Below are 41123 nucleotides of genomic sequence, written 5' to 3' on the forward strand. Positions count from 1 at the left end.
GACCGTAGAATCGTGAGAGAGACGATGCAAGTGGGCGCGCTCGCGCGCGCCTCCGAGGACATCCGCATCGCGTTGATGACCGCGGCGGCGGTAATTCCCGAGATCGAGCGTAAGCGGGGGCCGGCCCCGATGGAGCCCCACCTCGTCGAGCGACGGTCCAAGGGTAAGTGCGGCGGCATCACGCTGTACATCCGCGATGGCCGGGTCGAGATCTCGACCCGGCTCGGACCCGACCGCCGGGGGGACGCGAACACCCTGCTGGACCTGTACAAGCTCCAGAAGGGCGCCAAGGCCCGCGGCATCGTCGCGCCGCGGATGGTGCCGGTGGTCGCCGCGCTCGCGCACCTCCACGAAGCCGACCGGCCCATCAACGTCCCGCAGGCGGACGGCACCCGCGCGCCGACCAAGGTCGCCCGGCTCAGCTACCTCGCCCGGAGCACCCGCCTCGCCACGCTGACGAAGTTCTTTGGGGACCTCGTCTTCAAGGACGTCACGGAGGCCAAGTGCAAGGAGTTCATCGAGTGGCGGATCACCTTGCCGGACGCCCGCTACAAGCCGGGCGATCCCGACGCCCCCCTGGCGAAGGAGGCGAGCGCGCGCGAGGACCTTTATGAGCTCAAGAAGGCGATCGACCTTTACGCCGACGAACATGCCCTCGCCTGGCACCCGGAGGTCTACATCCCGAAGGCGGGCGCCGGCCGTACGCGTTGGCTCCGCCCGGTCGAGATCGACCGGATCTACTGGGCGATCCGCGGCCGGATCTGGGATCATGCGACCAACGGTTGGAAGACCGAGACCGTGGCGGACGAGGACGGGAACGTCGTGACCCGCCGCGTGTTGCGCGGGACCGAGACCATCCAGTCGCGGCGGGCCCTCCGTCGGTTCGTATTCATCGGCCTGACCACCGGCACGCGGAACACGGCCATGCGCGAGCTGCGATGGCGGATCACGGATCAGGGCGGCTGCTTCGACCTGGACGGCGGGCTGATCCACCGACGGGGCTTCGGGCTCGACCCCAGCAAGGGCAAGCCGCGGTACAGCTCGCGGATCTCGGACCGCACGGTCGCGACCCTGCGGCGGTGGCACGCCGCCGACCTCGGGGCGGGGATCGACCGCATCGTGCACAAGGTGGACGGCACTCCCTACGCGAGCAGCCCGGCCTGCATCTGGCGGTCGACGATGGACGATGCCGGACTGGGCGCCGACGTGGTCCCCCACACGCTCCGGCACACGGCCGCGACCATGCTGCGCGTCGCCGGCGTCGACGTGCGCCAGGGGGCCGACCTCCTCGGCATGGCGGTGCAGACCATGGTCCGCGTCTACGGGCAGTGGACCCTGGAGGGGCAGGAGGATGCCGCCGAGGTCCTGGGGGACACCCGTGGTCTGCGGAAGGCCATGCCGCTGCTCGCGCTCGTCCCGACGCTGCCGGAGCCGGTTGTCATGGCGGTGCCGGCCAACGACGACGCCGTGCGGGGCAAGGGTACGAACCGCCGCCGCGTGGACACCGCGGCGTCGCGGGTCGCCGTGACCGAGGCCCCCGTGTCCCCGCGATCCCCGGCGCGGCTCGCGATCGTCGCCTAGTCGAGGCGCCTGAGGACGTTCTGGTCTCGGGACAGGGGTTGGGGCGAGCGATCGCCCCGGCCCCTCGCCTGCTACCCTGGTCTATGTCTCGTCAGGGCGTGCGAGTGGGTTTGCGCACGCGGCAGAGGAGGATGGCAGGCCGCTATCCTATTAAATCTACTGCGTCTTCGGCTTCAGACTGGAGAGGAGGGCTTGCAGCCTGTCGTTGACCACCGCGGCGGGAACCTTCGCGTTGAGGATCAACTGGACGCCGAGCACGCCACCGTCCGAGGTAAAGGTGGCATCCTCGATGACTGGGTTGAGCTGCAGGAATTCCTGAGGAACGGAGACCTGAAGCTTCGCCGGGTCTATCGCTGCCTGGAGCGCTTCCTTGGCCTTGGAGTTCAGGTCGACGCCCGCGATCCTGAGGATGCCGTTCGTGATGGCCACGAACTGGCCGCCGAGATGCACGTCCGGATCTCCCAGCCTCAGCTGGATGGCCGTGTCCGAGGACTTCGCCAGTTGCACCGGCTCGCTGATGTCGAACGGCTGCTGGGCGAGCTTGTTCTTGATGGGCGACCCCGGCCACGTCACCACCTTGGGGCGTGGCAGCCCGAAGGGACCGTCGTTCGGCCACTCGACCTTGCTGTTCGGCACCGGGTTCTCGCGGCAGTCCCACACGTCGACGTGACCGTGCAGCCATAGGGTCGCGGTGCTCCCCTCGGCCTTTAGTTCCTTGCCCCAAATCGTGACGACGGGATTGTTGGCGCTGAAGCTCCTGCAGTTGTCCGTCGGCAGCGCGATCGTGTCGATGATGCTGCCGATCTTCGATTGAAGGTCGCGCAGGTCGGCCTTGACCCGCGCGCGGAACGTCAGGCCCTCGCTGGTCGTATGGAGCGCGATGTAGGTCGTGGAAACGATGTTGAAGGTGATGCCCTGAACGGTTTGCGGAACCGTGAGCGGTCCCACCATCAGCTCGTCCGGCTTAATGCCGTTCTCCGTGGGCGGCGCTTGCGCGAATGCGGTGCTCGCCACGCCCGCGATCGACGACACGAGCAGTATACGTCGGACAGTCGCCCACATTTCAGGCCTCCATCGAATCGACTGCTCAATCGTTAGCGCCGTGTTTTTAAACTGGCAACTTATATATTGATTTCGTTTGCCGAACCTCCACGATTTGCGGAATTTCAAGGTGGCGGAGGTTGGATTGAACTGCAGTCTCGTCGACCGACCGGACGTCGGGCGCGGCGGATCAATCCGCACGGGCCTCGTGGAACGCTTGCCCGATCGGCCCTTGGGTCGCCATGATGGGTTCTCCCATGGTGCCCCGGGACGTCGTATGGAACCTCTGGCGAAACTCTGGACATGGGCGGGACATGCGTTCGTGCCGTTGGCGATCGGCTGGGCGTTCTACGTCCGCGGCGGCCTGGACACGGCACCGCCGCCCCTCGGCGCGCTAGTCTCGCGCGGGTATTGGGGCCTCCTCCTCAGCCTAGTGGTCGCCTCCCTCATGATCTGGGTTTGCGCACTGTACGTCCGCGCGGCGCGCGCCGAGGGGCACGCCGTCACGCCGCCGCCGAACACGACCTTCGAGACTGCCAACGGTCGCAGCATGCTCATGACGTGGGGATCGACGATCGTGTTCGCCCTCACGATCCTCGGCGCAATCGCGGTCTTCGGCGTGCGCTACGGCGACAGCCGCATCCACGCCTGGGACGCACGGAAGCCGCTGGCGGATGGTTTCCTGTCAAGCCGGCTCGAAGCCCACCGCCACGGTTGTGCGCATCAACCGTGCTACGCCGTGGCGTCCCGCATGGACGACGCCGGTAAGCCGCTCGGAGGTGTGGTCGAATACATTTTGTACGTTTCAGACGGCATGCTGCTGGCGGCGACACTCCCGGCGGCGGCGGGTGTCATCTACCTTCTCTTCGTCACGAGCCGCAAAAGACCGCTCCTTTTGGCTCCGTGAGGAAAGACCGACGATGGGCGTCTAATGCAGGTCGACGTGGTTTGCCCCAGGTCCGTTTCGATGCAAGATCACGGCGGAAACGAGCATGGCGATACGGACGCTAAGACCTACGGACCTTCTGAACGAGTTCTCGAACAAAGGCCCCCCTGTCCGGGCGCGTCGTGCCGATCCGGCCATCGATCCGATGAAAACCGCGGAGCACGAATCGTTTAACCTCGGACCGCGGCTTCACGTCCTTGACCGCGTCCTAGGCCGAAGCGACATCCGCCACGGTCGCTTCGTCGGTCCGGTCCGCCACGAGCGTCGGCGCTGCAGACGCTCTCAACGGTCACAGATGCGGGCCTCGGCGGGCTAACCAGCGGCCTGAGGGACGGTCGCGAACTCGGCTCGCGCCTCCCGTTTACGGAAGCCATAGGAGTTCACGTCGTAGCTCAGGATAACGTTCATCACGTGCTCGCCCTGATCCGCGCTTCGACCCGGGCTGTCGTGTAGGCCGCCGCGAGCCTTTGAGAAGCAGCCCCAGGCAGCGGTCGCGTCTCACTTCCCGGGGCCGCTTCCTTCCGCGCGAGAGAGCCGATCGGGCCCAGGGAACGAGCCCTAACGCTAAGAGCGTGAGGCGTCCGATCCCATCGCGATCTCGGCGCGACACGGAGTTCCGGTTTCGTATTTATCCCTTCCACGACGTTTTTGGCCAAGCTCCGGCACGAGGGCGACGGAACGAGCCAAAGCCCATCGAGCCGCATTCGCTACGAGACCATCGATTCAGCATCGCAACCTCTGATCGCATGCCTTCCATCGCCCGTCGCGGTGGCTATGATCGACACCCGTGAAGCGCTTGCAACGGGCGGTCCGAGCGCCGGAAAGTTCGCGATGCTCGACGAACGCCTGCACGACATCCCTGACCTCGGTGTCCCCGATCCGGGACATCCGCTGCGGCAGCTTGACGAGGCGTGCCGGAAGGCGGCGAGAGACGCGCTGGTGATGCCGGAGGTGTTCGCGAGCCTGACAGGCACCATCCGACACATCGCCGCCGACTACCGCCACCGCGCCGTCTTCGAGTTGATCCAGAACGCGCACGACGCGCTCGGCGGCGAGGGCCAGGACGAGATCCGCATTACGTTCAGCAGGACGGTTGCCGGCACCTCGGGAGAGCTCATCGTAGCGAACCGCGGACGAGGTTTCACCGGCGACAACGTGCGGGCCGTCCGTCTCCCGGCGCGGAGCACCAAGAGCTATGGCGAGGGCATCGGCAACAAGGGACTGGGCTTTCGCAGCGTCATGTCGCTCACCGATGTCCCGGAGGTGTACTCCTGTATCGGCGAGGGAAGGCGGCGGGACCGGTTCGACGGCTATTGCTTCCGCTTCGCCGACGACGGCGAGGCGCTCGCGCTGTTCCGTGGCGCCGGGGCCACGGCGGATCAGGCGGCGGCCTTCCTTCGTGACGTGCCCCGCTCGATGCTTTCGGTGCCATTGCCCGACCAGCCCGGCGAGATTGTATGCTTCGCGCAAGAAGGCTTCGCCACCGTGGTTCGCATTCGACTGCGCGATGCGGTTGCGGTGGCTGACGTCGAGGCGCAGTTGGCCGAACTCCGCGACGCCGACGTTCCGCCGACCCTGTTCCTCGATCGCATCGGCACCCTTTCCGTCGAGGCGAGGATTGAGGAGGGCAAGTCAGCTACGACGCGGATCACCCGCCGCGCCACCCCCTTCTCCACCTTATCGGATCAGGCCGGCGGTCGCATCGAGAAGGTACGCATCAACGGCGCGGACTTCCTCGTCGTCCGGCGTGAGGTGGCACGGGTCGACTTCGAGGCCGCAGTGCGCGCCAGCCTCAAGGACGACGAGCGCCTGCAGGATTGGCTTCGTTCTACGGCCCCGGTCATCGTCTCCGTCGCCGTGCCGCTGAACCGAGCCAAGCCGCGTCCCGGCCGTGTCTATTGCTACCTCCCGCTCGGGCCCGGGGTCGAGGCCCCGCTCCTCGGACACGTCGATGCCCCCTTCCTCGCCTCCCTCAACCGCAAGGATTTCCACGAGGGCGTGCCGCTGAACGTGTTTCTCCTCCAAGCCTGCGCTGGCGTGGCTTTGGCGGCGGCGCGCTTCCTCGTCTCGGACGCGACGGGCATGCCCGACCTAGACCGGCGTGCGGTCGCCGACCTGATTTGCTGGCGACGCGATAAGGCACGGTATCTGCTCGCCGGTAACGGCGGGCGCCCGTTCCTGGACGAGCCCTTGCTCCCGACCGCGGGCGGTGGCTGGGCGAGCCTGCGGAAAGCGCGCGCTTGGAAGGGCCGGCGTGCGATGCTCACCGCGCCCGTCGTCGCCGTCGATGCGGGGGCGCCGCTGCTCGACAATAGGCTCGGCGATGAGCGGCTCGCCAGGATCGCCGGGGTGCGGGGAGCATTCACGGTCAACGAGCCCCTGGAACCGCGCGGGGCCGAGGTCGCAGGCTGGATCGTGGCCGTGGCGGAACGACGGTCGTCCCATGTCGGCGCTTGGCGGGGGTGGGACCGTTTCCTCGACGCCGTCGTCGGCACCTTCGAAGACTTGGACCTTGATCTAAGCGAGCTCGCGGGCAGGAAGGTCCTCTACGGCGGCGTCTCGGGCAAGACACCGAAACTGCTTGCCACCCAGACGGACCGGGAGACCCCCGTCTACCTCTGGGACAGGGGATCCGGGCGCGGCCGGGCCCGCGACGTGCGGATGCCGCCGCGGGCTCTGTCCCGGCGCGTCGCGTATCTCGACCAGCGCATCGCGCTCGCCCCCGACACGCGAGCGGCGCTGGTCAAGGCCGGGCTCGCTTCCGAGATGGATCCGGTGCGGATCCTCGCGGACCACCGCCGCATCGCCGCGGTCCAGCCCAAGCCCGATACCCTCGTGGATATCCTCTCCTGGGCCTATGAGGTCTGGACCGCGCTCGGGAAGGAAGTCGAACCGGTCTTGAGGGGTTGTCGCCTGCGCGTTCCGACCCGGGAGGGCGCGTGGATCGAGGCCGCCGACGCGCTGCTATCGGCCTGCTGGTCGGAGGACGGACGCAGGCTTGAGGCGGTCATCGGCGAGTTACAGGAGGTGTCGAACGACGCTTCGATGCTTGCCCGCGCCCTCGTTGCGGATCCCGGCGCGACACCGTTCCCGGAATCCCTCGACGATCGTCGAGCATGGCGCGAGTTCCTCATCGCATGCGGCGTCCGGGACGGGCTCCAGGCCATTCCCTACGCCACGCAGGCTCGCGGGTCGGCCCATGTGTTCTGGAAATCGCACTTGATGGGTGTCTCGGCCCAGAAGGTCGACCCGCACTGGGTGGCAGACGTCGCTGGCACCACCTTCAGGTTTCCCTACTCGGATTACGTCTCCCGTTCCGCGCACGGCCTGGGGTTCTGCCGCCTGCCCTGTCAGGTCGAGCATGACGCGCTCTCCCCCGAGGGCAAGGTCGAGTACGCGGGCCTGGTACTGGGATATCTGAGGCGGACCGACCCCAAGTCGCTCGTCGTGGCCGTCTTCCACGCGACCAGGGGCGACCACCGCGACCTGCCGACGCCCGCCCTGTCGTTCCTGCGTCGAGCGTCCTGGATGCCCGCGACCGCTCGGTCGGGCCTCGGCTTCGCGCCGCCGGCGAAGCTTTGGGGGCGTCGCGCACGCATACGCGAAATCCCGAGGCCCATCCGGCGCCCGCACGAGGACATGCGCGAGCGCGTGGTCGAGGAGGGCATCTGGCAGCGTCTCCTAGGTTTGGGCTTGGGGGATTGGGGGGACGGGGCGACCGCTGCCCGAAGGCTGGGCGCCATCGCGTCGGTCGTGGCGACCGCCCCCCCGGGGGCGGAGGACCGCTCCGTCATCCGCGCGGCCAACGCCACGGCGTGGGACGATCTCGTAGCCCGGAGAGGGGCGCTCCCGTCCCAGGCCAGCATCCTCGTCGGGGCCGGGGATGGCTTCGCGAACGTATCGGCCGGCTCCGAACGCGTATACGTGACATCGGACATGGCTTCACTGGAGGCACGCATCCTCCAAGAGCGCGGTGCACGTATCCTAGAGGGGGTAGGCAATCCGGCGGCGGTCGCGGAGATCCTCTCGAAGGCCGGGTTCGCCGCGCTGCCGCTGTCCGCCGTCGAGGTGTCGATGCAGGCCGACGGGGTTCGGTTCGTCCCCTCGGCGGCGGACCCACGCCTGCCGGCGGGTGGGCGCGGCTGGCTCGTCGACCTAGCGGTCCTCGCGCTCGACATCGAGGGGCGGGGCCTCGCCGTCCAGGTGCCCCGGCCGACCTTCCGCCGGAACCTGCGCAAGGTCAGGCTCCACTTCTGCCGCGACCTCGCCGTCGTCATAGACGGCGGGGAGCCGGCCCGACTTCCCGAGCGCATCGTGCACCTTCGCGACCGGGAGCATCCGACCCTTCTCGTGATCGGTAACGCGGAGTTGGCGTGGGAGGATCTCAAGCCGCTCGCGCGGGGCCTGGAGCGCTTGGTCGACGGACGCGCCGACGGGGCGCTGCGCGTCGCCTTCGCGACCGTGGCTGGGGCGTTCTCCGGGACGGCGTTCGAGCGCCCGCCGAACGAGGCTCTCGCCCGTGCCCTGGATTGGCCGACGTCACGGGTCGAGCAGGCGTTCGGCGAGGTCGGGGCCGGGACCGATCACCTACGTGAGATGGCCGCTCCCGTACTCTTTTGCCTGGAAGGCCATCAAGCTGCCCTCGACCTCGTCGCGGCGCTGGAACAGGCAGAGGACGAGTTCGACCTGGCTTCCTGGCTCCGGGCGCGCGGGCTGGCGCCGGGCGGCCCGCCGGAGGAGTTCGCCGCGGCGTGCCGCTCGGGCGAGGACCGCGACGCGCTGCGCCGGCGCTTCGGCATCGCGTTCGCGACTTTCAACGCCGCTCTCGCGTCCCTGGGACAGGATCCCCTCAGGAACCGGGCCGACCTACGCGGACAATTCGAGTACGCTTGCCGCGCGGTCCGCAACGGGCTTGTGGAACGACTGCGCAGGCACCATCACGCCGCCTACGTCGCCGGCGGGCCGCTCGACGCCTACGCGGCGGCGCGCAAGCTGCCGTTCCTGTCGTTCGACGAGACCTGGATGACCACGGTGGACGTCGTCGACGAGGCGTTGGTGCGCGGCTTCGCCGAGGCGGCCATGGAAAGCGAGTTCGGTACGCCACCGAACGTCGACCTCGAACCGCTGGCCTTGGTGCGTGCCCATAACGATGAGGCCGCCAGGGATGCGGTGCGGCAGGCGACGCCTCTCGTCATCGCGTGGTGCGACCGGGCGAGGGTGACCGTCCCGGACCTATGGCGACAATCGCCCGTCGACGTGGTCCGCCGCCTCGACGAGGCGGGTGCGCTCGATTTCGAGCGCGTCTCGGGTGATGGCGTGGTCCGTTGCCTCGCCATGTCGGACCTTTGGCCCATGGGCATGCAGGTGACCTTGGACCGAAATGCCCATGGGCTGGCTGCGAAACAGGTCGAGGACGCGCGCAACTGGCGGGTGGAGCAGCAGCGCAGGCGCGAGGCGGAGCGGAGACGCGTGTCGGTCGGTGACACGGAGTACGACGCCGGCTCCAAGACGGACATGGCCAGGCTCGTCGCGACGGCGCGCGCCGAGGCGCAGGCGGACGCGGGCTGGGAGGACCGCTGCGGGCGCGTGACCCTGGAGGAGATGGCGGGCGCCAAGGCCCGCCAGGGCGGCGGCGCGGGCAGGGGCGGGTCCCGGGCGCCGCTCGTCGTCTCCGAGCGCCGGATGTCCGAGGCACAACGATCTGCCATCGGGCTCCTCGGCGAGACGAGAGCGCTGGAATGGATCGCCCGACGGCACAAGCTGACGCCCGAAGAGGCCGAGGCCGCGTGGCGCTCGCCCAACCGGGCGGTCAGCCTGCTGGGGGACGGCGGCGACGACGGGCTGGGCTATGACTTCGAGGTCGTCCGGGCCAGCGGCGTCCGCTGGCGCTACGAGGTCAAGGCATCGACCTGGGATCCGTGCGAGTTCGAGTTGGGGTCGAGCGAGGTCAGGGCCGCCCTGGAGGCGTCCTCGGACAAGGGCACGCACTTCCGCGTGCTTTACGTCCCGCACGTCGCGACCCCGGGGCTGTGGCGGGTGGTGGAGCTTCCGAACCCGCTCACCCCGGCCAAGCGCGGACTGTTCGCGGAACTCGGGCGGGCGGCCATCCGGTTCGGGTTCACGCCTCGATAGGCTTTGGGCCGATTTCCGCGACGACGAGCCCGGCAGCGAACGATGGCTGCCCCGCATGTGCCGAACTCGGTCGATCCTCGCGGCGGAGGCTAAGCCGTTCGGTTCGACGTGGACCGGATCGAACTCGTCCGTCGCGGCGCGATCCGGGAAGCGCGTCACCCGGTGGGGCATGCCGATCCTCGACGGGGCGTTCGGCGGGGCCACGAAGCCCGGCCGCGGCATCGGTGCCGCGTGGTGGGCGAGATGCTACTTATGTCGCCCTCGACGTTCACCCCGGCGCCCGATCCGCGAGGCCGGCCCCACCTGGCGTCACGACGGCGGGGGGCGGAATGGCCCGATCGTGTCGCACGCCTGTCCGGCCGGGCCGAGGCCGTGGTCCGATGGAATGCTTCGGGTGCCCACTTGCGTCGCCCGGTGCGTGGCCGGTCGATCCATGGAATGGATGATGGCGATGGCGCGGGCTCGATCCGGGTGTCCCCGGGGGGCCATGGAATGCTTTCGCGCCGAACGGGTGGCTCCGTCGGGGACGGAATGGTTTCGCGGGCCGCGCGCTCGCGGGATCCCGCGCCGCTCGACGGCCACGGAACGCACGGTGGCCGGCGACGGCCCCCAGGGGGTACCGGACCGGCGCGGACCGTCCCGGCGGAAGGGGCGTTGCCTGTCCCGCAACCTGCGGGATACCGTCGGGATGTCCCGCAACCCGGCCCTACGCGTTGTTTACGGCTAGGAAACCAGCTGTCTGTAACCCGTTGAATTAGAACGATCCCGGTTCGGTCTCATACATCCCGGTTCGATCCCGTCCATTCGGGTGAAGCAAAACCTGCGGGAAACCTGCGGGACCGTTTTCGGCTTGTAGGAATGCTTTTGGCGGGCTTGTCGCGGACTGGCGCAAAAGCATTCCTGAACCTGCCGGCGGCTCCGAAAAACCATTCCGTCATCCACCTCGATCCGGGTCCCGCCCGCTCCCCGACGAGGCGGAGCACCATCGGCAACGGCATTCCACCGCAACACTGCCGAACCACCTTCCCCCGGTGAGCCGCTCCGGATGCAAGCGAGCATAGCGAGACGACCTCGGGGTGCAAACGTGCAGGGGCATGAGGGAGGAGGCGCGCCCCTGGTTCAGCCGGAACGCTGCTTCCGGCGCGGTGGGGGCAGCGGCGTCATGCCCGTCCACCCGGGAAGCCTTCGATAACGCGGCTCCTCGCCTTCCTCGTTCAGCTCGTAGAACCTTCCGTGGGTGTCTCGGATCCGCATTTGGCGATGGATGCGGCCCGGCGTGAGCTCCTTGTCCCTTGTAAGCGCCTCCTTGGCCAAGCTCGGTGGCACGCGGCGTGCGATCTCGCCCGTCGTCATCCATTCCCCTTCCGGGAGGAACTCTACGATCTCGCGGATCACCCGGTCCCAGAACTCGGTTCTGCGCAGGTGGACAACCTCCTTGCGCAGCTCGGCGATCTCACCGGTCATTCGGGCTAGGCGGGCGTGCAACTCCTCATTCTCACGGCTCGTAATCTCCGCTCGGATCTGCGTCTCGTCGAGCAGTCGCCCGGCGGCCTCCCGCTCCCGCTCCAAAAGGGTCCGCTGCTCGTCAAGACGTGCGTTCGCCTCGGCGATGGCGGCGTCCCACACGCGCGCCCCGAAGCCCCCGAGAACGGCCTGTAGGGGATCCGGCAGAACTTCCCGAGCGGGCCGGGCGTGATGCCCATGACGGGCCAGCCAGAGACGGAGAGGTTCGGCGATCGTCCTCTGTGAGCAACCGATCTCGTGCAGCCGCAGGTCGGCCAGCACACGTCCCTGGGTGACCCGCTCCCCGGTCCCATGGACCCGTTCGGCGGCATCGGTGACCTGCTCATGCGTCGGCATCTAACCATCCCCCGCGCCCGAGGGATGCTAGAGAGGCAGCCTTAAGGCGCCCACAACGTCGAGGAAGGAAGCGGGAAGTGACGTGACTTTCCGCTTCCTTCCTGACCCGATCGACGTGTCGATTTTCCGTCAACCGTCCCGCACGGGAGCGTCCCCGGTGGATCCCGGAAGGCCAGCATCAGGAAGTGGGAAGCGAGCATTGCTTCCCACTTCCGCTACCCTTGATTGCCGTCGTCGAGCTGCGTTGCGGCCCGCTGAACGTCGCGGTTACCTCGACATGTCCGCTGCCCGTCTTCCTTAGGCGACTGGTTGAAAGCCTGGATTGAATGGCGAGAGCCCAACGTTCAGGATCGCCCGCCTCGACCTGATCGAACGAAGGTCGACATCGACCAACGTGTCGGGGGTGTCACCCGCCAGGACCCGCAGCACCTGGGCGAGCATGAGGCATCCGGCCACGGTCCCCACGAATGGCGCCCCGACCGCGGTCTCGGCCAGCCTGGTCAGGCCGCAGATGTCGCCACCCGCGTCGGACAGGCGGCGGTACCCCGGCCTGGTGAGGTCGGCCGCACCCCGTGCGTGGGCCCCCTGTCCCCACAGCTCTGCAGCCGACTTGGCCGAGGGGAACGTGTGTACCCTCAAGGCCCGGAAGTCCTGGGCGCTCGCGCCGATGCCGGCCTCTACGACGAGGGGGAAGCCGGGCGACTCGACCTGCGACCTCGCGAGCGCATTGTCCACGCCGCAGACCAGGATGGCCGGGTCGTCCTCGGCCCGCCGTCGGAAGCCGCCGTCGAACGGGCGTTCCACGAGTACCGTGCGGAAGCCGTGCCGTTCGAGAACCCCTGCAACGGCGCGCGTCTTGCGCATGCCGAGCATTCCCTCCTGCGTCAGGATCGACGTGCTGTCCGTCGAGCCGGTCACCTCGTCGGTGTCCTGAAGGACGAGCCGTACCGCCCCCCGATCCGAATGCGGGCAGAGCATCAGGGGCCAAAGGAACGCTTGTCCAAGATGCCCGAGGCCGAGGATCCAGAGGTGGTTGGGCAGGACGGCCAGCGCCGGGCCGTCCCCGGCGGCGGCGGTCCAATCATGCGAGCGGTCCGGGCGCCACAGGGACAGGCCGTTGCTGCGGTGCCCCGCCTCGACCTCGCCGCGCAGCATCGCGAACAGCTCGGCCGCCGCCAAGGCACCGGCCAGCACCGCCGACGAGGTCACGGTGGTGACATCCGTCAGCCGCGTACCCACCAAGGGCACGATTCCGCCGCGCCACCCCTCGAAGGTCGCCACGACGCCCCGCTCCGGCATGGTGGCCGCGTTCCCGATCACCACGCCGGGCGCTGGATCGTCGCTCACTCCTCGGCGCCCCCCTAGAGCCGCGACCTCGTCGGCGAGCGACCTCGCGGGACCAGCCAGGACGAGCAACGGCACGTCGAGGTCGCCATCCACGAAGACACCGCCGAGGGCGAACCGCCGTCCTATGTTCACGACCGTGAGCAGGGCAGCTTGGTGGGCCGCGGACGACGCGATCTCCGGACCGGCGAACACGCCGATCCGGTGTTCCCGCAGACGGGCCACGGCGGTCTCGACGTCCGGCGCCGAGCCGTTGTCGAAGTCCACCTTGGCGATGCGGCTCAACGTGTCCCGAAGCCGGTCGATATCGGATTGGGTCATTGTTCACCTCGGATGCTGATGTCGAGCCAGCGGAGGCGCGGCGAGGGGAGGACGTCCCATCGCTTCGCGCCGCGGTAGCGGTAGACGCCGACGCCGGCGAGATCGAACGGGGACCTCGCGAGCCGCGGTGCGATCAGCGCCACATGCCCCCGCGTCGCCACCATCGGGTGTTCCTGATCCGATCGGCTCTGCCCGGCACCGTCCGGATGGGTATGGATGTCGGCGAGGACCTCCATGTTCTTCGCCGCGCAGGTCTCCCACACCGCGTTCATGGCGTGCCCGGAGAGCCGCACGATGCCGGTGGCGAGGGCCTCGGGATCGATGTCGTCGTAGAACACGATCGTCCGTACCCGCCCACCCGCTGGGCTCCGCTCGCCGAGCAGGAAGGCACCGCTCTCCCGCACGCCGGCGCCACGGCGCCTGAGCTCCCGGAATAGCCGCCACCAAGTCAGGTACGATACCGTGAGGCCGGATGGGTCAGGCGACGCCATGGTAGCCTCGCGAGTTCAGGTACCGATGGATCTCGGAGAGGTACTGAACGATGCCCCGTTCGGGCTTCCAGGCCATGTGCGGATGGGTGCTCGCCCAATCCCCGTGACCCATGCGGGAGAGCCGATCCAGGGGGAAGTACATCGCCCCCCCGCCGTGCCAGTCCCATCGAAACGTCCCCGAGAAGACGGCATCTCCCTTCGGCCAGAGCGCGGGCGTGAGGATCGCACCGTTCACGAGGTCCCACAGGCCGCCGGTCGGAGGCTCCGCCGGGTAACCGCTGCATTCCAGCCGCAGGACGAACTCGCGCCCGTCCTTGGCCGTGATGCCGAAGATCGCGTGGGGCCACGCGACGGTGATCAGGCGCCAACGCCCGCGGGCCGCACCCTCCGTGAAGAGGGGGGACGCGAGGTCGCGCTCCAGTTGGGCGCGATCCGGGGTCATCAGACGCTCCCGTTCACGCGGGTCGACGGCAGCAGGTCGAAGACCACGCGGCAGTCCGGGCACTTGGCGAGGGAGCCCACGTGGGTGGCCTCGTCGGGCCGGTCGCTGGTCCCGTGCAGCTGCAGAGAGAGCTCCGCGGCATCGACCGCGTCGATTTCGAACTGGCGTTCGGCCCAGTCCTTGATCCGGGACAACGTGGAGCCTGGGCCGAAGGCCCGCTCGAACGGCCGGCCGGCGTACCGCACGACGACGTGCACGTGGCGGCAGCGGCTGTGGTGCAGGAAGTGAGGCTTGCCGTGGTGCCGGATCTGGTGGTGGTCAGGCAGCGGCTCGTCGGCGTCTTCCTCGAAGAGGAAGAGGCCGATCACCTCCCGGCCGTCGGCCAGGTCGATCTTCAGGGTCTCGACGGTGATGCCGTCGTGGACGTTGTGATGGGCCGGATCGAGGGCACCCTCGCGGCGGATGAAGATGTCGATGTGCGTGGTCATGTCGTGAACTCCGTGGCCGGCCGTCTTGGCCGCTCACGGAATTGATCGGCCGGGCGCCGAAAAAACCTCTGGTGCCCGATTGCCGAACCACCGCACGGTCCTACGCGCGCGACCGAGCACCGGTCGCCGGGCACGACATGAAATGCCCGCACCGCATGCAGACCTGCAGCCGGGGCTTCGGTTCGAGACGACCGGTCCGGATCGCGTCCAGGATGACGGCGGCCTGTTCGAGGTCGTTCGCCGCCTCGGCATCGTCGCGTTGGATCGGGATGATGTCGCCGCCCGTCAGGTGGGCAACCTCGGCGGCGACGGCCTCCTCGGCCCTGATCCTCGCGGCTGCAAGGAAGAGGCCGGCGGTCAGGGCGCGGGCGTTCGCGGGGTCCCTCTTGCCGGCCACGACCATTCGCGCGGTACGCGCCCCACCCTCGTCGGCCGAGAAGAGCGGGGCCGGCACCAGGACGTGGCCGCCCCGAATGGGCAGGCGGACCATCTCCCTGCCGGAGCCGGCATGCCCTTCCAGCACCTGTCTCAGATCGGCGAGGCTGCGGCGGCCAACGGCTTCGTAATCCCCCACGAGGGGGTGGTCGGCCGCCGGGCCGCGCTCACTCCACGCCCGAACGAACGCCGCCTCGATGGCCGCCGCGAGATCGGGACCGGCTCCCGCGATCTCCGACACGCGGTCGATCAGCTCGTAGATTACGGCTCCGGTCATTTGATGCGGGCTCTCGTGACGGCGGCTCCGGATCGAGAGCTGGTGGCGGTAGGCCACCCTGAGCGGGCACTTCTCGAAGTCGCGGATATCGTGGAAGGTGATGAAGTCGAGCTCGACTTCACCGACCCCTGTGGCCGCGGCGGCGAAGTTCGCGGTCGGGGCGCCGAGCGTTTCCGTCTCGAACGTCCCGATCTCGGCGATGAACGGCGACGGAGCGCGATCCTCCTTCTTCGCCTGACATGTATGATAGAGCCGCAGGTGATCCTCGGCACGGGAGATGGCGACGAAGAAGCAACAACGCTCCTCCTCGCCTTGCGCCACCTTGTGATCCCGCCCGTCGCCGATCCCGGCAGGCACCTGGCATTGGTCGGCGGAAGGCGTCTTCGGGAACCCCTTGTCGTGCAGCCCGACGATGTGCACCGCCTTGAACTGGAGCCCCTTCGAGGCGTGCACCGTCATCAGCCTGACAGCATCGACCTCGGGCCCGAGGTCGGGCTCACGAAGGTCGCGGTCGTCGGCCAGGAGCATGACGGTTCGGACACGGCGCAACGCATCCTCGACCGTGAGGGGACTGCCGTCCGGCTCGACCTGGTCGAGAAACTCCACGAGCTGGCGCAACGCGGAACGGCTCATGTCCGCGTCGATTCCGTCCACGGCCGCCAGATGCCGCAGGTAATCACTGCGGTCGAGAAGCCATCCCGCGACGGCCTCGAATGCGGGCGTCCGGGGGGTGAGGCCCCGCAGCCGCTCGCCCAGGCGCGCCAGTGCCTCGGCGGCCCCCGGCGTCAGGCCCGCGATGCCGGCGGCATCGGGCAGGACCTCGGCAAGGGCCTTGCCCTGACGGCGGGCATGCTCGACGGCGACGGCAATATCGGACGCCTCGACGTCGATCCCCCTGAACGTCGCCACGCGGGACAGGGCGCCCCCGTTCGGCTCCGCCACGATGGTGAGGATCGACAGGATGTCCCGGACCTCGCTTCGCTCGAAGAAGCTGCCCAGGTGAAGTACCGGGATGCCGTGTCTGGCCAACCGTGCGGCGAGGGTATCCAGCCTCGTGTTGGTGCGGGCAAGGATGGTCTGCTGACCGAACCGGACGCCGGCGTCGCGAAGCGTCCGGATTTCCCTCTCGACGAGGTCCGCCTCGCAATCGTCGTCCTGGCCGACCAGCAGCCGCGTCCGGCTCCCGAGCTCCTTCCTCTTGGCCTCGGCCAGGTAGGGCAACGTCTTCTCGGCAGGCTGGCCGGGCTTCTTGCGGGCCTCGTCACTCGCTGCAGCGAACGTCCGGCACAGGCGGGTGATGTGGTCGGTGGACCGGTAGTTGAATTCGAGGGACATGCGGGCGCCGCGGGGGAAATCCTCCTCGAACCGCTCCATGTTGAGGGGGGACGCTCCACGGAATCTGTAGATGCTCTGACGGGCGTCGCCGACGACCCAGATGCGGTTGCTGTCGCCCCAGAGAAGCTGGAGCATCGTCGAGCTCGCGCGATTGACGTCCTGGTACTCGTCCACGAGGATTTCGCGGTGCCTCGACCGCAGCTGGCCCAGGACCTCCGGGTCGTCGCGCATGAGCAGGACCGGCCTCATCACGAGGTCCGAGAAATCGACGAGCCCATTGCTCCTGAGCATCGCGTCGTAGGCCTCGTAGACCGCGGCGGCCTCAAGGGTCTTCTCCGCCACCTCGATGGGCTTCAGCGCCGTCTTCGGCTTCTTGCGTAATGCCGCGTAAACCGCCCGGGCCCTTTCGAGGTTCAATTCCGCGAGCCTGCGAAACTCGGCGGGGCCGATGAGTTCGTCCTTGGCACGCCCGATGGGCTTGAGGATCTCCTTGAGCCTGGACCCCGGGTTGCTCAGGTCGTGGAAATGGACGAGGCCGAGCAGGGGGAGGCGCTCCTCCAGCATCTCCACGGCCTGCGATGGCGAGACCAGACGGATCTTGGGTCCCAAGCCCATGCGGTCGTAGTGGCGACGCATCACCTCCAGGCCGAAGGCGTGGAACGTCCCGGTCCAAACCTCGACGGTATCGTCGCCCCGGATCTCCGTGATCCGTGAGGAGAGCTCGGCGGCTGCCTTGTTCGAGAAGGTAAGGGCGAGGATCTCCGACGGGTGGACCTTGTCCAGCAGGTGGCTCACCCGGGCGACGAGGGTCTTCGTCTTTCCGGACCCCGGACCAGCCTCGACCAGCAGGGCCCTACTCTCGTGTTTCACCGCCGTGTCCTGGCTTGCGTCAAGGTCCTGGGGCTTCTGGGGGGGCGGATCAGCCGGTGGCTCGACATCGCGCTGGAGGAGGGCGTCGAACAATTGCTGGCGGACCATCGACAGCGGCACGCGGAGGCGGCTCGCGATCTCGGACGCCGGCAGGCGCTCGTCGAGGAAAAGCTGCCGCGCGAGGTCGCGCGGCAGGAGATACTCGCGGCCGTACACGTTGGCCTGCAGTTCGCGGCGCTCGCGCGGTCCGTAGGCTTCGACCCTGGAAAGTGCCCGCGATCCCGCCGGTCGTAAGTCGGTCTGATGGAGCTCGCAGGGATCGTCGGGCCGATGAAGGTCGAGATGGCCCAGTTCATGGGCCAGGTGCAGAGCCTTGTCGGCCTCGCTGGCGTCCTCACGGACATAGACGGCCGATGCGGCACGGAAGAGTTTCGCGTCGCACCCGCCGAGGATCGGGCCCTCGATGGGCTGCTCCTTGATCTGTAGGCCCGCGGCCGTGAAGGCATGCTCCACGGCCGCGTAGCCGGATTGGATACCGGCCGGCAGCCAGGCTCGCCTGCGCCTGGCCTGGTGCCGAGCAAGGGCGAACGCATCCATCCCCGTTCACTCCGAAAGCCAGCGCGCCCGAAGCTCCTCGGGGACGTCAGCCCTGCCGACGGCGACCGCAAAGTCCTCGACCCTGTTCACGTCGGGCTTTCCGGAGGACTTGGCCTCCACCCCGGCGAGGCCGCGGGGCGAGGTATCGGCGAAATGCTGTCTCACCTGCCCGATGGCCACTCCGAGCGAGTCGGCCACGTACCGGAGGAAGCGACCGGTCGGCGGAGAGACGCTCCGCTGCGCGAGCTTGATGATGAAGGTCACGTCGTTGCCGAAGGCTGCCTGGGCTGACATCCACGCGGGCAGGTTGCCCAGATCCTTCGCCTTGGTCGAAGCGGAGTTGGCGGCCTTCTGGACCTCGTAGTCGGCCTGGACGCGGCCGAGCAGCGCCGAGGTCATCGTCTCCTCCCCCGCGATCCCGTCGAGCCGCTCGATCGCATGCGGCTCGCCGCTGGCGGCCGCCCGGGCCGCGAGACGACCCAGGAACTCCGGTGCCCCCGCACCGAGACGGGCCAGGGCATCCCGAACATCCTCCGGACGGGACCCGGCTTCGAAGATCGCATCGGCCATGGCGCGCGGATCGGTCGTGCTGGCGGTCATCACAGCTCCTCCTTCGTCAGGGCGGCTTCGAGCTTGGTCTTGATGGCGGTCTTCATCTCGCGAAGCGTACCTTCCGGCTTGCCGAGCACCCTCACGAGATCGATGGCGGCCCGATCGCTTCGAAGCGGGATTTCGGTCATGAACAGGGGATGGAAGATCGCCAGCTCGTCAGGGGTCAGAATTTTGGCGATGCGCCCGTCGATGAGCACCTTGTCCACCGTGTCGCGTGCCAGAGAGGCCTCGTCGTTGATAGCGTCGGCATGGTCGTCGATGGCGACCCTCTCCGCGTCGGGGCGCAGATCGAAGAGACTCGGGTAGAGATCGGCGGCGGCCCGTTCCAGGTTCGTCTGGAAGGTGATCTCCCACCAGTCGATCTCGACGCGCTTGGCGACCTCCCGCATGACGATCTGGAGTAGGCCCTGGGCCATGTCCTCCCGGTCATGGTACGAGAGCCCGCGATACTTCCAGGACACCCACCGGATGACGGCCGCAACCAACGCCCTCACCGTGGCGTGCTCCACCTTCCGGTTCGGATCGACGCGGCACCGGCGCAGGAGCCTGACGTAGACCTCCGGTGGCAAAGCAGGGCGTCGATGGTGGTCGTCCAGAAGGGCCAGCAACTCGCCCCTGTCCTGAAGATCGTCGATGTGGTCGAGCGCGCGGGCCACTCGCCCCGGATGGATAAGGGTATCGGGCATGTCTCCCCGCTGCGTTGGAGAAGCCTATCGCCTCCCACCATCGCCTTGATCGGCTTGCCCTATAGAAATCCTCCGGGGCGATGTCCCGTCAACCTTGGCCACGCCTCGCGCCCACGATCAGTGGTCCTCATCGATAATCGGTATCGCCCAAGGCCAGATGGCAATGACCGCGGTTGCGGCCATTCTTGCTCCAAGACATTGCACCGTGCAGCCGACACCGGGGGCGAACTCCGGCGGGGCCTCGTAGGGTAGCATCCACCCGGCACGGTTGGTCCCGGTCCGTCGTGCAGGGCGGACAAAAGCCCTTCCCTATCCGCGCGCCCTTCCGGACCGAGCTTCGAAAAGACCCGGTTCGCCGCGATCACCCACGGTTGCCGGTAAACACGCATCATTGACACGACGTGATAGATGCCCGCGGCCCGGAGCGCGTCGTTGGCGGCCGGTCCGATCAGCCCGCGCTTGCCCGTGACGAGCGCCGCAGCCACCGCCCCGGCCTGGCCGCCCTCGGCCTGCGCGATCCGGCGGGTCAGGGCGTTGCGGGCGTCGTCCAGCAAGGCCGCGAGCCGCAGGCGCAGGGGCGGCGGTGCAGGCGGCTCCCGGACCGTGATCGCGCCGATCAGCGAGCCTACCGCGCCGATGCCCTGGAAATACGCGTCCCGGGCGAAGTCGTAGCCCCCCGGCCGCGCCGCCTCGGGGGGCGGCAGCAGCCGCGCGGTGGCCGCGATGAAGTCCCCGGGCCGCAGGGGCGGTGCCTTGCGGAATGAGGCCCGCACCCGGACCGGTCTTGCTGCTGGGGAAAGTCCGGCGAAGGTCTCCGTCCGAATCACCAGGCGGGCGCCGACCTCGCGCTCGTCCAGAGACTCGATCATTCCGGTGAGCGGTCCGATTGTGGTGTGGCTGAGGATCGGAGCGGCGACCTGCGCGACGCGCCAGGTCGCCGCCGCAAAGCCCAGGAAGCCCGCCGTCAGCGCCAGGGCGACGGCCAGGGCTGCCGGCCGCGCCCCAGGAACGGGACCGGCGCGGCGGCCAGAGCCGCCCCGATGAGAGGCGCGGCGAGCCACGGCGTTCCGTCCACACCCGCAAAGAATACCAGGATCCCGGCGCCGAACGCCACCGCCAGCCAGGGGAACAGGCAGCGCTGCTCGACCTCCTGGGCGAGGCCCTCGGTAAACCACGTGCCCAAAGCCGGCACCAAGACGGCACGCGGGCCGACCAGCGCCACCGCGCCGTCCGCCTGCCTCGCGCCGATCCGCCGCATCCGCCCACGCCTCGAACCGAGCGACTCGGCGCCGGCGCCGGCGCAGGATTCTTAACGCACCTATCGGCCCGTGCTACAGCGAGCGCTTCGTGCTACGGGCGCCATTCCGTGCGACGAGCGCTATCTTCGCGCCCTTCGCCGCCTCTTCGCTGCGCCCCTCCGCCCTTCGCCCCCGAACATATCGGCCCGATGTCCTCAGCCGTCGTCACGCGCTTCGCCCCCTCGCCTACCGGCTACCTCCATATCGGCGGAGCCCGGACGGCGTTGTTCAATTGGCTCTACGCCCGCCACACCGGCGGCAAGATGCTGCTGCGCATCGAGGATACCGATCGGGAACGCTCGACCAAGGGCGCGATCGATGCGATCCTCGACGGCCTGTCCTGGCTCGGCCTCGACTGGGACGGGGACGTGGTCTTCCAGTTCGCCCGGGCCGAGCGCCACCGCGCCGTCGCCGAGGAGCTGCTGGCCGCCGGCCGGGCCTATTACTGTTACGCCTCTGCCGAGGAACTCACGCAGATGCGCGAGACCGCCCGGGCCGAGGGCCGCGCCCCGCGCTACGACGGGCGCTGGCGCGACCGCGACCCGTCCGAGGCCCCCGCCGGGGTCAAGCCGGTGATCCGGCTGCGCGCGCCCATCGAGGGCGAGACGGTGGTCGAGGATGCCGTGCAGGGGCGGGTGACCTGGGCCAACCGCGATCTCGACGACCTCGTGCTGCTGCGCTCGGACGGCACGCCGACCTACATGCTCGCCGTCGTGGTCGACGACCACGACATGGGCGTCACCCAGATCATCCGAGGCGACGATCACCTGACCAACGCCGCCCGCCAGAGCCAGATCTTCTCCGCGCTCGGCTGGGACATCCCCAGAATGGCCCACATCCCGCTGATTCATGGGGCCGACGGGGCGAAGCTGTCGAAGCGCCACGGCGCCCTCGGGGTGGAGGCGTATCGCGATCTCGGCTACCTGCCGGCGGCCCTGCGCAACTACCTGGTGCGTCTGGGCTGGAGCCACGGCGACCAGGAGGTTTTCTCCACCGAGGAGATGGTCTCGGCCTTCGACCTCGGTTCGGTGGGGCGTTCGGCGGCGCGGTTCGACTTTGCGAAGCTCGCCAACCTCAACGGCCTCTACATCCGCGGCAGCGCCGATGCCGATCTCGTGGCGGCGATCGAGACGATCCTGCCCAATGTCGGCCCCGAGCGCGGCCTCTCGGCGCCGCTCCGGCCTGAGCTGAAGGACAAGCTGACCCAGGCCATGCCGGGCTTGAAGGAGCGCGCCAAGACGCTGATCGAACTTCTCTACAGCGCCTATTACCTCACCGCGCAGCGTCCTCTGACACTCGATGACAAGGCCCGGGCGCTTCTGTCCGACGAGGGCCGGGCGCGCCTCGCCGGTGTGCTGCCGGCGCTCGAAGCCCTGCAAGACTGGAGCGCGGCTGCGACCGAGTGCGCGGTGCGCCAGTATGCGGAGACCGCCGGGTGCAAGCTTGGGCAGGTGGCGCAACCCTTACGCGCTGCGCTTACCGGGCGGACCACCTCGCCGCCCCTGTTCGACGTGATGGCCGTACTCGGCCGTGACGAGAGCCTCGCACGCCTCGGCGATCAGGTGTCGCAGGGCTGATCGAGCGGCCTGGAACTGCGGGCTTCGGCCCGGATTTCGCTTCGGACCGGATTTCGCTTGGCGATGGGGTCGGGATGTCACCGACCCCGTTGCTGCTGCACTGCCGTTTGGGTAACCCATGGCGTGTGAGCACCCGCAACATAACGCGGCGTGCTCCGGCCCCGGGGTCGCCTCGGGCAGCCCGAGGCCGGCATCCGCCACGTCGCCAGAGAAGGGTCCACGTTCCATGAGCGCATCCAGCACCATCACCGTGGACGGCAAGGAGATCGAACTGCCGGTCAAATCCGGCACGATCGGCCCGGACGTCATCGATATCGGCAAGCTCTACGCGAAGACCGGCGCCTTCACCTTCGACCCGGGCTTCACCTCGACGGCCTCCTGCGAATCGAAAATCACGTACATCGACGGCGATGAGGGCGTGCTGCTCTATCGCGGCTACCCGATCGAGCAGCTCGCCGAGAAGGGCGATTTCCTCGAGACCTGCTACCTGATGCTGTTCGGCACTCTGCCGACCGCCGCCCAGAAGGCCGATTTCGACTACCGGGTCACGCGCCACACCATGGTGCATGACCAGATGAACCGGTTCTTCACCGGCTTCCGCCGCGACGCCCACCCGATGGCCGTGATGGTCGCCTCGGTCGGCGCGCTCTCGGCCTTCTATCACGACTCGACCGACATCACGGACGAGAGCCAGCGGATGATCGCGTCGATCCGCATGATCGCCAAGATGCCGACGCTTGCTGCGATGGCCTACAAGTATTCCATCGGCCAGCCCTTCGTGTATCCGAAGAACGACCTCGACTACACCTCGAACTTCCTGCGGATGTGTTACGCGGTCCCCTGCGAGGAATACGAGGTCAACCCGGTCTTCGCGAAGGCCCTCGACAAGATCTTCATCCTGCACGCCGACCACGAGCAGAACGCCTCGACCTCCACCGTGCGGCTCGCCGGCTCGTCCGGCGCCAACCCGTTCGCCTGCATCGCGGCCGGCATCGCCTGCCTGTGGGGCCCGGCCCATGGCGGCGCCAACGAGGCCGCGCTGAAGATGCTGATGGAGATCGGCACGCCCGAGAACGTCGGCAAGTACGTTGCCAAGGCCAAGGACAAGAACGATCCGTTCCGCCTGATGGGCTTCGGCCACCGGGTCTACAAGAACTACGATCCGCGTGCGCGGATCATGCAGAGCACCACGCACCAGGTGCTTAAGGAACTCGGCAAGACCGAAGATCCGCTGCTCCACGTCGCCATGGAGCTGGAGCAGATCGCCCTCAAGGACGAGTACTTCATCGAGAAGAAGCTCTACCCGAACATCGATTTCTACTCGGGCATCACCCTCAAGGCGATGGGCTTCCCCACCGACATGTTCACCGTGCTGTTCGCGGTGGCGCGCACGGTTGGCTGGATCGCGCAATGGGCCGAGATGATCGAGGACCCGATGCAGAAGATCGGCCGTCCGCGCCAGCTCTATGTCGGTCCGGCCCAGCGCGACTACGTGCCGGTGGATCAGCGCAGCTGAGCTCAGCCATCGAGCCCGACGTGACCCATGGGGCGGCCGAAGGGCCGCCCCTCTCGTTTGCGCCGGCCTCGGGATCGGTCGTAACGCTTCGCCTCCCCGTCCGGGCGCCTTACGATTGGGCTTCGCTCAGCGCTTTCCTGGCCAGACGGGCGATCCTCGGGCTCGAATCGGCCGGGGCCGGCGACCAGGCCTATGCGCGCACGGTCTGCATCGACGGCCGGCCCGGCATCGTCGCGGTCGCATTCGACGCTGACGCGCTGCACGCGACGCTCCACGGCCTCGATTCGCGTTCCGAATCGGAGATCGCCGCGCGCCTGCGCCATCTGTTCGATTGCGACGCCGACCCGGCGGCGATCGCGGCCTGCCTGTCCCGGGACCCTGCCCTGTCCGACCTGGTCGCAGCCCGGCCCGGATTGCGCCTGCCGGGCGCCTGGGACCCGTTCGAGACCGGCTGCCGGGCGATTCTGGGACAGCAGGTTTCCGTCGCGACCGCGATTCGGCTCGCCGGCAAGCTGGTTGCGGCCTTCGGAACGCCCCTGGCGGAGCCGGCCGGCACCCTGACCCATGTCTTCCCGACGCCGGCGCAGCTGGTCGAGGCCGACGTGGCGCTCGCGCTGAACATGCCCCGCGCCCGCGGCGCGGCGATCCGGGCTCTGGCGGCGGCGGCGCTGGCCGATCCGGACCTGTTCGCCCCGGCCGAGACCCTGGAGGACGCGGTGCTGCGCTTCACGGCGATCCGCGGGATCGGGCCCTGGACCGCGCAATACATCGCCATGCGGGCGCTCAAGCTACCGGACGCCCTGCCGGTGGGCGATGTCGGCCTGCTGCGCGCCCTCGAGACCGGTACCGGCCGCCCGAGCCCGGCCGCGCTCCTCGTAAGGGCCGAGGCTTGGCGGCCGTTCCGGGCCTACGCGGCCCAGCACCTCTGGGCCGCGGACGAGGTTCTTCCGCGCGAGGGGTGATGCGAGTGATTCTTGCTGATCTCTCGTCTGTTCAAACCGATGATCCATCCGCTTTCGGATTGATCGTCGTTCATACGTAAGAGATCATGGAAGCGTCGGGGATCAAGTCCATTCCCGAGAGCGGCAATGGCGCCGGGTTCCAGGGGCCGAAAACGTGAGCGGCGTAAACGATGACGCTCGACAGCGGCTCGTAGCGAACGAGCGGATCAAGTTTACTGCGACCTATGCGAACGGGATCGGCGTCGCGATCTTTGCGGTGGGCGGCTTCGCGCCGTTGGTCTCGACGGTCCTTTCAGACCAGCCGCACTTCGCCCCGGTAATCTTCATCATGGCGGTTTGCTGGATCATCAGCGGCGCCATACATTTGACCGTACGAAACGCGCTCAGGGACCTTCGCCCATGACGACAGCCCAGATGCTTCTCTTCCTCGCGGTCCCGGCTGGCGGCGCCATATTGGCCTTCGGCGCACTCTGGCTCAGCCGGCGCGCGCACTGACATTGTGAGCGCCCGGACCAGGACCGCACTCCTGTCCGGCCCGGGCAACACCCCCATCACCGCCCGAACCGCTCGAATTTCGGGAAGCTGCGCGCCATCATCAGGCCCACCTCGCCGCGGTGGCCGAGCCATTTCTCCAGCACCGACGCGTTGGCGAGCCGCCCCTCGGATGAGCCGTCCTGCCAGGGCAGGCCGTCGGCCAGGCGGAAGACATGCGCGTCGGTGAGGCCGCCGCTGCGGCAGCGCTGGAGCCGGACGCCCTTGCCGCGGGCGAGTTCGGCCACCTCCGAGATCGGGAAGATCAGCAGCAGTTTTTCCGTGTTCACCACCGCCACGTGGTCGCCGTCGGCGGGGACGAGCACCACGGCGGTCGCGTCGCCGTCCAGGCCGAGCACGCCCTTGCCCTTTCGGGTGTTGGCCACCAGCGCGTCGGAGGGCGCCACGAAGCCGCGCCCGTCCGAGCCGGCGATCAGCAGCTTGGTCTCCGGCCTGTACGGGAGCGCCGCCACCACCTCGGTGCCGTCGTCGAGATCGACCATCAGCCGCACCGGATCGCCGAAGCCCCGCCCGCCCGGCAGCTTCGACGCCTCGATGGTGAACACCTTGCCGTTCGAGGCCAGCAGCAGGAGCTTCTGGGTGGTCTCGCTCGGGAAGGCGATCTTCAGCCCGTCATCGCCCTTGAACGCAACCCCCGAGAGGTCGGCGACGTGGCCCTTGAGAGCCCGGATCCAGCCCTTGGTCGAGACGATCACGGTGATCGGCTCACGCTCGACCAGGGCCGCGGTGAAGTCGATGCCGCCGACATCCGGCGGGCTAGCGAGCGTCGTCCGGCGCTTGCCGAGCTTGGTCTCCGGACCGAATGTCTTCTTCACGGCGCGGATCTGCGCCTGGATCGCCTTCCACTGCGCCGGCTCGGAGGCGAGCAGCGCGTCGATCTCGGCCTTCTCGGCGGTGAGCGCATCTAGCTCACGCTTCAGCTCCATCTCCTCCAGCTTGCGCAGGGAGCGCAGGCGGGTGTCGAGGATCGCGTTGGCCTGGACCTCGGTCAGCTCGAAGCGGGCCATCAGGGCCGGCTTCGGCTCGTCCTCCTCGCGGATGATGCGGATCACCTCGTCGAGGTCGAGATAGACGATCAGCAGGCCACCCAGGATCTCCAGGCGGCGGTCGATCTGCCCGAGGCGGTAGCGGGAGCGGCGCTGCAGCACCACCCGGCGGTGGTCGACCCATTCCCGCAGGCACTCGGTGAGCCCGATCACCTTCGGCACGAGGCCGCCGACCAAGACGTTGAGGTTGAGCGGGATGCGGGCTTCGAGTTCCGTGAGCCGGAACAGCGATTCCATCAGGATCACCGGATCGACCGTGCGCGAGCGCGGCTCCAGCACCACGCGCACGTCCTCGGCCGATTCGTCGCGCACGTCGGCGAGCAGCGGCAGCTTCTTCTCCTGGAGAAGCTCGGCCATCTTCTCGATCAGCCGGCCCTTCGGAATGCCGTAGGGAATCTCGGTGACGATGATGTTCCAGGTGCCGCGGCCGAGATCCTCCTTGTGCCAGCGGGCGCGGACCCGGAAGGCGCCGCGGCCGGTCCGGTAGGCTTCCGTAATGGACTCGGCCGAATCGACCAGGATGCCGCCGGTCGGGAAGTCCGGCCCCTGGACGAAGCTGTTGAGCTGCGCCGAGGTCGCCCCCGGGTGGTTGATCAGGTAGAGCGCCGCGTCGCACAGCTCGGCCGCGTTGTGCGGCGGGATCGAGGTCGCCATGCCGACCGCGATGCCCTGGCTGCCGTTGGCGAGCAGGTTCGGGAAGGCGGCCGGCAGCACCACCGGCTCCTCCTTCTCGCCGTTGTAGGAGGGGCGGAAATCGACCGTGTCCTCGTCGATCCCGTCGAGCAGAAGCCGGGCGACCTCGGTGAGGCGGGCCTCGGTGTAGCGGTAGGCGGCCGGGCCATCGCCGTCGATGTTGCCGAAATTGCCTTGGCCGTCGACCAGCGGATAGCGCTGCGCGAAGTCCTGGGAGAGCCGCACCAGCGCATCGTAGATCGCCTGATCGCCGTGCGGGTGGAAGTCGCCCATCACGTCGCCGACGATCTTGGCGCATTTCTTATGCGCGGTGTTCGGGTCGAGGCGCAGCAGACGCATCCCGTACAGGATGCGCCGGTGGACGGGCTTCAGCCCGTCGCGAGCATCCGGCAGCGCCCGGTGCATGATCGTGGAGAGCGCATAGGCGAGGTAGCGCTCCTCCAGCGCGGATTTCAGCTCGACGCTCTCGATCCCGTCGCCCGACGGCGGCTCGAAGGGCTGGCCCATGACGGCTCCTTAACGTTTCGACTTCTGTGCCGAATCACGACCTGTCATTCCGGGGCCGCGAAGCGGAGCCCGGAATCCAGACGCGCCGCCGGATCCGGATCGGGCGGACAGCGCCGCATTCCTCCGGTTTGGCATGGCGGCTCTGGATTCCGGGCGCGCCTGCGGCGCCCCGGAATGACAGCCCATGAGGCAAGAACATAGCGCGAACGTTACTCGGCCTCGCGACCGAGCGCAACGAATCGCGCGCGCTCCTCCGGCGCGGCGAGGCCGCGCGGACCCCAGACGTGCCGGTCGAGGAAGTACCCCGTCAAGGTAAACCCTTGCGCAACGCCGTCCGGCCCTGGCAATCCGCCCGCGTGCAGAAAGGTGGGTAGGGCAAGCAGCCTATCGCGAAAAGGCTCTCCGGCAGAGGCGCTGACCGCCCGGCCGCTCTTGGGCGACACGTAGGCGAGCGCGTCGTTGCCCCCGGTGGCCGCGCAGGCGGTGAGATCGAGGCCGAAGCCGAGTTCAGAGAGGATCTCCAGCTCGAACCGCACCATCAGCGGCGGCGCCACGGCCGGGTCGTCGAGATGCGCGATCAGGATGCCCGCCGCCTCGTAGAGGGCCGGATGCGGATCCCGCTCGGGCAGCAGCCTGAGCAAAGCCGCCATGTGGCCGAGCCCGTAGAGGGCGATGCCCGAGCCGATCATCCGCGACAGCTGCGATTCGAGCGGTTCCACAATGTAGGCGCCGAGCCCCTCGTCGAGCCGCGCCCGCCAGGTCAGCCGGACCCGGTTGCCAGGCTGGAGCACCGGCTGCATCCGGCGCGAGCGCCCGCCATGCACGAGGCCGAGATGGCGCCCGTGAGCTTCGGTCATCGCTTCCAGGATGACGCCGCTCTCCCCGTGCCGGCGCAGGCCAAGAACGATCCCGTCATCGATCCACTGCATGCACGGGAGATAAGCATGCCGGGGCCATCTTGGGAGCCATCAAGCGTCTGGAAGAATTTCCGCTCTTAGGGTCAGATCGGAAGGGACGCGAGGTTCCTGGATGTGATTCGTGAACCGGGTCCCACGAGGGGGCGGTGAAGCGGGTCGGACTCTCGCCAGGGTATGCCACGATGGCAGATGATCCCTTCGATCGGCGGTGGCTCGGTGCGTCGATTCCCATCGAGCATTGGCATTTCCATCGCCGCCTCTTGGCCCGATACGGGCTCGTCCTCGCGCCGGGCGAGTTCGCACGGATGATGAAGGACATTCGGTCCCGCCGAGCGCTCCTCGTCGAGACACGGCCGAGGAATCGGTGCGTGTTTTCGGTGAGGCTGGGCGCAACGGGGGAGAGAATCTTTGTCGTCATGGTCGGGCTCCGCCTCGTGACCGCGCTGAAGCCCAGTGCGAAGCTGCGTCGGCTGCGGTCAGAGCGGCTCGCTTTGCGGGAGCCCCGCAGCGACGGCGGGGTGGTATTAAACGCCCGCGCGACGATCGGCGCCGCCCTGGCTCTCACCGTCGCCCTGACCGTTACCGGTGCGCTGGCCGCCCCCGGAAGAGCCAAACCGGCATCCGAGGACGCGCCCTCCCCGGCCTTGAAGCAGCGGATCGCGGCTTTGGCCCTCAAGCAGGTCGATTTCGGATCGGTCTCGCTGCTGCCGGTGCGGTTCGCGGGCAGCCGGCTCGCCGGGCCGATCGAGGATGGCGGCCGGACGATCTACTGCGTGTCGAGCCGGATGAGCGGCCGCAGCTTCGGCAAGCCCGAGCGGCCCAAGGCGGTGATGCGCTACGCCGCCGACCGGCTGGAGGTGATCGACGACGACGAGGTCTGCACCGGCCACCGCAGCCAGCCGTTCCCGGAACTGGACGCTCTGGGCAACGCGCGCTGAAGCCACCGCGTTGAGGGACATGCCTTCGCTGCCAGCGCGCACTCTCGACCTCAGCCTCGACCTGATCGCCCGTGCCCATGCCACGCCGGTCCCGGACGATCCGAGCGCCCTCGACGTGCTGACCGACGCGGCGCTGCGCCCCGGCCTTGAGGCGATCACCGCGGGCCGGGAGGGGCACGACATCTGGGTCTTCGCCTACGGCTCGTTGATGTGGCGGCCGGAATTCCCGGTGGCGGAGAGCCGGATCGGGACCGTGCGCGGCTTCCATCGCCGGTTCTGCCTGCTCCAGCGCCGGTTCCGCGGCACGCCGGAGCGGCCGGGCTTCGTCCTGGCGCTCGATCGCGGCGGCCTGTGCAAGGGCGTGGCGTTCCGGCTGCCCGGCCTGGAGATCCGCGAGGTGCTGATGCCGGTCTGGCGGCGCGAGATGCGCGGCCGCGGCTACGTCGCCCGCTGGCTGCCGGTGGCCACCGAGGCCAGCACCGTCTCGGCGCTCACCTTCCTGGCCAACCGCGCCAACGAGCGCTACGCCGGCCGCCTCTCCGATGCCGAGATCGCGGATAAGATCGCCGCCGCCTGCGGGCATGCCGGCCCGAGCGCCGAGTACCTGTTCCGGACCGTCGAGGCCTGCGAGCGGCTCGGCATCCGCGACCGGCACCTCTGGAACCTCCAGGCGCTGGTGGCCACCCGGCTCAGGGCCTGGGCGCCGGGCGCATGAGGCTCACGCCCAGGCGCGTTTCATCGCGATGACGACACGGCCGCCCGCCTGCTCCGTATCGGGGTTGCGCGGCTCACGGATGCCGGGCGCACGCCCGGTGGTGACGTAGACCACCAGGGTGAGGGCGAGGAGGATCTTGATGCGCATCGCGACGCTCAGGGTTGAGCGAGCGTGCATAGGATCGATCGGTTTTTACGGAGTTGCCGCCAAGCTCACAGGTTGTGGTTGTGGGCAGTTCCGTCGATCGTGGTGAACGAAAGGTTGCGGCTGCGCCGCGATCGTCTATGCCGCCCGCCCAGGTTTCCCACAGGCGGAGGACAGGATGCGGCTCCGGATCGGCGTGGCTTTGGCGATTCTGGTGGTTGCTGTCGCTGTGCTCGTTGCGGGGCCCTGGCCGCACGGCTTCCGCCTGTCGGATGTTCTGACTGGCGGCACGCCCATCCTGCCTGACGGTTCGCGACCGGTGGCTGGATCCACGGAGCTTGCCGGTCATGCCACCTTGGGGGCGGGGCAACATCCGGCGACCCTGCGGCTCGCCTGCGATCCGGCTGGATCCGGCCTGTCGGCGATGCTGACAGTGCCCCGCGTCGCGGAGCTTTCAGACAGTTTCGATGTCGCCGGCCTACACGGCGCTGCGAGCACCGCGCCGCTCACCGGAATCCTGGTCTCGAACGCCTCCGGTGTCCGCTCCGCCCGAATGCCGGCGCAGGCTGCCGAAGCCAGCGACCCCGACAAGAGCATCAGCCTCACGGTGGCCGGCGCTCACCGGGGCGAGGATCCGTTGCGCGGCGTCATCCTTGCCCTGACGCAAGCCGCCACCCGCCTCACTTGGACCCAAACGAGCCCCCGCGCCGGGGATCAGACCCTGACGGCGAGCTTCTCGGTCGCCGACAGCGATGTGGCAGCGTTGAAGACGGCTCTCGGAAGCTGCCTCGCGACGCCGCCGCTGTAGGAGATTGAACCGGGTTCGGCGCCGCTTGAAGCGACGCCGGTCCCGATGGGCTCAGCGGCCCTTCTTGTAGAGCTTGCTGGCGATCTCGAAGATCTCTTCGGGCGCATAATCCGGCGCGAAGGCGCCGTAATTGCCGTCGAGTTCCGGGATCTTGCCGCCCTCGGGCGCGCCGTCGATCACCTCGAGATTGCCCGGCGGGTCGCCCGGCAGCGCGACCTCGTCGTTCGACCAGACGCCGGCAGCTTCCTTATAATCCTCCGGGCTGAAGGTGTAGAGGCGGCGGTGCTTACCCTCGTCGAGGTACTTTTGACACTCGGGCACCCGCGACAGGTCGATGTTCGGAGTCGGCAGCATCTTCTCGATCTCGACACCGGTCAGCTTTTTCAGGGCCAGCGCGTAGGCATGCGCGTGCAGGGAGCCACGCACCAGCAGGTAGGCGCAGACTTCCCGGCCGGTCGGCTCGATCATGGTCTCGTAGACCCGCAGCTTGTGAATGCGTGCGCCGCACTCCAGGTGGAAGTTGTGCAGCAGGTCGATGATCAGGTTACCGGTGGTTGTCACCATGTCCATGTTCCAGGACGCGGCGTTCGCGTTCATGGGCATGGCACCGCCGCCATTCGCCAGGAAGCTGCCGGCGAGGCGCACGTCCTGCATCTCGGCGAAGGGCGCCTTCGAGATGTCGACGTCCTTGGCCGGGTTGCCCGGACCGTTGTTCAGCATGGAAATGCCGGTCGAGACCAGCTCGACGTGACCGATCTCTTCGGCGAAAATACTCGATACGAGGCTATAGAACGGCCGAAGCTTGGTCTTGTTACGGAAATTGAAGCTCTGGAACATGTAGTTCCCGAGGGTCGACATCTCGCCATACTTGCCACCGAGCAGTTCCTGCAGGGCGGCAGCTGCGTTGGGCTCGGGCTTTTTCGGCTCCGGCAGCTCCGTGAGCAGGCGGTCGATCTTCATGAACATGCAGGTAGCTCCGTTTGCGCGAGGTGCGCATGAGACCTACGGGTGAGGCGCGCACATGTTCCGGCCTGCGACCGTGGTTCTTCCGATATCCGGCAAAGAACTTTTCTGATTTCGAAGCGGGGCTGGACGGAAAAACATTGCGAAAACCAAATCTATGATGTGGCAAAGCCTTCCGCGTTATTCTGGCCCGGCAGGCATGCGGGTCAGACGTTCGACTGCATTCCCTCCACGGCGCGGATCCGCGGGACCGCGAAATCGGTGAAGGCGCGCACGGCCGGGCGCATGTGGCGCACCGAGGGGTAGACCAGATAAGCCTCGGTCGAGCGCACCTCGTAGTCCGGGAGCACGCGCACGAGCCGGCCCGTTTCCAGATGGTCGGCGACCAGCAGGTGCTGCACCGGTCCGATCACCCGCCCCGCCAGCAGGGTCGCGACCAGAACTTCGGCACTGTTGGTGCGGAGCACCGGCTGGACCGGGACGGTCACGGTCTCGCGGCCTCGATGCAGGATCAGGGCGCTCCGGGCATCGACCGCCGCCCGGGTCGTCACGAGATGGCAGGCCGCGAACTGCTCGGGGGTCTCGATCCCGCCGGCCCGCGCCAGGTAGGCGGGGGCGGCGACCAGGATGCGCCGCACCCATCCGAGCCGGCGGACCACGAGATCCTGGCCCTCCGGCCGACCGTAGCGGAGCGCGAGGTCGTAATCCTCGTGCACGAGGTCGATCACCCGGTCCTCCAGCACCAGATCCACCGTCACCCGCGGGTGCTCCGCCTGGAACGCCGCCACGATCGGATGCAGGTGCTTCACGCCGATGCAGGAGGGGGCGTGCAGGCGCAGGCGACCCTCGACCGAGCCGGCCTCGGTCCGGGCATCTTCGAGCGCCGCGTCGATCGCTGCGAGGGCCGGCTGGCTCGCTTCATAGAGCCGCTGGCCCTGTGGCGTCGGCCGCACCAGCCGGGCGGAGCGTTCCAGCAGGCCACCATCGCCCGCAAGGCCGAATGGCCGCGCTGGACGCCGACGCCCGCGATGATCAAGCGGGAGCCCCAGCGCTACGGGCCTGTCGCCGGCGGCCTGCCGGGCGGCGCCGGCAACCCCCTCGGGCCGCGGGCGCTCTATCTCTACCGGGACGGCCGAGACACGCTCTACCGGCTGCACGGCACCACGGAACCGCAGACCATCGGCACCATGGCGTCCTCGGGCTGCGTGCGCTTCCTGAACCAGGACATCATCGACCTCTACGGCCGCGTGCCGGTGGGAACGCGGGCCGTGGTGCTCGCTGCAACTGGTTCGGCAGCGAGTTAGGCTTCCGACCGGCCCCGACTCTCGAGCTGTCGCACGTGGCGACACACAGCCCGAGAGCGACAGCCTCACCGTCGTCCGAGTTGGCTCGATCATGGTATCGGCGGCCCGGGCCGACAAAAGGGAATGCTGAGACATTCCAGTCTCGCGGCGGGATTAATCCCCGTTTCGATTCGTGGCCTGAATTCCAGTTTGCGACTCCGAGTAATAAAAATGGCGAATACAATCTACGTCGATTGCTAGGCGGATCAAAGCTGAATCCAACACAATTAGTCCGCAGGTGTGGCCGGATGGATACATCATTACTGTGTATTCGTGGCTAGCCTCTCTTCTCGATCGGGGTCTTCGAGGGGATTGAGAGAATCATGAAGACAATGACGGCCGCCTTGGCCACGTTCACGGCGTTGACGGCTGCGGCCGTGGCCGCCGATTTACCACGCCGCGCGGCGCCCCCACCCGTGTTCACCCCGGTTCCGGTGTTCACCTGGACGGGCGCGTATTTCGGTATCAATGCCGGCTACGGCTTCGATGCCAGCACCCGGCCCAGCAATCTCGGCGTCGGCATCGCGCCGGGCGCCAGCCCGCTGTTCCCGGCCGCCGGGGGCACGCTGATCGGCTTCTCGGGGCAGCGGTCGCAGGAAGGTTTCACCGGCGGCGGCCAGGTCGGCTACAACTATCAGTTCACGCCGGGCTCAGGCGTCGTCGTCGGCTTCGAAGCCGACGCGCAATACGTCGATTTCGGCCGTGACCGGAACCGCAATTGCATCTCGACGCTGGCCACCGGAACCTGTGGCGGCGGCGCCGCTCCGGGGACACTGACCTTCAATCCCTCGGGGCTGGCAAGCCTCGATTTCTTCGGCACCGTGCGCGGCCGTCTCGGCTACGCCTTCGACCGAGTCCTAGTGTACGGCACCGGCGGCTTCGCCTACGGTGCGGGCGGCGGCCGCGACCTCGGCCTGCCGAACAGCAGCCGCGACGACTTCAAGACCGGCTGGACCGTCGGCGGCGGCTTCGAATACGCCCTGCCCACCGACTCGTTCCTGAACTTCTTCCGTTCGAGCGCCGTGACGTTCAAGGTCGAAGGCCTGTACGTCAATCTCGACCGGGGCAATCAGAACAACGGGATCTTCGCCTCGAACGGCCTGACGTCGCTCAGCGTGTTCAGCCCCGGTGTCGCGTTCGGCAACAGCGTGACCTTCGCGCCAATCTCCCCCTCGGTCCTGCGGCGTGACACCGAGTTCGCGGTCGTCCGCGCCGGCCTGAACTACAAGTTCGGCAGCTTCTAGGACGTCGCTGCCGCACGCCGCATCGGAACGGCGGGAGACGATCCCGCCTGCCCGGTTGGCCTCCGGATCCCCAGCCCGATCAGACTGGCCGTGAGGTCGACGACGCCCCGGGAGCGATGAGCTCCCGGGGCGTCTTCCGTTCGGATCGGGACATCGTCCCCGGTTCGGCGGACGAGGCTCAGCTCACCTCCACCTGCACCACCCCCGGCACGGTCCGGAGCAGGCCGGCGAGCTGGGGCGAAGCCTGGAACTTGCCCGGGAGCCGGATCTCGACCTCGCGGCCGCCGCCGTCGAGCTTGAGGATCAGCGAGACCTCGCTCTCCCCCCGCATCGACAGCCGCTGCTGCACCGGCGCGACCCCGCGCGGGTCGCTCAAGTGGATGCGGATGCCCTTCTGGTGGCGGGCCACCGCGTGGTCGAGGGGTTCCGCGGTCAGGATCCGGGCGCGCACGTCCTCGCCCTCCAGGTTCGCCTGGAGCTGGAGCACGAGGGGCCGGCCCGGCTCGAGGATATCGCGGTACTGGCCGAGGCCTTCCGAGAAGATGATCGCCTCGAAATGGGCGGTCCGGTCCGAGAGGGTTACGATGCCCATCTTGTTGCCGGTCTTGGTGCGCCGCTCCGCCCGGTCGAGCACCGAGGCGGCGACCCGGCCGACGCTGCTGGTCCCGGCCCGCACCGAGCGGCAGAAATCGGCCCAGCTCTGCACCCGCAGCTTGTCCAGGAGGTCGCCATACTCGTCGAGGGGGTGGCCCGAGACGAAGAAGCCGATCGCCGTGTATTCGCGCTTGAGGGTGTCGGCCATCGGCCAGACCTCGTGCGGCGGGATGCGCAGGGACACGTCGTCCGCGACCACGCCGCCGAACATGTCCTTGATGTCGCCAGCTGAGCTCGCGCCTTCCTGCGCCAGCTTCATCATCGGCTCGACCGCCGCGAAGGCCCGGGCCCGGTCGGGCTCGATGCAGTCGAGGGCGCCGGCCTGGACGAGGCTCTCCAGGGTGCGCTTGTTGATCATCCGCGGGTTGAGCCGGCGGGCCAGGCAGGCGAGGTCCTTGAACGGGCGGTCGCCGCGCGCCTCGACCAGCGCCCGCACCGCCTCCCGGCCGACGCCCTTGATGGCGGCGAGCGCGTAGAAGATCTTGCCGTCGCGCACCTCGAACACCTCGCCGGAGGTGTTGATCGAGGGCGGCTCGACCGTGATCTTGAGGCGCTGCGCGTCCTGCCGGAATTCGGCGAGCTTGTCGGTGTTGTCGATGTCGAGCGTCATGGCGGCGGCCAGGAACTCGACCGGGTGGTTCGCCTTGAGGTAGCCGGTCTGGTAGGTCAGCAGGGCGTAGGCCGCCGCGTGGCTCTTGTTGAAGCCGTAATCGGCGAACTTCGCCAGCAGGTCGAAGATCTCGTTGGCTTTGGCCTTGGCCAGCCCGCGCTCGACGCAGCCCTTCAGGAACCGGTCCCGCTGCGCGTCCATCTCGGCGCGGATCTTCTTGCCCATGGCGCGCCGAAGCATGTCGGCCTCGCCGAGCGAGTAGCCGGCCAGGACCTTGGCGATCTCCATCACCTGTTCCTGGTAGACGATGATGCCGAAGGTCTCCTTCAGCATCGGCTCCAGCTTCGGATCCGGGTACCACGACGCCTCGTTGCCGGCGTCGCGGCCGAGCTTGCGCTCGCAATAGACCGGGATGTTGGCCATCGGGCCCGGCCGGTAGAGCGCCACCAGCGCGATGATGTCCTCGAACCGGTCGGCCTGCATCTCGCAGAGCGCCTTGCGCATGCCGGCGGATTCCACCTGGAACACCCCGACCGTCTCGCCCCGGCCCATCGGCTTGTAAGTATCTTCGTTATCGAGCGGCAGGCTCGCCAGGTCGATCGTGATGCCGCGTTGCTTCAGCAGATCGGTGCAGCACCGCAGCATCGTCAGGGTTTTAAGTCCCAAGAAATCGAACTTCACCAAGCCGGCCTGCTCGACCCACTTCATGTTGAACTGGGTCACCCGCATCCCGGTCTTCGGGTCTCGGTAGAGCGGCACCAACTCCTCGAGGGGCCGGTCGCCGATCACCACGCCGGCCGCGTGGGTCGAGGCGTGGCGATGCAGGCCCTCGAGCTTCTTGGCGATGTCGATGAGCCGGGCGACGATCGGCTCTTCCTCCATGGCCTGCTGGAGCTTGGGCTCGCCCTCGATGGCCTGGGCGAGCGTCACCGGGTTGGCCGGGTTCTGCGGCACCAGCTTCGTCAGCTTGTCGACCTGCCCGTAGGGCATCTCCAGCACGCGGCCGACGTCGCGCAGCACGCCGCGGGCGAGCAGCGTACCGAAGGTGATGATCTGCCCGACCTGCCGCTCGCCGTAGCGCTGCTGGACGTAGCGAATCACGCGCTCGCGGCCCTCGACGCAGAAGTCGATGTCGAAATCCGGCATCGAGACGCGCTCGGGGTTGAGGAACCGCTCGAACAGCAGGCCGAAGCGGAGCGGGTCGAGGTCGGTGATCAGCAGCGACCACGCCACCAGCGAGCCGGCACCGGAGCCGCGGCCCGGGCCGACCGGGATGTCGTGATCCTTGGCCCACTTGATGAAGTCGGAGACGATCAGAAAGTAGCCCGGGAACTTCATCGTGACGATGACGTCGAGCTCGAAGGCGAGGCGCTTGCGGTAATCGTCCTCCGAGAAGCCCGGCGCCGTGCCGTGCTGCTTCAGCCGCAGCTCCAGCCCGGCCTCGGCCTGGCGGCGCAGCTCGGTCGGCTCGTCGGCCGCCACGGCCTGCACGGGCGCGTCGGCCGCCGCCGCCAGGGCCTCGGCCATGGGCGGGGTCTCGCCCGCCGCCACCGAGCCGAAATTCGGCAGGATCGGCTTGCGCGTCCGCGCCCGCACGGCGCAGCGCATGGCGATCTCGACCGTGGCCTGGAGCGCGTCCGGCAGGTCGCGGAACAGCTCGGCCATCTCGGCCCGGGTCTTGAAGGCGTGGCGCGGGGTGACCCGGCGCCGGCGCTCGTCCGAGACCAGCCGCCCGTCCGCGATGGCGAGCAACGCGTCGTGCGCGTCGTAATCGTCGGGCTTGGCGAAGAACGGCTCGTTGGTCGCCGCGATCCCGAGGCCGTGACGCCCGGCGAGGTCCAGAAGTGCCGTCTCGATCCGCCCCTCCTCGGGCGTACCGTGGCGCTGGATCTCGATGTAGAGCCGGTCCTCGCCGAAGGCCGCCTTGAGCTGCCTGAGGCGGCTCAGCGCCAGCTCGGGCCGCCCGGCCCGGAACGCGGCATCGAGGGGACCGGACAGGCCGCCGGTCAGCGCGATCAAACCGGCCCCGGCCTCGGCCAGGGCGGCGGCATCGACCCGGGGCGCCTCGCCGAGTGCGGTGTCGAAATAGGCCCGGCTCGCCAGCCGCAGCAGGTTGGCGTAGCCGGTCTCGTCCTGGGCCAGCAGCACGACGCCATGGCTGGTCGGGGCATTGCGCTGGTGCGGGTCCGGGGCCTCGAACGCCACCGAGAGCTGCACGCCGGCGATCGGCTGGACGCCCTCCCCCGCCGCCTTCTCGGAAAATTCCAGCGCACCGAACAGGTTGTTGGTGTCGGTGAGCGCCAGGGCCGGTTGCCGGTCCGCGACCGCGGCCTTGACCAGGGACCCGACCTTGAGCGCGCCTTCCAAGAGGGAATAGGACGAATGAACGTGGAGGTGGACGAATCCGACCTCCTTGAGCTGGCGTGGCATGGCCGACCTTGATCCGGGGTCGCCCAACATCCCCGTTCGGCCTTTCCAAGTCGACGTATGGCGCCGCCGAACCGGACGATATCCACCGGTCGTGCTCCGGGCGCACCAGTTCGGCCACCCCCTGTGGACAATCGGCTCCGCGGGGCCGATCGCCTGTGCATAAGCCGTTTCAGGCGGGAACCCGGCGCCCAAACGAAAACGCCGGCTAACGGATCGGTGCCAACGCTATCGCCCAGGCGCCGACCGCCGCGAACAGCATCCCGAACGCCATGAACTCGACCATTCCGGTCAGGACCAACCGCTTCAGCATCGTCGTGCCTCCCGTGTTCGTCCCCCATTATGTTCATGTTTCGTTCTGATGGAAGAGGCCCATGGCTGTGCGGTGCCTGCGGCTTTAAATCATAGTAAACAAATAGTGGCTTGATGCAGATCAGGCGGGCTGGCATGCCCCCGGTTTATAGGGCTTTCGTTATTTGACCGGCGGGGTCGAAGGAGCAGGCTATTCCCGCGCAACATCTTGCCGGACGGATTCAGGTCGCGCTCGTGGCCATCGGGACGCATGGCGACGTGCTGCCGTTCATCGCGTTGGGGCACAGGCTTCTGGCCCGCGGCCACGGCGTCACGCTGGCGGCACCGGCACCGTTCGAAGCGATGGCGCGCCGCGCCGGCCTCTTCTTCCAGCCCCTCGGCACGGCTGCCGATTACGAGGCCGTGATCGGCCAGCCCGAGCTCTGGCATCCGCGCTGGGGCTTCCGGCCGATGTTCGACTTCGCCATGGGGGTGGCCGAGACGACCTGCCTCTGGCTCGGGGCAACGCGGGCGCGCGGAGTCGAGCAGATCGTGGTCGCCTCGCCGCTGGCTTGGGGGGCGCGGCTTGCGCAGGAGCTCTACGACATCCCGTCCGCCACGCTGCATGTCATGCCGTTCCTGATCGAGAGCCGGTCCGATCCGCCGCGGCTGCCGGGGCTGCCGCTGCCACGCATCCTGCCGGCGTCATGGCGCGCTTGGCTCAACCAGGGCGCCGATAAGATGGCGGTCGGTCCGTTCACCCTGCCGCCCCTGAACGCGCTGCGTCAGCGCCTGGGTCTCGATCCGGTGATCCGGCTGCGGCACTGGTGGAACAGCCCGACCCGCATGCTGCTGATGTTCCCGGACTGGTACGCCGCGCCCCAGGCGGATTGGCCGGCCCAAGCAGTGCAGCTCGGCTTCCCGCTGGTCGACCGGTTCGGCGACGTACCGGCGATGGCGCCGGAGCTTGAAGCCTTCCTGGCCGCGGGCGACGCGCCGCTCGTGTTCACCTACGGCTCGGCGATGCGCCAGGGCGCCCCGTTCTTCGCGACCGCTTTGGCCATCTGCCGCCGGATGGGCCGACGTGCCGTGCTGCTCGCGCCCCAGGACGGCCAGATTCCGAAGCCGCTGCCCCCCGGGATCATTCAGCTGCCCTACGCGCCCTTGAGCGCGCTGCTGCCGCGCAGCGCGGCGCTGATCCATCACGGCGGTGTCGGCACGGTGGCGCAGGCCCTGGCGGCGGGCATCCCGCAGCTCGTCGTTCCGGTCGCGTTCGACCATTTCGACGAGGGGCGCCGCCTCAAGGACCGGACGCTGGGGGCCACCTTGAGCCGCCGCGCCTTCCGACCGGCCCGGGCTGCCCGGATCCTGGGCCGGCTGCTGAACGATCCGGCGGTGGCGCACGCCTGTGCCCAGGCCAAGGCGCGCATGGCCAAAAGTCCCGACCCGATCATCGCGGCCTGCGACCGCGTCGAGGAACTGGCGTTTCTGGCTGTCGAGCGCGGATCCGCTTCGAAAGCCACGAGGGCCAGCCGCCGTTGAGGGTTTGGTGGGCGTCCGGTGATGGCGCATCGGCCTGTCGATTTCGACGATGCCGAAGCGGTCCGGCCGCTGCGCCGCGTCACGAAAGGGTCCGTTTCAGCCGGTCAACGCAGGTGATGCAGAACGAAATCCGCTCGCTCGACAACACTGACCTTCGGCAGAAGGATCGTTTCGTAGCCGAGGTCGCCGTAGGACGCGAACAGGCGATCATACTCGGCGATCGCACCGTCCAGGTCATACGGGCGCTCCCTGTCGGCGACGTAGATGTCCGGCCAGGGCGGCGCCAGGAACACCTTGGAATGATAGCGTTCGTGCGACTCGAGCGGGATTGACGCGCCGGTCGCATGCCGGAGGGCTACGACCGCATCGACGAGACTTCGGTCGAAGAAAACCCAGCCGGTCGAGGACGCCGTCTCCTCCCGGTCCCGGGAAGCCATTTCGATCGCCCGCCGGGCGAACGCTGCGAGATCGACCCAGGGAAGCGCGGTTCCTGCGCCGCGTCGTTCGTCTTCGACGATCCGGCGTCCTGGCTCGGGGACGGTCGGAAATCCGCGGCGCGCGAGTTCGGCCAACAGGGTGGACTTGCCCCCGCCCGAGCATCCGGAGAGCACCACATGGTGTCGCCCCGCGAGATCGTTGCTCATGACGTCCTGTGTGGATGGCTCCCGCATTGCAAGGGGCGAATTGAGCTTCTGACGCGTGGGTCGGGTGCAGTCTTGTGTCCGGCCTGTTGATGCAGTCGTTCATGTGACCGCTGGCCCTGATGGTATCCGTGAGCTGGGTCCCACTCTGCTTTGCGGGCTATGACGCCCTGGACGTTCGGCGGGGTGTCCCGGCTCCCGGTCTGACCGGTTCGCCATCAACTCTCATCGTCCTCGCAACCTGGAAAAATCTCCTTGCCGTGCTGTCAGGCGGCCG

28 protein-coding genes and 2 pseudogenes are annotated in these 41123 nt (G+C 68.4%); 12 read left to right on the top strand and 18 right to left on the bottom strand.

The annotated features are described in order from the left end of the window. The first annotated feature begins 12 nt into the window (after positions 1-12). Positions 13-1581: a tyrosine-type recombinase/integrase gene (locus MKK65_RS10630; RefSeq protein ID WP_243957574.1), complete on the top strand. Its 1569-nt coding sequence runs from the start codon at positions 13-15 to the stop codon at positions 1579-1581. A 156-nt stretch (positions 1582-1737) separates the two neighbouring features. Here MKK65_RS10630 and MKK65_RS10635 read toward each other — a convergent pair whose 3' ends face one another. Continuing rightward, the gene (locus MKK65_RS10635; RefSeq protein ID WP_243957575.1) at positions 1738-2595 is read right to left on the bottom strand and encodes a hypothetical protein; all 858 of its coding nucleotides are present in this window, start codon (positions 2593-2595) and stop codon (positions 1738-1740) included. 304 nt (positions 2596-2899) lie between these two features. On the opposite strand from MKK65_RS10635, the gene MKK65_RS10640 reads away from it, so the two are divergent. Beyond that, entirely contained in the window at positions 2900-3529 is a 630-nt protein-coding gene (locus tag MKK65_RS10640) for a hypothetical protein (protein ID WP_243957577.1), read from the top strand. 870 nt (positions 3530-4399) lie between these two features. Next, a complete protein-coding gene (locus MKK65_RS10645) occupies positions 4400-9700 on the top strand; it encodes an ATP-binding protein (protein ID WP_243957579.1) in 5301 nt (1766 codons plus the stop codon). Between the two features lie 1119 nt (positions 9701-10819). Here MKK65_RS10645 and MKK65_RS10650 read toward each other — a convergent pair. The 9 genes and pseudogenes from MKK65_RS10650 to MKK65_RS10690 all read right to left on the bottom strand — a co-directional run. Next, positions 10820-11560 (bottom strand): DNA-binding protein, encoded by a 741-nt coding sequence (locus MKK65_RS10650; protein WP_243957581.1) that lies wholly within the window; start codon positions 11558-11560, stop codon positions 10820-10822. A 297-nt stretch (positions 11561-11857) separates the two neighbouring features. Continuing rightward, positions 11858-13225 carry a hypothetical protein gene (locus tag MKK65_RS10655; RefSeq protein ID WP_243957583.1) on the bottom strand — a complete coding sequence of 456 codons (1368 nt, stop codon included), beginning with the start codon at positions 13223-13225 and terminating at the stop codon, positions 11858-11860. Further along, positions 13222-13563 carry a hypothetical protein gene (locus MKK65_RS10660; protein WP_243957585.1) on the bottom strand — a complete coding sequence of 114 codons (342 nt, stop codon included), beginning with the start codon at positions 13561-13563 and terminating at the stop codon, positions 13222-13224. Before MKK65_RS10660 ends, MKK65_RS10655 begins: the two co-directional genes overlap by 4 nt. Positions 13564-13702: 139 nt before the next feature. Continuing rightward, on the bottom strand, positions 13703-14158 hold the full coding sequence (locus MKK65_RS10665; RefSeq protein WP_243957587.1) for a hypothetical protein: 456 nt from the start codon (positions 14156-14158) through the stop codon (positions 13703-13705). Next, positions 14158-14646: a hypothetical protein gene (locus MKK65_RS10670; protein WP_243957589.1), complete on the bottom strand. Its 489-nt coding sequence runs from the start codon at positions 14644-14646 to the stop codon at positions 14158-14160. Before MKK65_RS10670 ends, MKK65_RS10665 begins: the two co-directional genes overlap by 1 nt. Positions 14647-14746: 100 nt before the next feature. Then, positions 14747-18160 carry a UvrD-helicase domain-containing protein gene (locus tag MKK65_RS10675; protein WP_243957590.1) on the bottom strand — a complete coding sequence of 1138 codons (3414 nt, stop codon included), beginning with the start codon at positions 18158-18160 and terminating at the stop codon, positions 14747-14749. A gap of 6 nt (positions 18161-18166) precedes the next feature. Then, a complete protein-coding gene (locus tag MKK65_RS10680; RefSeq protein WP_243957592.1) occupies positions 18167-18760 on the bottom strand; it encodes a hypothetical protein in 594 nt (197 codons plus the stop codon). After that, positions 18760-19458 (bottom strand): hypothetical protein, encoded by a 699-nt coding sequence (locus tag MKK65_RS10685; RefSeq protein ID WP_243957594.1) that lies wholly within the window; start codon positions 19456-19458, stop codon positions 18760-18762. Before MKK65_RS10685 ends, MKK65_RS10680 begins: the two co-directional genes overlap by 1 nt. A gap of 341 nt (positions 19459-19799) precedes the next feature. Then, positions 19800-20716, bottom strand: a pseudogene (locus tag MKK65_RS10690) (ComEC/Rec2 family competence protein); the annotation flags it as partial. A 189-nt stretch (positions 20717-20905) separates the two neighbouring features. Between MKK65_RS10690 and gltX the strand changes: the two are divergent. From gltX to MKK65_RS10705, 3 genes are all read left to right on the top strand, one after another. Next, entirely contained in the window at positions 20906-22333 is a 1428-nt protein-coding gene (gltX, locus tag MKK65_RS10695) for a glutamate--tRNA ligase (RefSeq protein ID WP_243957596.1), read from the top strand. Positions 22334-22559: 226 nt separating this feature from the next. Continuing rightward, a complete protein-coding gene (gene gltA / locus MKK65_RS10700; protein WP_243957597.1) occupies positions 22560-23849 on the top strand; it encodes a citrate synthase in 1290 nt (429 codons plus the stop codon). A gap of 20 nt (positions 23850-23869) precedes the next feature. Then, complete coding sequence (locus MKK65_RS10705) at positions 23870-24811, top strand: DNA-3-methyladenine glycosylase family protein (protein WP_243957598.1); 942 nt, start codon at positions 23870-23872, stop codon at positions 24809-24811. A gap of 222 nt (positions 24812-25033) precedes the next feature. On the opposite strand, the gene MKK65_RS10710 is transcribed toward MKK65_RS10705, so the two are convergent. From MKK65_RS10710 to recO, 3 genes are all read right to left on the bottom strand, one after another. Beyond that, a complete protein-coding gene (locus MKK65_RS10710; RefSeq protein ID WP_243957599.1) occupies positions 25034-25171 on the bottom strand; it encodes a hypothetical protein in 138 nt (45 codons plus the stop codon). Between the two features lie 191 nt (positions 25172-25362). Continuing rightward, positions 25363-27609 (bottom strand): DNA topoisomerase IV subunit A, encoded by a 2247-nt coding sequence (gene parC / locus MKK65_RS10715; protein WP_243957600.1) that lies wholly within the window; start codon positions 27607-27609, stop codon positions 25363-25365. A gap of 209 nt (positions 27610-27818) precedes the next feature. Next, on the bottom strand, positions 27819-28538 hold the full coding sequence (recO, locus tag MKK65_RS10720; RefSeq protein ID WP_243957601.1) for a DNA repair protein RecO: 720 nt from the start codon (positions 28536-28538) through the stop codon (positions 27819-27821). 404 nt (positions 28539-28942) lie between these two features. On the opposite strand from recO, the gene MKK65_RS10725 reads away from it, so the two are divergent. Together MKK65_RS10725 and MKK65_RS10730 are read left to right on the top strand one after the other, a co-directional pair. Further along, positions 28943-29464, top strand: coding sequence for a hypothetical protein (locus MKK65_RS10725; RefSeq protein ID WP_409565405.1), 522 nt, complete (start codon positions 28943-28945; stop codon positions 29462-29464). 19 nt (positions 29465-29483) lie between these two features. After that, entirely contained in the window at positions 29484-30179 is a 696-nt protein-coding gene (locus MKK65_RS10730; protein ID WP_243957602.1) for a gamma-glutamylcyclotransferase, read from the top strand. 3 nt (positions 30180-30182) lie between these two features. Here the strand turns inward: MKK65_RS10730 and MKK65_RS10735 are convergent, their stop codons facing one another. After that, entirely contained in the window at positions 30183-30326 is a 144-nt protein-coding gene (locus tag MKK65_RS10735; RefSeq protein WP_007560701.1) for a hypothetical protein, read from the bottom strand. A gap of 175 nt (positions 30327-30501) precedes the next feature. On the opposite strand from MKK65_RS10735, the gene MKK65_RS10740 reads away from it, so the two are divergent. Continuing rightward, positions 30502-31131 carry a hypothetical protein gene (locus MKK65_RS10740; RefSeq protein ID WP_243957603.1) on the top strand — a complete coding sequence of 210 codons (630 nt, stop codon included), beginning with the start codon at positions 30502-30504 and terminating at the stop codon, positions 31129-31131. Positions 31132-31182: 51 nt separating this feature from the next. Here MKK65_RS10740 and MKK65_RS10745 read toward each other — a convergent pair whose 3' ends face one another. Then, entirely contained in the window at positions 31183-32097 is a 915-nt protein-coding gene (locus MKK65_RS10745) for a manganese catalase family protein (RefSeq protein ID WP_058193296.1), read from the bottom strand. A gap of 203 nt (positions 32098-32300) precedes the next feature. Next, complete coding sequence (locus MKK65_RS10750) at positions 32301-32903, bottom strand: substrate binding domain-containing protein (protein WP_243957606.1); 603 nt, start codon at positions 32901-32903, stop codon at positions 32301-32303. A 165-nt stretch (positions 32904-33068) separates the two neighbouring features. On the opposite strand from MKK65_RS10750, the pseudogene MKK65_RS10755 reads away from it, so the two are divergent. Continuing rightward, positions 33069-33398, top strand: a pseudogene (locus MKK65_RS10755) (L,D-transpeptidase); the annotation flags it as partial. Positions 33399-33760: 362 nt separating this feature from the next. Further along, entirely contained in the window at positions 33761-34681 is a 921-nt protein-coding gene (locus tag MKK65_RS10760) for an outer membrane protein (protein ID WP_243957608.1), read from the top strand. A 178-nt stretch (positions 34682-34859) separates the two neighbouring features. Here MKK65_RS10760 and dnaE read toward each other — a convergent pair whose 3' ends face one another. Then, positions 34860-38375: a DNA polymerase III subunit alpha gene (gene dnaE / locus MKK65_RS10765; RefSeq protein WP_243957610.1), complete on the bottom strand. Its 3516-nt coding sequence runs from the start codon at positions 38373-38375 to the stop codon at positions 34860-34862. Between the two features lie 543 nt (positions 38376-38918). Between dnaE and MKK65_RS10770 the strand changes: the two genes are divergently transcribed. Beyond that, positions 38919-40205 carry a glycosyltransferase gene (locus MKK65_RS10770; RefSeq protein ID WP_243957612.1) on the top strand — a complete coding sequence of 429 codons (1287 nt, stop codon included), beginning with the start codon at positions 38919-38921 and terminating at the stop codon, positions 40203-40205. A gap of 104 nt (positions 40206-40309) precedes the next feature. On the opposite strand, the gene MKK65_RS10775 is transcribed toward MKK65_RS10770, so the two are convergent. Further along, a complete protein-coding gene (locus MKK65_RS10775) occupies positions 40310-40849 on the bottom strand; it encodes an AAA family ATPase (protein ID WP_243957614.1) in 540 nt (179 codons plus the stop codon). Between the last annotated feature and the right edge of the window lie 274 nt (positions 40850-41123).

Origin of the sequence: Methylobacterium sp. J-001, assembly GCF_022829565.1 — a bacterium.
Taxonomy (GTDB): Bacteria; Pseudomonadota; Alphaproteobacteria; order Rhizobiales; family Beijerinckiaceae; genus Methylobacterium.

Coding starts and splice junctions, on each gene's coding strand:
- MKK65_RS10640 (WP_243957577.1), top strand. CDS start 2,900: ATGGAACCTCTGGCGAAACTCTGGACATGGGCGGGACATGCGTTCGTG.
- MKK65_RS10645 (WP_243957579.1), top strand. CDS start 4,400: ATGCTCGACGAACGCCTGCACGACATCCCTGACCTCGGTGTCCCCGAT.
- MKK65_RS10650 (WP_243957581.1), bottom strand. CDS start 11,560: ATGCCGACGCATGAGCAGGTCACCGATGCCGCCGAACGGGTCCATGGG.
- MKK65_RS10655 (WP_243957583.1), bottom strand. CDS start 13,225: ATGACCCAATCCGATATCGACCGGCTTCGGGACACGTTGAGCCGCATC.
- MKK65_RS10665 (WP_243957587.1), bottom strand. CDS start 14,158: ATGACCCCGGATCGCGCCCAACTGGAGCGCGACCTCGCGTCCCCCCTC.
- MKK65_RS10670 (WP_243957589.1), bottom strand. CDS start 14,646: ATGACCACGCACATCGACATCTTCATCCGCCGCGAGGGTGCCCTCGAT.
- MKK65_RS10675 (WP_243957590.1), bottom strand. CDS start 18,160: ATGGATGCGTTCGCCCTTGCTCGGCACCAGGCCAGGCGCAGGCGAGCC.
- MKK65_RS10680 (WP_243957592.1), bottom strand. CDS start 18,760: ATGACCGCCAGCACGACCGATCCGCGCGCCATGGCCGATGCGATCTTC.
- MKK65_RS10685 (WP_243957594.1), bottom strand. CDS start 19,458: ATGCCCGATACCCTTATCCATCCGGGGCGAGTGGCCCGCGCGCTCGAC.
- gltX (WP_243957596.1), top strand. CDS start 20,906: ATGTCCTCAGCCGTCGTCACGCGCTTCGCCCCCTCGCCTACCGGCTAC.
- gltA (WP_243957597.1), top strand. CDS start 22,560: ATGAGCGCATCCAGCACCATCACCGTGGACGGCAAGGAGATCGAACTG.
- MKK65_RS10710 (WP_243957599.1), bottom strand. CDS start 25,171: ATGGCGCCGCTGATGATCCAGCAAACCGCCATGATGAAGATTACCGGG.
- parC (WP_243957600.1), bottom strand. CDS start 27,609: ATGGGCCAGCCCTTCGAGCCGCCGTCGGGCGACGGGATCGAGAGCGTC.
- recO (WP_243957601.1), bottom strand. CDS start 28,538: ATGCAGTGGATCGATGACGGGATCGTTCTTGGCCTGCGCCGGCACGGG.
- MKK65_RS10725 (WP_409565405.1), top strand. CDS start 28,943: ATGGTCGGGCTCCGCCTCGTGACCGCGCTGAAGCCCAGTGCGAAGCTG.
- MKK65_RS10730 (WP_243957602.1), top strand. CDS start 29,484: ATGCCTTCGCTGCCAGCGCGCACTCTCGACCTCAGCCTCGACCTGATC.
- MKK65_RS10735 (WP_007560701.1), bottom strand. CDS start 30,326: ATGCGCATCAAGATCCTCCTCGCCCTCACCCTGGTGGTCTACGTCACC.
- MKK65_RS10740 (WP_243957603.1), top strand. CDS start 30,502: ATGCGGCTCCGGATCGGCGTGGCTTTGGCGATTCTGGTGGTTGCTGTC.
- MKK65_RS10745 (WP_058193296.1), bottom strand. CDS start 32,097: ATGTTCATGAAGATCGACCGCCTGCTCACGGAGCTGCCGGAGCCGAAA.
- MKK65_RS10760 (WP_243957608.1), top strand. CDS start 33,761: ATGAAGACAATGACGGCCGCCTTGGCCACGTTCACGGCGTTGACGGCT.
- dnaE (WP_243957610.1), bottom strand. CDS start 38,375: ATGCCACGCCAGCTCAAGGAGGTCGGATTCGTCCACCTCCACGTTCAT.
- MKK65_RS10775 (WP_243957614.1), bottom strand. CDS start 40,849: ATGAGCAACGATCTCGCGGGGCGACACCATGTGGTGCTCTCCGGATGC.